Annotated in this window: 53 protein-coding genes and 3 pseudogenes (2 of these 56 running past the window's edge); 22 read left to right on the forward strand and 34 right to left on the reverse strand. The window is 69.4% G+C overall.

Annotation, left to right across the window (positions count from 1 at the left end; all coding sequences use genetic code 11):
* From OG407_RS05240 to OG407_RS05250, 3 genes are all read left to right on the forward strand, one after another.
* Positions 1-1,240, forward strand: the 3' portion of a protein-coding gene (locus OG407_RS05240) for a sensor histidine kinase (RefSeq protein WP_405855442.1). It extends 65 nt beyond the left edge of the window; only the last 1,240 of its 1,305 coding nucleotides appear in the window; its start codon lies off the left edge, out of view; it ends in the stop codon at positions 1,238-1,240.
* Positions 1,237-1,893, forward strand: coding sequence for a response regulator transcription factor (locus OG407_RS05245; RefSeq protein WP_266880020.1), 657 nt, complete (start codon positions 1,237-1,239; stop codon positions 1,891-1,893). The genes OG407_RS05240 and OG407_RS05245 overlap by 4 nt, the downstream gene beginning before the upstream one ends.
* A gap of 110 nt (positions 1,894-2,003) precedes the next feature.
* The gene (locus tag OG407_RS05250) at positions 2,004-2,948 is read left to right on the forward strand and encodes an SGNH/GDSL hydrolase family protein (RefSeq protein WP_405855445.1); all 945 of its coding nucleotides are present in this window, start codon (positions 2,004-2,006) and stop codon (positions 2,946-2,948) included.
* 344 nt (positions 2,949-3,292) lie between these two features.
* Here OG407_RS05250 and OG407_RS05255 read toward each other — a convergent pair whose 3' ends face one another.
* On the reverse strand, positions 3,293-3,883 hold the full coding sequence (locus OG407_RS05255; RefSeq protein ID WP_405855447.1) for a hypothetical protein: 591 nt from the start codon (positions 3,881-3,883) through the stop codon (positions 3,293-3,295).
* Between the two features lie 820 nt (positions 3,884-4,703).
* On the opposite strand from OG407_RS05255, the gene OG407_RS05260 reads away from it, so the two are divergent.
* Entirely contained in the window at positions 4,704-6,455 is a 1,752-nt protein-coding gene (locus tag OG407_RS05260; protein ID WP_405855448.1) for an RICIN domain-containing protein, read from the forward strand.
* Between the two features lie 519 nt (positions 6,456-6,974).
* Here OG407_RS05260 and OG407_RS05265 read toward each other — a convergent pair.
* The 6 genes and pseudogenes from OG407_RS05265 to OG407_RS05290 all read right to left on the reverse strand — a co-directional run bounded on the left by OG407_RS05265 (position 6,975) and on the right by OG407_RS05290 (position 11,735).
* The gene (locus tag OG407_RS05265) at positions 6,975-7,145 is read right to left on the reverse strand and encodes a hypothetical protein (RefSeq protein WP_405855450.1); all 171 of its coding nucleotides are present in this window, start codon (positions 7,143-7,145) and stop codon (positions 6,975-6,977) included.
* The gene (locus OG407_RS05270; RefSeq protein WP_405855452.1) at positions 7,142-7,633 is read right to left on the reverse strand and encodes a hypothetical protein; all 492 of its coding nucleotides are present in this window, start codon (positions 7,631-7,633) and stop codon (positions 7,142-7,144) included. Before OG407_RS05270 ends, OG407_RS05265 begins: the two co-directional genes overlap by 4 nt.
* A 187-nt stretch (positions 7,634-7,820) precedes the next feature.
* Positions 7,821-8,571: pseudogene (locus OG407_RS05275) on the reverse strand (SDR family NAD(P)-dependent oxidoreductase).
* A pseudogene (locus OG407_RS05280) lies at positions 8,568-9,845 on the reverse strand (enolase C-terminal domain-like protein). The pseudogenes OG407_RS05275 and OG407_RS05280 overlap by 4 nt, the downstream one beginning before the upstream one ends.
* A 151-nt stretch (positions 9,846-9,996) precedes the next feature.
* Positions 9,997-11,175, reverse strand: a complete 1,179-nt coding sequence (locus OG407_RS05285; RefSeq protein WP_405855454.1) for an acyl-CoA dehydrogenase family protein — start codon at positions 11,173-11,175, stop codon at positions 9,997-9,999.
* 194 nt (positions 11,176-11,369) lie between these two features.
* Positions 11,370-11,735 (reverse strand): ferredoxin, encoded by a 366-nt coding sequence (locus tag OG407_RS05290; protein ID WP_405855455.1) that lies wholly within the window; start codon positions 11,733-11,735, stop codon positions 11,370-11,372.
* A 169-nt stretch (positions 11,736-11,904) separates the two neighbouring features.
* Here OG407_RS05290 and ppk2 point away from each other — a divergent pair, with 169 nt between their 5' ends.
* From ppk2 to OG407_RS05315, 5 genes are all read left to right on the forward strand, one after another.
* Positions 11,905-12,708, forward strand: a complete 804-nt coding sequence (gene ppk2, locus OG407_RS05295; protein WP_405855457.1) for a polyphosphate kinase 2 — start codon at positions 11,905-11,907, stop codon at positions 12,706-12,708.
* Positions 12,709-12,730: 22 nt separating this feature from the next.
* Complete coding sequence (locus OG407_RS05300; RefSeq protein WP_405855459.1) at positions 12,731-14,473, forward strand: SulP family inorganic anion transporter; 1,743 nt, start codon at positions 12,731-12,733, stop codon at positions 14,471-14,473.
* A gap of 305 nt (positions 14,474-14,778) precedes the next feature.
* Positions 14,779-15,630, forward strand: a complete 852-nt coding sequence (locus OG407_RS05305; RefSeq protein WP_405855461.1) for an alpha/beta hydrolase — start codon at positions 14,779-14,781, stop codon at positions 15,628-15,630.
* 434 nt (positions 15,631-16,064) lie between these two features.
* Complete coding sequence (locus tag OG407_RS05310) at positions 16,065-16,598, forward strand: GNAT family N-acetyltransferase (protein ID WP_405855466.1); 534 nt, start codon at positions 16,065-16,067, stop codon at positions 16,596-16,598.
* Between the two features lie 265 nt (positions 16,599-16,863).
* Positions 16,864-17,523: an MSMEG_1061 family FMN-dependent PPOX-type flavoprotein gene (locus OG407_RS05315; RefSeq protein ID WP_405855468.1), complete on the forward strand. Its 660-nt coding sequence runs from the start codon at positions 16,864-16,866 to the stop codon at positions 17,521-17,523.
* 241 nt (positions 17,524-17,764) lie between these two features.
* On the opposite strand, the gene OG407_RS05320 is transcribed toward OG407_RS05315, so the two are convergent.
* Both OG407_RS05320 and OG407_RS05325 read right to left on the reverse strand, forming a co-directional pair.
* A complete protein-coding gene (locus OG407_RS05320; protein WP_405855470.1) occupies positions 17,765-18,487 on the reverse strand; it encodes an alpha/beta hydrolase in 723 nt (240 codons plus the stop codon).
* Positions 18,488-18,756: 269 nt separating this feature from the next.
* Positions 18,757-19,488 (reverse strand): MgtC/SapB family protein, encoded by a 732-nt coding sequence (locus tag OG407_RS05325; RefSeq protein ID WP_405855472.1) that lies wholly within the window; start codon positions 19,486-19,488, stop codon positions 18,757-18,759.
* Positions 19,489-19,718: 230 nt separating this feature from the next.
* On the opposite strand from OG407_RS05325, the gene OG407_RS05330 reads away from it, so the two are divergent.
* The 3 genes from OG407_RS05330 (at position 19,719) to OG407_RS05340 (ending at position 23,812) form a co-directional block, all read left to right on the forward strand.
* The gene (locus OG407_RS05330; protein ID WP_405855474.1) at positions 19,719-20,291 is read left to right on the forward strand and encodes a dihydrofolate reductase family protein; all 573 of its coding nucleotides are present in this window, start codon (positions 19,719-19,721) and stop codon (positions 20,289-20,291) included.
* A 206-nt stretch (positions 20,292-20,497) separates the two neighbouring features.
* Complete coding sequence (locus tag OG407_RS05335; protein ID WP_405868291.1) at positions 20,498-23,233, forward strand: ricin-type beta-trefoil lectin domain protein; 2,736 nt, start codon at positions 20,498-20,500, stop codon at positions 23,231-23,233.
* Positions 23,234-23,356: 123 nt separating this feature from the next.
* The gene (locus OG407_RS05340; RefSeq protein WP_405855475.1) at positions 23,357-23,812 is read left to right on the forward strand and encodes an RpiB/LacA/LacB family sugar-phosphate isomerase; all 456 of its coding nucleotides are present in this window, start codon (positions 23,357-23,359) and stop codon (positions 23,810-23,812) included.
* A 77-nt stretch (positions 23,813-23,889) separates the two neighbouring features.
* Here the strand turns inward: OG407_RS05340 and OG407_RS05345 are convergent, their stop codons facing one another.
* Positions 23,890-24,477 (reverse strand): Imm21 family immunity protein, encoded by a 588-nt coding sequence (locus tag OG407_RS05345; RefSeq protein WP_405855477.1) that lies wholly within the window; start codon positions 24,475-24,477, stop codon positions 23,890-23,892.
* A 148-nt stretch (positions 24,478-24,625) separates the two neighbouring features.
* Here OG407_RS05345 and OG407_RS05350 point away from each other — a divergent pair, with 148 nt between their 5' ends.
* The 3 genes from OG407_RS05350 (at position 24,626) to OG407_RS05360 (ending at position 26,301) form a co-directional block, all read left to right on the forward strand.
* The gene (locus OG407_RS05350; RefSeq protein ID WP_078652406.1) at positions 24,626-24,796 is read left to right on the forward strand and encodes a hydrophobic protein; all 171 of its coding nucleotides are present in this window, start codon (positions 24,626-24,628) and stop codon (positions 24,794-24,796) included.
* Positions 24,797-24,845: 49 nt separating this feature from the next.
* The gene (locus OG407_RS05355; protein WP_328685319.1) at positions 24,846-25,196 is read left to right on the forward strand and encodes a PRC-barrel domain-containing protein; all 351 of its coding nucleotides are present in this window, start codon (positions 24,846-24,848) and stop codon (positions 25,194-25,196) included.
* Between the two features lie 169 nt (positions 25,197-25,365).
* Positions 25,366-26,301, forward strand: a complete 936-nt coding sequence (locus OG407_RS05360; protein WP_405855479.1) for an anti-sigma factor RsbA family regulatory protein — start codon at positions 25,366-25,368, stop codon at positions 26,299-26,301.
* 4 nt (positions 26,302-26,305) lie between these two features.
* Here the strand turns inward: OG407_RS05360 and OG407_RS05365 are convergent, their stop codons facing one another.
* The 6 genes from OG407_RS05365 to OG407_RS05390 form a co-directional block, all read right to left on the reverse strand.
* Positions 26,306-26,668 (reverse strand): STAS domain-containing protein, encoded by a 363-nt coding sequence (locus OG407_RS05365; RefSeq protein ID WP_405855481.1) that lies wholly within the window; start codon positions 26,666-26,668, stop codon positions 26,306-26,308.
* Positions 26,665-27,960: a PP2C family protein-serine/threonine phosphatase gene (locus OG407_RS05370; RefSeq protein WP_405855483.1), complete on the reverse strand. Its 1,296-nt coding sequence runs from the start codon at positions 27,958-27,960 to the stop codon at positions 26,665-26,667. The genes OG407_RS05365 and OG407_RS05370 overlap by 4 nt, the downstream gene beginning before the upstream one ends.
* Positions 27,960-28,769: an alpha/beta fold hydrolase gene (locus OG407_RS05375; protein ID WP_405855484.1), complete on the reverse strand. Its 810-nt coding sequence runs from the start codon at positions 28,767-28,769 to the stop codon at positions 27,960-27,962. The genes OG407_RS05370 and OG407_RS05375 overlap by 1 nt, the downstream gene beginning before the upstream one ends.
* Positions 28,770-28,830: 61 nt before the next feature.
* Positions 28,831-29,274 carry a hypothetical protein gene (locus OG407_RS05380; protein WP_405855486.1) on the reverse strand — a complete coding sequence of 148 codons (444 nt, stop codon included), beginning with the start codon at positions 29,272-29,274 and terminating at the stop codon, positions 28,831-28,833.
* 52 nt (positions 29,275-29,326) lie between these two features.
* Entirely contained in the window at positions 29,327-30,076 is a 750-nt protein-coding gene (locus tag OG407_RS05385) for a SigB/SigF/SigG family RNA polymerase sigma factor (protein ID WP_405868293.1), read from the reverse strand.
* A 365-nt stretch (positions 30,077-30,441) separates the two neighbouring features.
* Entirely contained in the window at positions 30,442-31,296 is an 855-nt protein-coding gene (locus OG407_RS05390) for a DUF1206 domain-containing protein (RefSeq protein WP_405855488.1), read from the reverse strand.
* 239 nt (positions 31,297-31,535) lie between these two features.
* Here OG407_RS05390 and dacB point away from each other — a divergent pair, with 239 nt between their 5' ends.
* Together dacB and OG407_RS05400 are read left to right on the forward strand one after the other, a co-directional pair.
* Entirely contained in the window at positions 31,536-32,867 is a 1,332-nt protein-coding gene (gene dacB / locus OG407_RS05395) for a D-alanyl-D-alanine carboxypeptidase/D-alanyl-D-alanine-endopeptidase (RefSeq protein WP_405855490.1), read from the forward strand.
* Positions 32,868-33,089: 222 nt separating this feature from the next.
* Positions 33,090-33,377 (forward strand): DUF6355 family natural product biosynthesis protein, encoded by a 288-nt coding sequence (locus tag OG407_RS05400; RefSeq protein WP_403594403.1) that lies wholly within the window; start codon positions 33,090-33,092, stop codon positions 33,375-33,377.
* A 40-nt stretch (positions 33,378-33,417) separates the two neighbouring features.
* On the opposite strand, the gene OG407_RS05405 is transcribed toward OG407_RS05400, so the two are convergent.
* Positions 33,418-34,404 (reverse strand): Ig-like domain-containing protein, encoded by a 987-nt coding sequence (locus OG407_RS05405; RefSeq protein WP_405855492.1) that lies wholly within the window; start codon positions 34,402-34,404, stop codon positions 33,418-33,420.
* Between the two features lie 289 nt (positions 34,405-34,693).
* Between OG407_RS05405 and OG407_RS05410 the strand changes: the two genes are divergently transcribed.
* The gene (locus OG407_RS05410) at positions 34,694-34,906 is read left to right on the forward strand and encodes a hypothetical protein (protein ID WP_405855494.1); all 213 of its coding nucleotides are present in this window, start codon (positions 34,694-34,696) and stop codon (positions 34,904-34,906) included.
* Between the two features lie 70 nt (positions 34,907-34,976).
* On the opposite strand, the gene OG407_RS05415 is transcribed toward OG407_RS05410, so the two are convergent.
* Positions 34,977-36,101 carry an NAD(P)/FAD-dependent oxidoreductase gene (locus OG407_RS05415; RefSeq protein WP_405855495.1) on the reverse strand — a complete coding sequence of 375 codons (1,125 nt, stop codon included), beginning with the start codon at positions 36,099-36,101 and terminating at the stop codon, positions 34,977-34,979.
* A gap of 207 nt (positions 36,102-36,308) precedes the next feature.
* Between OG407_RS05415 and OG407_RS05420 the strand changes: the two genes are divergently transcribed.
* Positions 36,309-37,415 (forward strand): hypothetical protein, encoded by a 1,107-nt coding sequence (locus tag OG407_RS05420; RefSeq protein WP_405855497.1) that lies wholly within the window; start codon positions 36,309-36,311, stop codon positions 37,413-37,415.
* 221 nt (positions 37,416-37,636) lie between these two features.
* Positions 37,637-38,173 (forward strand): hypothetical protein, encoded by a 537-nt coding sequence (locus OG407_RS05425; protein WP_405855499.1) that lies wholly within the window; start codon positions 37,637-37,639, stop codon positions 38,171-38,173.
* Here the strand turns inward: OG407_RS05425 and OG407_RS05430 are convergent.
* From OG407_RS05430 to OG407_RS05485, 12 genes are all read right to left on the reverse strand, one after another.
* Positions 38,148-39,398, reverse strand: coding sequence for a hypothetical protein (locus OG407_RS05430; protein ID WP_405855501.1), 1,251 nt, complete (start codon positions 39,396-39,398; stop codon positions 38,148-38,150). The two genes, OG407_RS05425 and OG407_RS05430, sit on opposite strands and share 26 nt — an antisense overlap.
* Before the next feature lie 249 nt (positions 39,399-39,647).
* Complete coding sequence (locus OG407_RS05435; RefSeq protein ID WP_405855503.1) at positions 39,648-40,883, reverse strand: beta-ketoacyl-[acyl-carrier-protein] synthase family protein; 1,236 nt, start codon at positions 40,881-40,883, stop codon at positions 39,648-39,650.
* A complete protein-coding gene (locus OG407_RS05440) occupies positions 40,880-41,122 on the reverse strand; it encodes an acyl carrier protein (RefSeq protein WP_405855505.1) in 243 nt (80 codons plus the stop codon). Before OG407_RS05440 ends, OG407_RS05435 begins: the two co-directional genes overlap by 4 nt.
* Positions 41,095-42,165, reverse strand: a complete 1,071-nt coding sequence (locus OG407_RS05445; RefSeq protein ID WP_405855506.1) for a beta-ketoacyl-ACP synthase 3 — start codon at positions 42,163-42,165, stop codon at positions 41,095-41,097. Before OG407_RS05445 ends, OG407_RS05440 begins: the two co-directional genes overlap by 28 nt.
* Complete coding sequence (locus tag OG407_RS05450) at positions 42,162-44,033, reverse strand: acyl-CoA dehydrogenase (protein WP_405855508.1); 1,872 nt, start codon at positions 44,031-44,033, stop codon at positions 42,162-42,164. The genes OG407_RS05445 and OG407_RS05450 overlap by 4 nt, the downstream gene beginning before the upstream one ends.
* Positions 44,030-44,827 (reverse strand): AfsA-related hotdog domain-containing protein, encoded by a 798-nt coding sequence (locus OG407_RS05455; protein WP_405855510.1) that lies wholly within the window; start codon positions 44,825-44,827, stop codon positions 44,030-44,032. The genes OG407_RS05450 and OG407_RS05455 overlap by 4 nt, the downstream gene beginning before the upstream one ends.
* Before the next feature lie 52 nt (positions 44,828-44,879).
* Entirely contained in the window at positions 44,880-45,791 is a 912-nt protein-coding gene (locus OG407_RS05460; RefSeq protein ID WP_405855512.1) for an SDR family NAD(P)-dependent oxidoreductase, read from the reverse strand.
* Positions 45,792-46,132: 341 nt separating this feature from the next.
* Positions 46,133-47,254 (reverse strand): 3-oxoacyl-ACP synthase III family protein, encoded by a 1,122-nt coding sequence (locus tag OG407_RS05465; RefSeq protein WP_405855514.1) that lies wholly within the window; start codon positions 47,252-47,254, stop codon positions 46,133-46,135.
* 613 nt (positions 47,255-47,867) lie between these two features.
* The gene (locus OG407_RS05470; protein WP_405855516.1) at positions 47,868-49,889 is read right to left on the reverse strand and encodes an APC family permease; all 2,022 of its coding nucleotides are present in this window, start codon (positions 49,887-49,889) and stop codon (positions 47,868-47,870) included.
* A gap of 238 nt (positions 49,890-50,127) precedes the next feature.
* Positions 50,128-50,709 carry a DUF6368 family protein gene (locus OG407_RS05475; RefSeq protein ID WP_405855517.1) on the reverse strand — a complete coding sequence of 194 codons (582 nt, stop codon included), beginning with the start codon at positions 50,707-50,709 and terminating at the stop codon, positions 50,128-50,130.
* Positions 50,710-50,800: 91 nt separating this feature from the next.
* A complete protein-coding gene (locus tag OG407_RS05480) occupies positions 50,801-50,983 on the reverse strand; it encodes a hypothetical protein (protein WP_405855519.1) in 183 nt (60 codons plus the stop codon).
* A 200-nt stretch (positions 50,984-51,183) separates the two neighbouring features.
* Positions 51,184-51,843, reverse strand: coding sequence for a nuclear transport factor 2 family protein (locus tag OG407_RS05485; protein ID WP_405855521.1), 660 nt, complete (start codon positions 51,841-51,843; stop codon positions 51,184-51,186).
* A gap of 232 nt (positions 51,844-52,075) precedes the next feature.
* Here OG407_RS05485 and OG407_RS05490 point away from each other — a divergent pair, with 232 nt between their 5' ends.
* On the forward strand, positions 52,076-52,714 hold the full coding sequence (locus OG407_RS05490; protein WP_405855522.1) for a TetR family transcriptional regulator: 639 nt from the start codon (positions 52,076-52,078) through the stop codon (positions 52,712-52,714).
* A gap of 333 nt (positions 52,715-53,047) precedes the next feature.
* Here OG407_RS05490 and OG407_RS05495 read toward each other — a convergent pair whose 3' ends face one another.
* From OG407_RS05495 to OG407_RS05510, 4 genes and pseudogenes are all read right to left on the reverse strand, one after another.
* A complete protein-coding gene (locus tag OG407_RS05495; RefSeq protein ID WP_405855524.1) occupies positions 53,048-54,028 on the reverse strand; it encodes a DUF4232 domain-containing protein in 981 nt (326 codons plus the stop codon).
* Positions 54,029-54,310: 282 nt separating this feature from the next.
* Entirely contained in the window at positions 54,311-54,724 is a 414-nt protein-coding gene (locus OG407_RS05500) for a VOC family protein (RefSeq protein ID WP_405855526.1), read from the reverse strand.
* Positions 54,721-54,942, reverse strand: a pseudogene (locus OG407_RS05505) (dihydrofolate reductase family protein); the annotation flags it as partial. The pseudogene OG407_RS05505 and the gene OG407_RS05500, both read right to left, overlap by 4 nt.
* A 111-nt stretch (positions 54,943-55,053) precedes the next feature.
* Positions 55,054-55,818: a DeoR/GlpR family DNA-binding transcription regulator gene (locus OG407_RS05510; protein ID WP_405855528.1), complete on the reverse strand. Its 765-nt coding sequence runs from the start codon at positions 55,816-55,818 to the stop codon at positions 55,054-55,056.
* Between the two features lie 89 nt (positions 55,819-55,907).
* Between OG407_RS05510 and OG407_RS05515 the strand changes: the two genes are divergently transcribed.
* A protein-coding gene (locus OG407_RS05515; RefSeq protein WP_405855530.1) for an MFS transporter crosses the window boundary here: on the forward strand, positions 55,908-56,825 show its 5' portion. Its footprint extends 306 nt past the window's final position; the window shows 918 of its 1,224 coding nt (coding positions 1-918); it begins with the start codon at positions 55,908-55,910; the stop codon falls past the right edge of the window.

Here is a 56,825-nt window from a genome sequence, read left to right on the forward strand (position 1 = left end):
CAGCGATTCCGAACAGCGCGTGATCGCCTCGGTCATCTTCCGGCTGGCCGCGCTGCGCCGGGCCGACCGGGCCCATCCCAAGGTCCGGCACTGGGGGGTACCGGCCTTCTGCGCCGCGCTCGGCATCAGCTCCTACCTCAACCCCTACAACACCGGCGACGTCCCGGCGCAGCTGGCGCTCATCCTCGCGTTCACCCTCCCTCTCCTGTGGCGGGAACGCCGGCCCATGCTGGTCTTCGCCCTGACCACCGCCGCCTCCATGGTCGCCCTCCCCCTGGGGGTACTGACCGGAGCCGAGTCCGCACGGGTCGTAGCCCTGTTCAACGTCGGCCGCTACAGCACCCCCCGGCAACTCGCTCTCGCCGTCGGCATCACCACCGTGCAGCTCGGAGTGTGGGCCGCCGTCTTCTGGCGGGGCGGCCAGCTGGAACACGCCACACGCCCCGAGGTCGTGACCCTGCTGGCGATGACCGCGATGGCGGCGTTCGCCGCGCTGGGCCTGCTCAGCCGGCTGGCCAGTGCTTATATCGACGCCCTGAGGAAGGAACGCGACCAGCAGGCCATCCTGGCCATAGCGCAGGAACGTGCCCGGGTCTCCCGGGAGATGCACGACATCCTCGGCCACACCCTCGCCGTCATCGTCGGCCTCGCCGACGGCGCCGCCGCCCTCACCGAGAAGAAGCCGGAACGCGGGGCCCAGACTCTCCGCATCATCAGCACCAGCGGCCGTGACGCACTGGCCGAACTGCGCCGCCTGCTCTCCGTCATCGGCGACGAGGACGACCGGCCGGGCGACAAGCCGCTCGCCCCGCAGCCCGGCCTGACCGACCTCGACTCGCTGCTGGACCGCGTCCGCGCGGCCGGCCCCGCCGTCAGCCTGGACACCCGAGGCAGCCTCACCGACCTGCCTCCCGGGATCCAGCTCTCCGTCTACCGCATCATCCAGGAGGCCCTGACCAACACCGTCAAGTACGCCGCCCCCGACACCTCGGTCCAGGTGTCCCTCACCGCCGACCCGGACGCCGTGCGCGTCACCGTCGAGGACTCCGGCCCGTCCCGCACACCCTCGGCGAACCGCCCCCGCGCGGGCGGCGGCCGTGGCCTGGTCGGCATGCGTGAACGCGCCGCCCTCTACCAGGGCACCGTCACCGCAGGCCCCAACGCTCACGGCGGCTGGTCCGTCCGCGCCCTCCTCGTCCCCAGCCCGCAGCCCAACTCACCGGAGAAGCACCCCTCATGACCACCGTCCTCATCGTCGACGACCAGGCCCTGCAACGCATGGGCTTCAACATGCTCCTGGAGGCCCAGTCCGACATGAACGTCGTCGGTGAAGCCACCAACGGCGGTGAAGCGGTCCGTATGACCGCCGAACTCCGGCCCGACGTCGTCCTCATGGACGTCCGGATGCCCGGCATGGACGGCATCGAGGCCACCCGCCGCATCGTGGAGTCCGGCGGCCGTTCACGCATCCTGGTGCTGACGACCTTCGACCTCGACGAGTACGCCTACGACGCCCTGCGAGCCGGAGCCAGCGGCTTCCTGCTCAAGGACGCCCAGCCCGACGAACTCGTCGCCGGGGTCCGGGCGGTGGCCGCCGGCGACGCCGTCATCTCCCCGGGCCTCACCCGCAAACTGATCGACGCCTTCAGCGACCGCCTCCCCGGGCACAGTCCGCAGCAGCAGCGCCGACTCGCCGACCTGACCCAACGCGAGTGCGAGGTCCTCACCGCCATGGCCACCGGCTGGACGAACCAGGAGATCGCCGAGCGTCTCCACCTCGCCGAATCCACGATCAAATCCCACATCGGCCGCATCCTCACCAAGATCGACGCCCGCGACCGCGTGCAGGCCGTCATCTTCGCCTACGACACCGGACTCGTCCGCCCGTCGTAAACCGCGCCCCGCCCCGCTCGCCCGACCCCCAAGGGCCACACCGACACCGCTCCATGTGTACCGCCACGTCCCCGCACCCCAGCATCCGCGACGAAGAACAGGACACAGCAATGGGACCGTTGGCACGAACCGGCATGGGCGTGGCCCTTGCCTGCGGGGTGCTCCTCACCGCCGTCAGCATCGGACAGAACTCCGACAGCAGCAGCAAGAGCAGCCAGAGCAACAACAAGGAGATATCCAAGGGGCCGTACGTAGCACTCGGCGACTCGTACACCTCTGGCCCCAAGATCCCTCCTCAGACCGCCACTCCGGCCGGCTGTGACCGTTCCGGTCGCAACTATCCGGCCCTGGTCGCCACGGAACTCGGCCTCAAGGCAGCCGACTTCCGTGACGTGAGTTGCAGTGGCGCCACCATCTCCGACCTCACCACCCCCCAGTCCACCGGCAACGGCACCAACCCCGCACAGCTCTCCGCGCTGACCACCGACACGCGGTTGGTCACGCTCGGCATCGGCGGCAACGACATCGGCTTCAGCTCGATGATCACCAAGTGCGTCGGCACCGGAACGCTCTTCAAACTGGCCGAGCGCGTCACGGACATCACCGACAAGGCACCCTGCGAGGAGAAGTACACCTCCGGCGGAACCGACAAGGTGGCCCAGAAGATCCGCACCACGGGTGACCGCCTCACCCGCGCACTGAACGAGATCCAACGCCGTGCGCCCGAGGCCCGGGTCTACGTCGTCGGCTACCCGTCGATCCTGCCCGCCAAGGGCACACGCTGCGGTCGCGGCCTGCCCATCGCCCCCGGCGACGTCACATTCCTGCGCCAGAAACAACAGGAACTCAACACCATGCTCGGCGAACGCGCGCGAGCCGCAGGAGCCACGTATGTCGACACCTTCACCCCGTCCGCCGGCCACGACGCCTGCTCCCCGGCGGCCACCCGCTGGATCGAACCCCTCAAGCCCAGCAGCCCCGCCGCCATGGTCCACCCCAACGAACGGGGCGAACAGGGCATGGCCACCGCAGTCCTGAGCAACGTCAAGAACTGAGGACAGCAACAGTCCGAGAACAGCGAGGCCTCAGGCAGGCCACCTCGGCCTTCTTCCTCCTGCGCCCCGCGTCTCCGGTCGCGCGTATTCAAGCGGAGCGCGCGTCCGGTCCGCATCGGCCGTCCGTGGGGACAGGCGCCCGACGCGGGTGAAGGGCCCGGCCACGATCCGAGAAATCCCGGGATCCGTGGCCGGGTCCGCACCCCCACACACCACCACCGCCCCAACCATCGCCGGCCGAACGCCTCCAGGGCGCGGTCCGCCGGGAGAGCACCCGCATGACCACCGTTCTCCTCTACCGCGGTGGCGCCGCCGGCTTCCCGGCAGATCCTCCCGTGCCGGAATCAGTTTCGGCAGTCCGAGCTGTTCACCGCTCGGTCGTAGGCCACGTACTTGCCGGACGGCTTGCCCTGGGTGTTGAGCACGTTGGCCTTGGCGTCGTAGTAGGCGCCACGCGAGCTGATCTGGTTGTAGCTGCGGCCACGCCAGGTGGTGGTGTTCTCCTGACCACCGCCCGACTTGCCCCACGAGTACTTGTCGACGTGGAAGACCGGGTTGCCGCGCACCGTGCGCATCTCCGGGCGCAGCACCAGCCAACCCGTCCGGCGCGGGTTCACAGCGATGGTGGTGGACACGGACCAGCCCGACTGCTTCGCGTACGACCAGCTGTGCTCGTAGCTGGCGCCGGCCTGGACCGAGAGGACCTTCTCCAGGATGGTCCAGTCGATGCCGATCGAGCCGGAGACACTGTTGGTCGTGGTGCTCGTGGTGCTCCCGTTCGCCTGGACGGTCTGGCTGAGTCCCGAGCCATAGGCGCAGTTCACCAGGGGTTCGGTAACCCCCGTGTCCGAGCCGGTCCAGGTCCAGGTCGACCGGCTGACTGACCGTACTTCGAAGTTCCGGGCGGTGCAGGCGACTTGATCGGTCGCCGGCATCAACCGGAGCTTCATCGCGTGCGGAACGGGCCGACCACCCGTCGAAATGCCGTCGCGACCTGCACACTCACGCGATCACCGGGACTTCGAAACCGTCCTGGGTGGCGACAGGTGCGCCGACACGTCAATACACAGTGAACCCCTCCTCTGCGAAACACTTTCGAAACACACTGGTGACACGGATGCCCCACGCCCGAATAATTGGCCCATCCCCGCTCCCCCGTCGGGGAGTTCAAAGGAGGTGAAGGGTTGCCTTGTTCGCGATGGCATGAGGGCATCCGAACCGCGTTACAACCGCAGCCGGAACGGCACGCTGCCGGCATCCTTTGAACAGACCGCCACCAATCCGGTCCACGCCATCTGCGAAGTACTGACTGCGACGGGACATCAGCAATTCCCCTGTCACCGTCAACGCTTGAGGCAACCGCAACGCTGCCTGTCTCTGCGAACAGCCGCCGCAGACAGATCGTTCGACTCCCTTCGGTTTTCATGCAACACAACAGAGCAGCGGACGCGCTCGTACGCCATAAGCGGTGAATGCGCCCCCTCGCCAATCAGGAAAACCCCAGGGCTCGGCTCCACTGCACCGATTCGCCGGCTCAGTCCGCGACTCGAACGATGGCACCCCCTTGCCGCAGCGTGGACAGGACGCTCCATATCACCGGGGGAAGACAAACCCTCCTCCGCTTCGGCGCCGCCAAGTCGGAGAGAAACCACCGGCCACCGGGATACGGATCCCGGCCCGCTCCGGGCTCCAGATCCGATCTTGTCTATCTTTTCGGGAGGAAAGATGAAAGGCACAAGACATCCGCGTAGAGCTGTGATCCTCGTTCTGGCCATAGCCGCGACGCTGTGGACCTTCGCGATGCCTGCGCAGGCGTCCACACCGACACCCGCCACCCTCTACCAGCTCCCGAGCAACTCATCCTGCACGAAGGCCACCAACAACTGCGCGCTGTACCCGAAAACGGCCGTGCTGCCGAGCGGACGACTCGTCGCGGCATTCGAGAAGTCGACGGTAGCCGCCTCGGGTTCGGCCGACGGCCAGACAATGCCGTTGTACAAGAGCGACGACAACGGCACGACCTGGCAACACCTGTCAGACGTCAAGGCGCCGGCGTACGCGTCGTCGAACCCCGCGTACTCCTCGTACGTCAGTAACTGGACCAACCCGTATCTGTACGTGCTGCCCCAGGCAGTCGGAAATCTCGCATCCGGCACACTGCTGATGGCCACCGTCGTATCGGGCGACGACTACAACTACCTCGACCAGAAGGCAGCCAACTCCAGCTACACGCCGACGCACGACGGCGACCGCAGCAACACGGCGATCGCGCTCTACTCAAGCACCGACTCGGGCGCGACGTGGAATGTCGTCAACGTCATCACGACGGGCAGCTGGTCCAACGGTGCGAACTACCCGGCCACCGCGAACACTTACCACCAGAACGACCCCGTGTGGGAACCGTACTTGATGGTCTACAACAACCAGCTCGTCGCCTACTACTCCGACGAGAACGACTACACCGGCTACGACTCGTCGACGGGCGTCCCGACGCTCGATCCGAACAACAACACGACTTCGGATCCCGCCACACAGATCCTCGCGCACCGGACATGGGACGGCGTCAGCTCGTCATGGAGCAGCGCGGTTGTCGATGTCTCCGGAACGACGGTCACCAATTCGTCCGGCTACAGCGAGATCGGCGGTGGCCGCCCCGGCATGACCAATGTCGTCCAGACCAGTGACGGCAAGTGGATGATGACCTACGAATACTGGGGTGGCGGTGACAACGTCCGCTACAAGATCGCCAGCGATCCACTGCACTTCTACTCGGTGGGCGGTACCGCGGGCACCGGCGTCACCTCGCTCTCGGTGACATCGGGCTCCAGCGCCTTGTCCCGTGGTGGGAGCCCGGTGCTCATGCGCATGCCGAACGGGCGGATCCTCTTCAACGCCGCAGGCAGCGGGGACGTCTGGACGAACGCCGGCGGAAGCAGCACCGGTGCGTGGACGCAGCAGCACACGACGATGGCGTCCTCCTACAGCCGCAGCCTCACCTACATCCCCAACACGGGCCGAGTCGAGATCGTCGGCGGGACAACCACGATCTCCTACGCGGACATCGACTTCGGAAACTCCACCGGCGCGTACTACAAGCTCGTCAACGTCAACAGCGGTAAGGCCCTCGGCGTGTTGGGCGCGGACCTCCTCGACGGGCAGAACGTGGTCCAGTGGACCGACAACGGGTCGGCCGACCAGTTGTGGCACGTCACGGATGTCGGCAGCGGATACAGCACACTGCTCGACAAGAACAGCGGCCGAGCTCTCGGCATCCTGGCGGCCAGCACGTCGAGCGGCGCGAGCGCCGTGCAGTGGGTGCAGAACAGCGGCAACGACCAGCAGTGGCAGGTGGTCGCCGTCGGCTCCAACTACAAGCTGGTGAACCGCAATTCGGGTCTCGCCCTCGGCGTTTCCGGAGCAGCCACCACCGACGGCGCACAGATCGTCCAGCAGGCGTACACCGGCGCCTCCTCTCAGCTGTGGTCCCTGGTGCTGGTGTCGTCCTAGACACAGCACGCCTCAACGGGCAGCACACAAAGCGGGAGCCCGGCCGGCCGCCGGGCTCCCGCCAGAGTCGTCACGTGAGGGTGTTCATGGGCCGGCGCACGGTGCGGCGCCGGCCCTTCGGCGTCAGTCGAGCGGGACGTCCGTGCCGAGCAGGGCATCGCCTTGGTCCCGCCGGACACGCTCACGCCGGGCCCGCTCATCAACTGCCGGCGCACCGTCATCGGAACGCCGCCCCAGACCAAGAAGGCCGTGAACTTCCACGTCGACCTCCTGTGTGCGCACGGCCAGCAGGACCCGGCCAAGGACGGCCGGGAGGGCTCGGAGAGCTGCCTGCACCAGAGCGACCAGCAAGGAGTACATCAAGCTCGTCGGCACCCAGACCATGTGGCAGGCGCTGGAGAAGTCACAGTCCTACACCGAGTCCGTTGCCGGCACTCGTCATCGTGCTCGTGCTGACGCGGATCGCGCTCGCCTGACCATCTGGTACTCGCTGCAACACCGGAACCTGCTCGGTCCCGGTCAGAAGGGCTTCGCAGGCCCCGACACCCTTCGGGCCGCCTTCGGCGACGACACGTCATGGGGGGCCATCAAGAACGTCGAGCTGCCGCGCGTGAACCGGCTGAGCGAACAGCCGGTGCTCTCCATCATCATGATCACGTCGTGGCGCTGGGCACCGTTCGCGATGCTCATGCTGCTCGTCGGACTGCAGGCACTGCCGGATGACCAGTTGAAGGCCGCACGTCGTCCTGCCGCACCTGCGGCCCTTCCTCGAACTGACCGCGCTGCTGCTGAGCATGAACATCATCCAGACGTTCGGCGAGATCGCCCTGCTCACAGCCTGTGGTCCCACGTTCGGGACGACAAACATCACCTACTACGGGTACCTGTGTGCGTTCAACTCGTCCGACTTCGTCACCGCTTCGGGATACGGGCTGGTCACGCTGGTGTTGTCCGCAGAACACGTTCCAGGCAGGCTTCTGGGCGTATGCGGGCACCTCGATCGTCGTCGCGGTGGTCTCGACGGTCCTGGTACTGCTACGGGCCACGCCTGCCGCGTACGCCCTGTCGGTAGGCCGGTCCATAAGACGCAGGACGTGCTGTTCTTCTTCATCAGCACGAAGATGATGCCTGTCGCCGCAGGCATCATCCTGGTCTACGTGATCGTCCAGCACCCGCACCTGGGCATGAATCTCCCGCTTGCCGTATGGATGATCCGCTCGTTCCTCCGGGAGATGCCGGGCGAGCACCGTGCTTCCACTGGTCCGGCCCGGCCTGTGGTCAACAGCCCTGCTGTGCTGCGTGTTCTCCTGGAACGAGTACTTCTACACGGTCAACCTCACGACGACCCCCTCCACGCTGCCGTGTTCAGGCGCGCGGGCGGATCCGCAGTCCGTGCATGCCGCCGTCGACGGCGAGATCGGTGCCGGTGGTGGAGCCGGAGAGCGGGCTCGCCAGGTAGGCGATGGCCGCGGCGACCTCTTCCGCGCTGACCAGGCGGCCCATGGGCTGACGGGCGTTCAGGGCGGCGCGTTCGCCCTCGGGGTCGGCGGCGCTGTCCAGCAGGCGCCCGACCCAGAGGGTGTCGGCGGTACCGGGATTGACGCAGTTGACGCGGATTCCGGAGTGCACGAGGTCGGCGGCGGTCGCCCCGGGGAGGGAGAGGACGGCGCCCTTCGTGGCCGAGTACAGGGCCCGGTCGGGCAGCCCCGCCGTGGCCGCGATGGAGCAGGTGTTGACGATGGCCGCGCTGTGCGAGCGCCGCAGGTGCGGCACGGGTCACCCGCACCATGCCGAAGACGTTGACCTCGAAGACGCGACACCACTCGTCGTCGGTGTTGTCCTCGATCGTTCCCTGGGCGCCGATCCCCGCGTTGTTGACAAGGATGTCGATGCCCCCGAGCCTGCGGGCGGCCTCCCCGACGGCCGTTCGTACGCCGGTGTCGTCCGACACGTCGGCCTGTATGCCGATGAGAGGTTCTGGCACGTCGCCCGGCTTGAGATCGAGGCAGGCCACGCCCGCCCCACGCGCAGCGAGCAACTGAGCGGTGGCCAGGCCGATGCCGGAGGCGCCACCGGTGACCAGCACGGTCAGCCCGGCGAACTCGTTCGTGCTCATGTCTCGGCCTTCGCTTCCCACACCGGGCCTTCGGGGTAGCGGTGGGCCGCCACGGAGTCCGGGTGCAGTTCGGCGCTGATACCGGGGGCGGTCGGCGCGAGGTAGTGGCCTTCCCGGATCCGTACGGGATCGGTGAAGTGCTCGTGCAGATGGTCGACGTACTCGATCACGCGGTTCTCGGTGGTGCCGCTGACGGCGACGTGGTCGAACATCGCCAGGTGCTGCACCATCTCGCACAAGCCGACCCCGCCGGCGTGCGGGCAGACCGGGACGCCGAACTTGGCGGCCAGCAGCAGGATGGCGACGTTCTCGGTGACACCCGCGGTGCGGCTCGCGTCCATCTGGAGGATGTCGAGCGAACCGGCCTGGAGCAGCTGCTTGAACATGACCTGGTTGTGGGTGTGCTCGCCGGTGGCCACCTTCACGGGCGCCAGCGCCTCGCGGATGGCGGCGTGGCCGAGGATGTCGTCGGGGGAGGTGGGTTCCTCGATCCAGTACGGGTCGTAGGGCACCAGCGCCCGCATCCAGTCGATGGCCTGCTGGACGCCCCACGCCTGGTTGGCGTCGACGGCGATCCTGATGTCCGGGCCGACCGCCTCGCGGGCCAGCCGCATCCGGCGCTCGTCGTCCGCGCGGTCGGCGCCGACCTTCGGCTTGATCTGGGAGAACCCGTCGGCGACCGCCTCCTTCGACAGCCGCACCAGCTTCTCGTCGTCGTAGCCGAGCCAGCCGGGTGTCGTCGTCTACGCCGGATAACCGTGCTCCAGCAGGTGCGCGGCACGTTCGGCGCGGCCCGGTTCGGCGCGGCGCGGGATGTCCAGGGCCTCGTCACGGGTCAGCGCGTCCCGCAGATAGCGGAAGTCGACCAGGTCGACCAACTGCTCCGGCGGCAGTTCGGCCAGCAGTCGCCAGACCGGCTTCCCCGTACGACGGCCGTACAGGTCCCACACGGCGTTCACGATCGCCGCGGCGGCCATGTGGATGGCCCCCTTCTCCGGGCCCAGCCAGCGCAGTTGGCTGTCGCCGGTCACCCGCCGGGAGAACCCGCCGAGGTCGTTCAGGACCTCTTCCACCGGCAGGCCGACCACCAGCGGGGCCAGCGCACGTACGGCGGCGACCTCCACGTCGTTGCCCCGCCCCACGGTGAAGGCGAGCCCGTAACCCTCGTCGCCGCCACTCGTACGGATCGTCACATAGGCGGCCGAGCAGTCCGGTTCGGGGTTCATCGCGTCGGAGCCGTCGAGTTCCAGAGAGGTCGGGAACGACGAGGGGATGAACCTCGGTTCCGCCTACCCCCGCGACCGATCAACCGCTGCACGATCAGCCTGCATTGAGGTGATGCGCCGTCACCTCTGAGCAGCGACGGCGATCTTGGTGCCAACTATCCCTCTTTTGTGCCAACTAAAAATCCTCGTCACAACGGGCCTACCGCCGCACCCTCGGCATCCCCAGCCCGATCCACGAGATGATCTCCCGCTGGATCTCGTTGTTGCCGCCGCCGAAGGTGAAGATGACGGCGGAGCGGTAGCCGCGCTCCAACTCGCCGTGCAGGACGACGCCCGCCGAGCCCTCCTTCAGGGCGCCGGCCGCGGCGACGATCTCCATCAGCCAGGCGTACGCGTCGCGTCGCGCCTCCGAGCCGTAGACCTTGACGGCGGAGGCGTCCTGCGGGGTGAGGGTGCCTTCCTGGACGGCGTTCACCATCTGCCAGTTGAGGAGTTTCATCGCGTCGAGCCTGGCGTACGTGCGGGCGAGGAGGCGGCGGACCCAGGGGAGGTCGACGACGCGGCGGCCGTCGGCGAGTTTGGTCTCCATGGCCCAGTGCTGGACGTCGTGCAGGGCGCGGATCGCCATGGTGCCGTGGGCGGCGAGGGTGACGCGTTCGTGGTTGAGCTGGTTGGTGATCAGGCGCCAGCCCTGGTTCTCCTTGCCGACGCGACGGGTGACGGGGACGCGGATGTTCTCGTAGTAGCTGGCGGTGGTGTCGTGCGAGGCGAGGGTGTTGATCACCGTGCAGGAGTAGCCGGGGTCGGCGGTCGGGACCAGGAGCATGGTGATGCCTTTGTGCGGCGGGGCGTCCGGGTCGGTGCGGACGGCGAGCCAGACCCAGTCGGCGGTGTCGCCGTTCGTCGTCCAGATCTTCTGGCCGTCGACGACGTACTCGTCGCCGTCCCGTACGGCACGGGTCTTGAGCGCTGCCAGGTCGGTGCCGGCCTCGGGCTCGCTGTAGCCGATCGCGAAGTCGATCTCGCCGGCGAGGATCTTCGGGAGGAAGTACGCCTTCTGCTCGTCGGTGCCGAAATGCATGATCGTCGGGCCGACGGTGTTCAGCGCCATCAGCGGCAGCGGTACGCCCGCCTGCGCGGCCTCGTCGAAGAAGATGAACTGCTCCATCGGCGACAGCCCGCGCCCGCCGTACTCCTCGGGCCAGCCGACGCCGAGCCAGCCGTCCGTGCCGAGCCGGCGGATCGTCTCGCGGTAGAAGCGCTTCTGGGCGGCCGGGTCGTCGTAGCGCGAGTAGGCGTGGTCGGGCACCAACTCGGCGAAGTAGGCGCGCAGTTCGGTGCGCAGCCGCTGCTGCTCGGGCGTGTATTCGAGATGCACGGCGCCTCCAGGCTCCCCAAGGCCGGTCCTGACGGCGCACACCGTAGAACGTGTTCCAGAAATAGGGAATGGCGAGGCGGCAATGCCCCTGAAGGAAGCGGCGATGCCCCTGAAGAGGCCGTAGGCGCGCGGCAGTTCAGCGCGGCCAGGGACGTCGGTCGAGGGTGGCCGTGGACGTCAGTCGAGAGTGGACGTCAGGTCAGCGTGGCCATGAACTCCGTGCACGCCCGCGCGCAGTCCCGGCACGCTTCCGCGTCCTCCTCGGCGCCCGGTCGCGCGTCGAAGACCTGCGCGCACTCCAGACAGACGAGCAGGCACCACTTGACCTGGAGGCGCAGGGCGGACTCGTCCTGGAGGTTCTGCTCGGCCAGCATCCGGCAGGTCGCGTCGCACACCTCCGCGCACAGCAGCGCCTTGCGTCGTACGACTGCCTCGTGGTCGCCGGCGTCCGGATCGGAGCGGCTGACGCGCAGCACACAGGCCCGCGCACACTCGGTGCAGGCCTGTGCGCAGGCGAAGCGGTCCTCCAGGAAACGGACGAGCTCCTGTTGCGTGGTCATGGCTGTCACACAGTCCGGGTTGCCGCTGCCGTCCGGCGCAAACCCGGCGGAGCAGGCATCCGGAGCAGGCATCCGGGGTGCGCGCTCCCCCGCCGGTCAGTACGGTGCTGTCCAGGTGTTCGACCTTGGACACGAGGAACCGCGCACGTCACCGAGGGGTTGAGGCGGCATGGCCGGCAAGAAGGCGGCAAAGCTGCCGCGCGAGAAGTACGAGACCGAACTGCTGCGTCTGCAGACGGAGTTGGTGAAGCTCCAGGAATGGGTGCGGGCCGAGGGCACCCGGCTGGTCGTGATCTTCGAGGGGCGGGACGCGGCGGGCAAGGGCGGCACCATCAAGCGCGTCTCCGAGCACCTCAACCCGCGTGTCGCCCGGATCGCCGCCCTGCCGAAGCCGACCGACCGCCAGCGCACCCAGTGGTACTTCCAGCGGTACGTCGAGCATCTGCCGGCCGCCGGCGAGATCGTCCTGTTCGACCGCAGCTGGTACAACCGGGCCGGTGTCGAGCACGTGATGGGCTTCTGCACCAAGGAGGAGTACCAGCTGTTCCTGCGCCAGTGCCCCCTCTTCGAGCGGATGCTGGTCGAGGACGGGATCGTGCTGCGCAAGTACTGGTTCTCGGTGAGCGACGACGTCCAGGAGGAACGCTTCCGGCGCCGGCTGGACGATCCCCTGCGCCGCTGGAAACTGTCGCCGATGGACCTGGAGTCCCTCACCCACTGGGAGGCCTACTCCCGGGCGAAGGACGAGATGCTGGTGCACACCGACATCTCCGAGGCCCCCTGGTACGTGGTCGAGAGCGACGACAAGCGCCGGGCCCGCCTGAACATGATCGCCCACCTGCTCGGCTCCCTCCCCTACCACGAGGTGTCGCCGCCGGTCCTCGAATTCCCGCCCCGCCCGCCGTCCACCGGCTACGAACGCCCCCCGCGCGACCTGCAGACCTTCGTCCCGGACCACGCGGCGAGCCTCTGAGCAGGTCGGGTCGAGGAGCACCATGTCCCCCAGCCCGGGCGGGCGCGTCCTGAACTGGCGACGCCTGACGCCCGGAATCGCCGCGCTGGCCGGATACCGGCGCGCGTGGCTGCGCGGCGACCTGCTCGCCGGAGTCACGGTCGCCGCGTACCTCGTCCCGCAGGTGATGGCGTACGCCGGGGTGGCCGGCCTCCCGCCGGTCGCGGGCCTGTGGGCGATCCTGCCCGCACTCGCGCTCTACGCCGTACTGGGCTCGTCCCGGCTCCTCTCGGTCGGCCCCGAGTCGACGACCGCGCTGATGACGGCGACGGTGGTGGGCCCGCTCGCGGGCGGCGACCCGAGCCGCTACGCCACCCTCGCCGCCGCCCTCGCGGTGACGGTCGGACTGCTCTGCCTCGTCGCATGGGCGGTACGCCTCGGCTTCGTCGCCGATCTCCTCTCCCGCCCGGTCCTGATCGGCTACTTGGCGGGCGTGGCCCTGATCATGATCGTGGACCAACTCCCCAAGCTCACAGGGGTGTCGACGACGGGCTCGGCGTTCTTCCCCCAACTCTGGTCGTTCCTGAGCCACTTGGATCAACTCCACGCGCCTACAGTCCTGTTCGCCGCCGTCACGCTCGCCTTCCTGTTCACGGTGGCACGTCTGTCGCGGATGGTGCCGGGCCCGCTGCTGGCGGTGGTGCTGGGCACGGCGGCCGTGGTCGTCCTCGACCTCGACGACCGCTACGACATCAAGGTGATCGGCCATGTCCCGGCGGGACTTCCCACGATCGGCCTGCCCGACCTCACCCAACTCCCCCACCTGATACTGCCCGCACTCGGCGTCCTGCTCGTCGCCTACACGGACTTCATCCTCACCGCCCGCGCCTTCACCGGCGGCGAGGAGGACGACGGTCCCGGTCTGGACGCCGACCAGGAGTTCCTGGCGCTGGGCGCGGCCAACCTCGGCGCCGGCGTACTCCACGGCTTCCCGGTGAGCAGCAGCGCCAGCCGCACCGCGCTCGCCTCCTCGTCCGGCGCCCGCAGCCAGGCGTACTCACTGATCGCCGGAGCGCTCGTCCTCTCGGTCCTCCTCTTCCTCAGCCCCCTGCTCTCCCGCACCCCCTCGGCGGTCCTCGGAGCCCTCGTCGTCTACGCCGCCGTCCGCATGATCGACCTCACCGGCTTCCATCGCCTGGCCACCTTCCGCCGCCGCGAACTCCTCCTCGCCCTGGGCTGTTTGACCGGAGTGCTGGCCCTGGACATCCTCTACGGCGTGATCGTCGCCGTGGGCCTGTCGGTGGCCGAACTCCTCACCCGCGTGGCCCGTCCGCACGACGCCGTCGAGGGCCTGGTCCCCGGTGTCGCCGGCATGCACGACGTGGACGACTATCCGCAGGCCCGCACGATCCCCGGCCTGCTCGTCTACCGCTACGACTCCCCCCTCTTCTTCGCCAACGCGGAGAACTTCCGCCGCCGCGCCCTGGCCGCCGTAGCCCAACAGGCCGTCCCCGTCCGCTGGTTCGTCCTCAACGCCGAGGCCAACGTGGAGGTCGACATCACCGCCCTGGACGCGGTCGACGAACTCCGCCGCGAACTCGCCCACCGCGGCGTCGTGTTCGCCCTCGCCCGGGTCAAACAGGACCTCCTGGCCGACCTGGAGGCGTACGGCCTGGTGGAGTCCGTCGGCACGGACCACATCTTCCCGACCTTGCCCACGGCTGTGGCCGCGTACCGGGAGTGGAGCGGTGTGCCTGGTGAGGGGGCGGCGGGGACGGTGGCGTAGTGCCCGTTTCCGTCGTGGTGCCGGATTCCCAGCCGCACGTAGGGAGCAGCCCGGCTGCTGAAGGCAACGACCGGGACGCCGACCCCGGCATCTAGGTCACATTGCCGATGCCACCGCGAAAGCGCTCCTCATAGGGTCCATGACATGCCACACCGATGAAGCCGCCCGTGCGCGGCTGAGCCCGCCGACCGAGCCGAACTCCTACGGCGACCCGTTCAGTTGGCGCCCGCAGCCCTCGCACAGCAGCTCGGCGGCGAGCGCTTCGTCAGACCCCCCTTTCCCCATCTCCATGCCTGAGGAGTCCCATGAGTTCCGATGTTTCCCGCCGGCGAGTACTGGCCGCCGGAGCGGCGCTGGCCGGGTCGGCGGCGCTGATCGCCGGCGCAGAAGGAACGGCCGGCGCGGCGACGGCCGCAACTGGTAACCGTGAGGAGAAGTCCAAGGTGAAGCCCACGATCGTTCTGGTGCATGGCGGGTACGCCGATTCGTCCTGCTGGAACGCCACCGTCGGGGAGTTGCAGGACAAGGGCTACACCACGGTCTGCGCGGCGAACCCGCTGCGGGGCATTCCGACCGACGCCCCGTACGTCGCGAGTCTGCTGGACTCCATCAGCGGACCGGTGGTGCTGGTCGCGCACTCCATGGGCGGCACGGTCATCACGAATGCCGCCGCCGGGAAGTCCAACGTCAAGGCGCTGGTCTACATCGCGGCGTTCGTGCCCGACGTGGGCGAGACGCAGGGCGAACTCATCACCAAGTTCCCCGGCAGCGAGGTCGAACCGGTCAGCGTGCCGGTCCCGTACACGAAGGCCGACGGCACGACCGGAACCGACCTGTACCTGAGCAAGGACGGCCAGGCGGCCTTCGCCGCCGACATCTCCACCGCCGACTTCCGGGTCCTCCAGGCCACGCAGCGGCCGTTCGACGCCGATTCGTTCGTCTTCCCCACCACGGCCGCGGCCTGGAAGACGATCCCGTCGTGGGGCCTGGTCGCCGGCCAGGACAAGGCGATCCCGCCGGCGTGCGAGCGCTGGATGTACAGCCGTGCCAACGCGCGCAAGGTCGTCGAAGTACCGCGCTCGTCCCACGTCGCGATGATCAGCCACCCGAAGGTCGTCGCCGGCCTCATCACGGACGCGGCCAAGGCTGTCAGCTGACACTCGCGGCCAGTGCCCCGGTCCACCACCCGGACCGGGGCGCGCTTCCCCCTCCCCAGGCTGCTGACCGGATACCGGGCCGGTACGGTCTGGCCAGGCGTGGTGCTTGCCGACGACAAGGTGATCGGGCGGGTCACCGTCGGAGGCATCCGCGCAGATGGAGAATCTGCCGTCACAGCGGCCACGCCGCAACCGATTCAGCCCGCACGGAGTCGCACACTCCTCGATCTTCCTTGACGGGAGCTGGCGGGACAGGCTGCTGTGGGAGCGGGTGCTCGGCGACTGACGGGCTGATCCGCGATGGGTCTTGCCTTCGTGATGCAGCCGAATGTCTCGTCGTGAGGAACGCCGGGGTTCTCCCTCACGAATCGTGCCTGGCCGCTGATGGGGTCCGAGGAGGAACCAGTCGAGCGGGTACGGGCGTCCAGAGGGGCATGCATCAAGGTTTCCGACTGCGTGAGGCGACCGCTGAGGACGCCGACGTCCTTGCCAATGTGCACACCCGGACCCGGACCGCGTACTACACCGCGGGCGGCCTGCCCGAGGAACTCCTCGTCGACCCGACTGCATGGGGGCACCGGCGCGATGCTTGGGCACGGGTGCTGGCCACGCCGTCGCGTGCCACGCTGGTCGCGGAAGACTCGGACGGGACGACGGTCGGGCTGCTCACTGCCGGGCCACCGCACCACGAAGACCTGGACGCCTCGACCTCCTACGAGCTGTACCAGATCGGCGTGCTGGCGCACGCCTGGGGGCGCGGGGTGGGTAGGGCCCTGCACCGGGAGTTCGTCGCACTGGCCGCGGCCGCCAGCTGCACCGAGGGCGTGCTGGAGTGCTGGGCGTCCAACTCCCGCGCGCAGAGCTTCTACGCCCGAAACGGCTGGCGGCCGGATGGAACGCGCCGTCCAGGACCGCTGGACCATGACTACGTCCGGCTGCGGCTGAACCTCGTACCGCACAGTTCCTGAGCGGCTGCCGGATCCGGATACCGGGACGGTCGGGGGCGCGGACCCACGGCCCGCCGACAGCGGGCGCACTCCCCGGATCGTCCGGCCGATCATGGAGGACCCCACCTCGTAGCGCACATCCAACGCCTCACGGGTGAGCCCGGTCCTCAGCTGAACCCGCGTTACCAAAAGCCGGTCAGCGAAGACTGAGCCCACGGGGCCGTCCGCACGTCGCCTCACTCACCGACCAAGGTCAGTCCCGGGCCGGCTCGCTAGGGTCGGAGGCATGACGTCATCCCTTGCCGGCAGTGCATTCGACTCGCTCCGCCTCGACGCCGTACGCGACCAGGAGGCGCTGCGTCAGGTCTACGGACTCCCGCGTGACACGGCCATGCGGAAGCAGATGACCGAACTCACCGAGCAGACCAGGCAGTTGATCAGCTGCTCATCGCTGGTCCTGGTCGCCAGCACGGACACCGAGGGCAACTGTGACGTCTCCCCGCGCGGCGGCCCCGCCGGATTCGTGGCCGTCCTGGACGCCCGGACGGTGGCGATTCCGGACGCGACCGGCAACAAGCGTCTGGACACCCTGCAGAACGTAGTCGCGACAGGACGGGCCGGGTTGCTGTTCGTCGTCCCGGGTCGCACCACGACGCTCAGAGTGAACGGCCGCGCCTGTATCTCCACCCACCCTGAGCTGCTGTCCCAACTGACCGCCGTAGGCAAGCCGCCGGCCAGTGCACTCGTGCTCGGGATCGAGGAGGTCTACCCGCACTGCCCCAAGGCCCTCCTGCGCAGCGCGGCCTGGAAGCCGGAGCAGTGGCTGCCGACGGACGCCCAACCGACCTCCGCCGAGGTGACACTGGCCCAACTGCGCATGCCGGAGCTGACGATCGCCGACATCGAGCAGTCGGAGGCGGACTCGCTGAAGTACCGGTACGAGTAGCGGGCCGAACTGCGCTTGCTGAACCACCAGCCCGCCGAACACCCAGGCCGAGCCGCCCCAAGATCAATCGCGGGACGGCCCGTAAGACGTCGTTCTCCCTCGCGGCATGGGCCCGCCTGATCGCCGCCCCGGCAACCGAGCGCCGCCCCGACCGCCCGGTACCGCGATGCCCAGTACCGCCGCGACCGGGGCGATCGTGCGTCTACGGCTGCTCTAGCCCCGCCGCCCCGTCAGCCCGCCCTCACTTCAAGTGCCGCCCGAAGAACCGATCCCCGTCCTCCCGCTCGAACCACGGCGTCCCGGTATGCCCACCCAGATTGGCGTGCAGCGTCTTCGCCTTGCTACCGAAGGCGTCGAACAGGTCCAGAGCCCGCTGCCGAGGATTCCCCTCGTCGTCCCACTGCAGCAGGAACAGCAACGGAATGCCGACCTGCCGAGCCTCCTCACGCTGAGCGAGCGGCACATAACCCCCGGCGAAGAACCCGGCAGCCGTGATACGCGGCTCCAGCACCGCCAGCCGAATGCCGAGGGCGGTCCACCCCGAGTACCCGACCGTGCCGCCGATCTCGGGCAGCGCGAGGAGGGCGTCCAGAGCCAACCGCCATTCCGGGACCGCGTTTTCGACCAGCGGACCGACGAAGGACTCGAAGATCTCGTCGACCGGCTCACCCGCCCGCATCGCCCGGCGCAGCTCGGCGCGGGCCTGCTCGTCGGCTGCGGAACGGGGCCGGTCACCGCACCCGGCGGCGTCGATGCTGGCCACCGCGTAGCCGTACGCCGCGGACAACCGGGCCCGGGCGACCAGTCGGGGTTCCGCCTTGGGCAGGCCGTTGTTGTGGGCCATGAGGATCAACGGGGTCGGCGCGGCGGATTCAGGAGTCCACAGGGTGCCGGGGATCTCGCCGAGGGTGAATTCGCGTTCGAGGACGCCGTCGTCGAGGCGTCGCTCGGAAGTGAAGTGCATGGTCGTGCCTTTCGGGAGGGCTGCTTTACGGCGCTCCCGGACGACCTACCGCCCGACCGTGACCCCGGAGGGGAGCACCCATGTCAAAACTGCGTTCACGGGTACCACCTCCTCGTTCTCTCGCACGGCCTCCCGGAAAGTAGCAGTGGTCGCCGTGCTCCGCCAACGGGTTTTCGCGGAAGCTCCGTGCCCCGGGTGTCTCCTCACCACACGATCCGGCCCCACCCCATACGACCCGGTCTTACCCCTCGCAGGACCCGGACCCGGCGCTACTCCTCATCACCGGCAGCCGTGAGTTCAACCTCCGTCACGCCCTCGCTCTGGAACAGCTCAGACGTCAACTGCCCGGCGTCAGCCGCCCCTTCCAGCCGCAGCAACACCCTCGCCGCCGGATCAGCCCGCTCAGGCAGCCGATCGACCTTGACCTCCTGAATGCGAAACCCCCTCCGCGTACACGTCTCCATCAACTGCGGCAGCAACGCCGTTCCGGTCCGATAGGTCAGCCGTACCTCGAACGCCCCCGCCTCGGCGCCGGGCATCATGCGCGCGAAGAGCAACGGATACCCACGTACGACGAGGAAGTGCACGGCGGTCGTGGCCAGCGCGAGGATCGGCAGGCCGCCTCCGCAGGCCATGCCGACCGCGCAGGTGAGCCAGATGGTGGCGGCGGTCGTCAGCCCCCGTACCGCGTCCCGGCGTACGAAGATCAGGCCGCCGCCGATGAAACCGATCCCGGAGACGATCTGGGCCGCCACGCGGGACGGGTCGAAGGACACGTTCTCCAGGCCCAGGACATTCGTGAAGCCGTGCTGGGAGACCTCCATCATCAGCGCGCTGGCGATCCCGACCAGCGTGTGCGTGCGCAGCCCGGCACTCTTCTGCTGGGCCGCCCGTTCCCAGCCGATCAGGGTCGACAGCAGCAACGCCAGCCCCAGTTCGGCGAGTTGGCGCAGCCCCTGCCCGTTGCTCACGTCCCACAACGGGACCGCCAGTCCGGTCACCCCGAATCTCCCTTCCGGCTCCTTGCCGCGACAGTGCCTCTACGCCTCTCCCCGTACGCCTCTACCCGGGTGGCCGAATCCATGCCCACCCGACAACTCCTCCTCGCCCCTAGCCCGACAACTCACCCCTCCTTGACAATTTTTTTTGTCGGTTGGATCCTGGAGTGGCACACACAGGCACCCCACAGCCCCACACGCAGGCCCACACGCCAACCACCCGAGGACTCACCATGCGCACCCTGATCAGCACCGCCTTCATCTCCCTCGACGGCGTCATGGAGGCCCCGGGCGGCGAACCCGGCTACCGCAACACCGGATGGACCTTCAAGGAGATCGAGTTCCTGCCCGAGTCGTTCGACATCAAGGGGCGGGAGCAGCTGGAGTCCGCCGCGATGCTGATGGGCCGGGCCAGCTACGAGGCGTTCAGTCCGGTGTGGCCGGACATGGACGAGTTCGCGCACTACAAGACGCTGCCGAAGTACGTCGTCTCCACCACCCTCACCGACGACAAGCTCGTGTCGAACTGGGGCGAGACCACGATCCTGCGCTCCCTCGACGAGGTCGCCGCCCTGAAGGAGACCGAGGGCGGCCCGATCATCGTGCACGGCAGCGCCACCCTCAACCACGGCCTGGCGGACGCCGGCCTGGTCGACCGCTACCACCTGCTCGTCTTCCCGCTGCTGCTCGGCGCCGGAAAGCGCCTGTTCCCCGCCTCCGACAAGGACACCCAGAAGCTGAAGCTGGTCGAGCACGCCGTGTACGCCAACGGCCTGCAGCTGAACGTCCTCGACGTCGTGCGCTGACCACGCCTCAGCCGGGGCGCATCTCAACAGGTGTAGACCCTTGACTCCGATTCAACACAACTCCACACTGTCGCCCAAACCTCCACGGACAGTCAGGACGGCGCCCTCCCGTTCTTGAGAGCGCTCTCCGGGACTGTCCTCACCCCCCGCTGGAGAAGGACGACACTGTGCGAAGAATCGTGCGACACCTCCTGCCCTTATGGGTCATGGCCCTGGTCGCCGCCCTCTGCTCGGCCGGTGCGCAACCGGCCCAGGCGACAGCGGCGGCCACCTCGATCACCGTGGACGGTGGTCAGAGCGGCCGGACGTTCGACGGGATCGGGGCGATCAGCGGCGGCGGGGGCAACTCCCGGCTGCTGCGCGACTATCCGGCCGCCCAGCAGGCGCAGATCCTGGACTACCTGTTCAAGCCGGGCTACGGCGCGAGCCTCCAGTTGCTCAAACTGGAGATCGGCGGAGACGCCAACTCCACCGACGGCTCGGAGCCGTCCATCGAGCACACCAAGGGACAGGTCAACTGCGACGCCGGCTACGAGTTCTGGCTCGCCGAACAGGCCAAGGCCCGTAACCCGGAAATCAAGTTGTACGGCCTGGCCTGGGCCGCCCCCGGCTGGATCAGCGGCGGGTTCTGGTCCACCGACACCATCAACTACCTGATCTCCTGGCTGGGTTGCGCCAAGCAGCACGGCCTGACGATCGGTTACCTCGGCGGCTGGAACGAGCGGGGCCACGACGTCAACTGGTACATCCAGTTGCGGTCCGCCCTCGACAGCGCCGGATACGGCAGCGTGCAGATCGTCGGCGACGACTCGGGCTGGAGCGTCGCGGACGACATGGCGAGCAACTCGGCATTCAACAACGCCGTGTCGGTCATCGGCGCCCACTACCCCTGCGCGGGCGGTGACGGCGGCAGCGCGGACACCTGCTCCAGTACCACCACGGCGAAGAACAACGGCAAACCGCTGTGGGCGTCCGAGAACGGCTCACTGGACATGGACGCCGGAGCCCCCGCACTGATCCGCTCCATCGTGCGCGGATACGTCGACGCCCGCATGACCGCGTACCTCAACTGGCCGCTGGTCGCGGCCATTTACCCCAACCTGCCCTACGGCACGGTCGGCCTGGCCACCGCGAACTCGCCGTGGTCCGGGAACTACGGGATCGGCGAGAACACCTGGGCGACCGCGCAGGTCACCCAATTCGCCCAGCCCGGCTGGAAGTTCATCGACTCCGCGTCGGGCTACCTCGGCGGTGCCGAGTCCAACGGCACGTACGCGACCCTGAAGTCGCCGAACGGCTCCGACTACTCCACGGTCCTGGAGACCACCACCGCCGCGGCGGCACAGACGGTCAACATCCAAGTGCAGGGCGGTCTTTCGACCGGTGCGGTGCACGTCTGGGCGACCCGGGTCAACAACCCCAGCCCGTCCACCGACTTCACGCACACGCAGGACATCACCCCCACCGCCGGCTCGTACGCGCTGACGCTTCAGCCGGGTTGGATCTACACGGTCACCACGACCACCGGCCAGGGCAAGGGCACCGCCACCGCGCCGGCCGCCCACGCCCTCGCGCTGCCGTACGGCGACACGTTCGACAACGATGCCACCGGCACCGAGGCGACGTATCTGTCCGACATGCAGGGCTCGTTCGAGGCGCGCCCGTGTGCGGACGGCCGTAGCGGACAGTGTGTGCAGCAGGTGGCTCCGGTCAAGCCGATCGAGTGGCAGGACGACTCCGACGCCTTCTCGCTGCTCGGCGATCCGACGTGGGCCGACTACACCGTCAAGGCCGATGTGAACCTCCAACAGGCCGGTACGGTCGAGCTGTTGGGCCGGGCCAACACCCAGAATCGCCCGCAGAGTCACCAGGCCGCGTACCTGCTGCGGGTGAGCGACTCGGGTGCCTGGTCCATCGTCAGGAGTTCGGCGGCGGGGACCCTGACCACGCTGGCCTCCGGGACCCGGTCGGCGCTCGGTACGCACGCGTGGCACACGCTCGCCCTCGGCTTCTCGGGCGACCAGATCACCGCCGCAGCGGACGGCGTCAACCTCGGTACCACCAACGACAGTTCGTACTCGGCGGGCCAGGTCGGCATCGGTGTGGTGGGCTACCAGACCGACCAGTTCGACAACCTGTCCGTCTCCGCCAACCCGCCGGGCAACCACGGCGGCATCCTCAAGGGCAGCCAGTCCGGCCTCTGCGCGGACGTCCCCGGAGCGAGCCAGACCAACGGCACCCAACTCGCCCTCTGGGACTGCAACGGCGGCGCCAACCAGTCCTGGACCCTGACGCCCTCCGGCCAACTCACCGTCTACGGCGGCGCGAAGTGTCTCGACGCCAAGGGCAGCGGCACGACGGACGGCACCCCGGTGCAGATCTACGACTGCAACAACTCGGCGGCCCAGAAGTGGACCGTGAACAGCGACGGCACGGTGGTCAACCCCAACTCGGGCAAGTGCCTGGACGCCACGGCCGGAGCGACCACCCCGAGCACCCTGCTGGAGCTCTGGACCTGCACCGGCGGCACCAACCAGAGCTGGCTGCGCGGCGCGGTCCCGGCACCTCTCAAGGGGCAGGAGTCCAGCCGCTGCGTCGATGTCCCCGGCGCGAACCGGACCAATGGCACCCAGCCCGCCCTCTGGGACTGCAACGGCGGCACGAACCAGACCTGGACGTCCACGACCACCAACCAACTGACCGTCTACGACTCCAAGTGCCTTGAGGTCACGGGCGGCGCCACCGCCGACGGCAGCCCGGTGGAGATCTGGGACTGCGGCAGTTCCGCGGCCCAGCAGTGGCGGGTGCGTTCCGACGGCAGTGTCGTCAACGTCGGCTCCGGCAAGTGCCTGGACGCGGTCGGCCACGGCACGGCCAACAGCACGGCGCTGGAGATCTGGACCTGCACGGGCGGCGCGAACCAGATCTGGCGCCGGTCATAGGATCGCCGGTTCCCGCCGGGTCGTGGACGAGTACGGCCTCTCCTGCCCACGGCCCGGCGGCAGCCTCGCCACACACACGTTCCGAGCTGGCACCTCGCTGATCCGCTGAGTAGCCTCCGGTCCATGCGGATCTCTGTTTCCTCGGACGTGGACGAACCTGTGGCCCGTTCCCTCGTCGCGGAGTTGCGCGACCGGGGCCACGAGGTGGTGACGCACGGGGCGTTGCGCCCCGGGGACGACCCGCAGTGGGCGGTCTGCTCGGAGTCGGCGGCCCGCGAGGTCGCGACCGGGGCGTCGGACCAGGCGGTCGTGTGCTGCTGGACCGGCACGGGCGCGTCGATCGCCGCGAACAAGGTGCCGGGCGTACGGGCGGCCCTGTGCACGGACGCCTACACGGCGGACGGCGCCCGCCGCTGGAACGACGCCAACGTACTCGCCCTCAGCCTGCGGTTGACGTCCGAGCCGCTGCTCAAGGAGATCCTCGACGCCTGGTTCACCGCGGCGGCGAGCGAGGACGCCGACGACCGGGAGAACGTGTCCCGCATCGGACAACTCGACTCGAACAGGCCTGCTCAGTAGGCGAGTTCGAGCGGGCGGGCACTGTCGTCCGCCTCGTGCCTGAGTGACGGTCTCGAAGAACCTCCGCGACTACCCGTTCACGATGCGACGGGCAGGAGCTGGACCATACCGACCCGGTTCTCCTCGTCCGCCTTGGTGTGGGTGGCTCGGACCCTCCAGCGGCCGACCGGCAGCGGAACCGGCGCCTGACAAGGCATCCCGCCACCGGGATACTCGACGCCCAGTGCGGCACCTGCCTCGGCAGAGTCCATGAGCACGGCCGGGCCGTCCGACACCCACGTACCGCACTCGTCCCACACGGTGGCGGGGTCCGCGAGGACAGCCTCCGCTGCGGCTCTCAACCCGGCCTCGGAGTCGGCACCAAGCCACCGCAGGAAGGCCCGACGCTCGGGCAGATAGCAACTCATGGCCGGCTCGTCCGCGAGCACCAGCGCCTGCGCACCGCTGTCGCCGACGGCGATCACACCGGCCGGATCGTCCACCTCGCAGGCCCGGTCGTAGTCGTCGGAAGCGGTGGCATCGCCCGCCATCACCCCGGTCTCCGTGCACCCGCGCCATTCGGCCAGCACGGAGACGGGAACGACGATCAAAGGTCCGCCCATCGACTCCACCCAGACAACGGGGGTGCGGGACGCATCGGCGACGGGAGAGGAAGAGGCGCTCATGTTGTCAGTGTGCCCTCGCCCACTGACAAGGCGACGCCGTCACACGGTGCCGGATCGCCCTCGAACGGCGCACCGGGCATTTTTTTGTTTCCTTCCGGCGCATGAATCAATTCCACAAGGGCACTCGGATGCCTGGAGGTCGATACATATGTTTCCCCTGATCCTTGTTCTTCTCCTGGCACTGCTGCTTTTCGGTGCGGGATTCGCCATCAAGATTCTTTGGTGGGTCGCAATCGTCGTTCTCGTCCTGTGGCTGCTTGGATTTGTCGCCCGTTCGACGGGTTCCGGCGGTACGCGAGGGCGTTGGTACCGCTGGTAGGAGATAAATCACCGATCTCGAAATTCACCCACCATAAAGCGAGGTTTACATGGCGGACAACATGTGGGACTACCAGGCCGAATCGGGCCACCAGACCGGTACGGATCTGACCGGATTCAAGGTCGAGGCGAGTGACGGCTCGATCGGCAAGGTGGACAAACACTCCGAGGACGTCGGGGCCATGTACATCGTCGTCGACACCGGTGTGTGGATCTTCGGCAAGCACGTGCTGCTGCCCGTCGGGACGATCGCGTCCATCGACGTCGCGGAGCGGACGATCCACGTCGGCCGCACGAAGGAAGAGATCAAGAACTCCCCGGAGTTCGACAAGGACAAGCACCCCGGTGACGCCGGGTACCACGAGCAGGTCGGCGGCTACTACGGGCACCCCCGCGCCTGATCGGCATTCGTGGCTCAACAGGGTGGTGGGCACCGGCAGTTCTGCCGGTGCCCACCACCCTGTCGTGCTACCCCCGTAGACTGCCGGGGCGGTGACCGCCGTCCTCCTTGTCACCGCGCGCCGTGGACATGTCCTGGCCCGGCCCGACAAGGATCGAGGTGGCGGCGCGATGAGTACGGCCACCGACGGTGCACCGTTCGCGCATCCCGCGCTGTTCTACCGGGGCGAGGAGCAGTACACGGCCGGTACTGTGCCGTTCGTGAAGGCGGGGCTGGCCGCCGGAGAGGCCGTCGCGGTCGCCGTTCCCGGCCCGCATCTCGAACTGATCAGGGCCGGTCTCGGGTCGAGCGACGCCGCTGTGCGCTTCCTCGACATGACCGAGGTCGGGCGCAATCCGGGGCGGATCATCCCGGGCGTACTGCGGGCCTTCGCCGATGCCCATGCCGTCAGCGGCGGCCGGGTGCGGATCGTCGGGGAGCCGATCTGGCCCGGCAGGACAGCCGTCGAGTACCCGGCGTGCGTCCAGCACGAGGCGCTGATCAACTCCGCGTTCCGGGATCGCGAGGTGACGATCCTCTGCCCGTACGACGCGGACCGGCTGGAGCCCGACGTGCTCGCCGACGCCCTCGCCACCCACCCGGTCGTCATCGACGAAGGCGCCCAACTCCCCAGTGCCGCCTACGATCCGCAGCGCGCGATCGCCCGCTACAACGAGCCGCTCCCCCACCCACCCGGTGCCGCGTCCATCGCGTTCGACGCGGGAGAACTCCCCAAGTCCCGCTATTTCGCGGTCCAGGAGGCCGAGCGGCTGGGCCTGGCGGGTCTACGGCTGCAGGATCTGACGCTGGCCGTCGCGGAGTTGACCACCAACAGCGTGCTGCACGGCGGTGGTTCGGGGACGCTGCGGATCTGGGCGGAGGACGAGCGGATCGTCTGCGAGGTGCACGACCACGGCCGGCTGACGGACCCGCTGGCCGGCCGGCGCCCGCCGTCACGTGACCAACCCGGCGGACGAGGGCTGCTGTTGGTGCACTACGTCGCCGATCTCGTCCGCGTCCATACGGCTGCGGACGGCACAACCATCCGTTTCTACCTGGCCCGTTGACACTTCAGGGGCGGGTCGCCGGAGGTGTCCAGGCCGCTTCCGCGTCCTGAGCGGTCGGGTGGGTCGGGAAGACCTGGTCAAGGCCGACCATGTGGAAGATGCGGCTGATGTGACCCGGGACCGCCGCCAGCGCGATGTCCGCCCGGGCGGCGAGGGCGTGGTTGCGGGCCGCGAGCAGGGCGGTGATGCCGCTGGAGTCGCAGAACGTGACGCCGGCCAGGTCGACGACGAGCTGCTGGCCGTCCGACAGCGCCAGCCGGGGCAGGAGTTCACGCACCTGGGGGAAGCTGTCGTAGTCGAGTTCTCCGGTGAGTTCGACGACGGGTCCCGCGGGCGTGGTCCGGGTGCGGATGCCTAGTTGGGTCACGGCTGCTCTTCGCTGGTGGGTCGGGGCACGTTGATGGCGAGGACGGCGGTGTCGTCGTCGACGCCGGTACCGAAGGTGTCGAGCAGGTCACGGATCGCGGCGACGGCGGCGGAGGCGGTGGTGGGTGCCAGGACGCGGGCGAAGTCGAGGAGGGCCTCGTCGCCGTAGCGGTCGGCGTCCCTGGAGCGGTCCGGGCGGGCTTCGGTGAGCCCGTCCGTGTGGAGCAGCAGGGTGTCGCCCGCCGCCAGGTGGACGGTGGCGGTGGCGATATGGGCGTCGGGCAGCACGCCGATGAGCTGTCCGCCGGGGGTGTGCACATGGTCGGCGCTGCCGTCCGCGCGCAGGAGCAGCGCCGGCGGGTGGCCGCCGCTGGCCAGGGTGATGCGGAAGCCGCCGCTGTCGCCCTCGGGGGTGAGCAGCCCGAAGACGACGGTGCAGAACCGCGGGTCGTGGCCGTTGTACTCGTGGTTGAGGACGGTGTTGAGGTTGCTCAGCACGGCGGCCGGGTCGGGGTCGTAGACGGCCGCGGCACGCAGCGTGTAGCGGGCCAGCGAGGTGACGGCCGCCGCCGCCGCGCCCTTGCCGCACACGTCCCCGAGGAACAGCCCCCAGGTCCCGGCGGAAAGGGGGAAGAGGTCGTAGAAGTCGCCGCCGACCATGTCGGTGGAGGCGACGTGGTAGTGCGCGGCGACGTCAAGTCCCGGCACGTTCACGAGAGTTGGGGGCAGCAGGGTCTGCTGGAGGGTGGCGTTGAGACGCTTGAGTTCCTCCTGTTCGTGTTCCGCCTGCTGTCGGGCGCGCAGCAGTTCCGTCTCGTAGGCGCGGCGGTCGCGGGCGTCGAAGACGGTGGTGCGGATGAGCAGCGGCTGGCCGTCGCCGCCGGTCTTGACGGTGGAGGTCACCAGCACGGGCAGCCGGCTGCCGTCGGTCGCCTTGAGTTCGAGGGCGATCCCGCTGACCTCGCCCTGCATGCGCAGCAGCGGGCCGAAGTGGGTCTCGTGGTAGAGCCGGCCGCCCACGGTCAGCAGGTCGGAAAAGGTCCTACGGCCCACCAGGTCCCCGTGGTCGTAGCCGAGCCAGTCGAGCAGTGTCGTGTTGATCTTGGCGATGGTGCCGTCGAGCAGCGTGGAGAGGTAGCCGCACGGGGCGTGTTCGTACAGGTCCTCGGCGCTGTCCTCAAGGAGCGCGGAGAACGCCGCGTGGTCGTCACCGGGCTGTTTGCCGGGCGTTTTCCCGTGGGGTCTCTCGGGCGGCCGGTGATCGCCGCTCTCGCCATCGCCGCTCGTGCCCATCAGCGTACGGACTCGACGAAGTCGGTGATCGCGGCGGCCGTTTCCTCCGGGGCGGCGAGCTGCGGGCAGTGCCCGGTCGCGCTCAGGGTGACCAGCCGGCTGCCCGGGATCCGGTCCCGTACGAAGGCTCCGACCTCCGGGGGCGCGATCGCGTCGACGGAACACTGGGCGACCAGCGTGGGCACGGTCACCTCGGCGAGGTCGTCGCGGTTGTCGGAGAGGAACGTGACGCGGGCGAAGACGCGGGCGATGTCGGGGTCGGCGCGGCAGAAGCTGTTGGTCAACTCCTCGCCCAGTTCCGGGCGTTCGGGGTTGCCCATGATCACCGGCGCCATGGCACCCGACCAGCCGAGGTAATTGGCGTCCAGCGATTCCAGCAGTTCGTCGATGTCCTCGGCGCTGAACCCGCCGCGATAGCCGGTGGCCGGGTCGTCGACGAAGCACGGCGAGGGGGCCAGGAGCACCAGACCGGCGAAGGCCTCCGGCTCGCGTGCGGCGGCCAGGACGCCCATCATCGCGCTCACGGAGTGCCCCACGAACGTCACCGGGCCGAGCGCCAGTTCACGGCAGATCTCCAGCACGTCATCGGTGTAGCCGTCCAGCGTGGAGTAGCGCTCCGGGCTCCAGACGGACAGGTCGGAGCGTCCGGCGCCCACATGGTCGAAGAGCACCACGGTGAAGTCGCGTTCCAGGAGCGGTACCACCAGCCGCCACATGTGCTGGTCGCACCCGAAGCCGTGCGCCAGCATCACGACCGGCCCGCCGGCCCGGCCCGACACCGTCACATGGTTCCTGCTCCGCATAGGCATGCGGCACATCCTCACAGACCGCTTCCGTCTCCACCCACCCTGTACGGAGGCCTCCGGCGCCTCAGGGCTGCTTCGGCTTGCCCAGGGACCAGCCGGACACGTCCGTGAGCCGGCCGCGCCACAGGGGCATGACGGCAGTCCCGCCCGCGCCAGCGACACCGGTGGCGTCGCGCAGATGGATCCACTGCGGCAGCCGTTGCGGACCGGGCCCCTGCCTGTCCTCGACCACCTCGTCCACCTGCTGCGGGAACCGCTCCAGCAGCTGGGCGCCGGAGCCGTCCATCCCGTGCAGGCTGCGTGCCCAGTCGGTGGTCCAGGCCTCGTGGGAGATCAGGTCGCCGTAGAGGAAGACGCCTCCGACGGTGAGCGTGATGGGCAGGGCCGCGTCGGCGTCCTGGCCGATCAGGCGTACCAGCATCTGGAGCTGGAGGTCGGGCACGGGCTCGGTCACGATCGGTGCGGCGGGCTGGTGCAGGGGATCGTGGTCGGTGCTCGTGGTGCTCATGCGGGGTGATCCTTCCGGTGCCGCGCGAGGGGAGAACTGTCGGGCGGGCGGATCACGTGGGCAGAAGGCCGGTGCGCAGCTTGGCGAGGGTGCGGTTGAGCAGGCGGGAGATGTGCATCTGCGAGAGGTTCAGCTCGCGGCCGATCTCCGCCTGGGTCAGCTCCTGGCCGAAGCGCATCTCGATGATGATCCGCTCCCGCTCGTCGAGCTGTTGCAGCAGCGGGGCGAGCGTGTGCAGGTCCTCGAACAGCTCCAGTGCCGGATCGTCGTCGCCCATCGTGTCCGCGTACTTCGGCGCGCTGTCGGACTCGTCGTCACCGCTCGGGGTGTCGATGGACCCGGCGACATAGCCGTTCGCGGCGACCAGGCCCTCGATGATCTCGTCCTCGGTCAGCTCCAGGTGGGCGGCGAGTTCCTTCACCGTGGGGGTACGGCCCAGCTCGGTGCCGAGGGACTCCTTGCTCTTCGCGAGGTCGACGCGGAGTTCCTGGAGGCGGCGCGGGACGTGCACGGCCCAGGTGGTGTCGCGGAAGAAGCGCTTGATCTCGCCGAGTATGTAGGGGATCGCGAAGGAGGTGAACTCGACCTCGCGCGACAGGTCGAAGCGGTCGATGGCCTTGATCAGACCGATCGTGCCGACCTGGATGACGTCCTCCATGTCACCGCTGCCCCGGTTGCGGAACCGGCGCGCGGCGAAGGACACCAGCGACAGATTCATCTCGATCAGCGTGTTCCGCGCGTACTGGTACTCCTGGGTGCCCTCCTCCAGCTCCTGCAGCCGGTCGAGGAAGATCCGGGACATCACCCGGGCGTCCTTGGGAGCGACCTTGGCCCCGTCCTCGATCCACGGGAGGTCGTCCACGACATCCGGCACTCCCGCGCGGACAGGAGCAGTTGCTTCGAGAGCCTTCACGGAGGAAGCCACGGTGCCGCCTTAACTGGAGAACAGGACGAACGTCGCGTGCCCCCTTCGGGCACAACCATGTCTCCCCGGACCTCACAATTCCGCAGCCGGCCCAAAAAGCCTGCCCCGCAAGGCTCAACCGACTCGGGGAACCCACGCGGTTTCACACACTTCGCGGTTTCTTCACACCACTTCGGCCGTTCTACGACGCTGCCGTGCACGGGGTCGCGCGGCCGGACGGCCGGGTGCCGTGCCGCCGGGGTTCACAGGCGGCGCCAGCGTGCCGAGGCGAACGAGAAACCGCCGAACAGGACCAGCCCGACGGCGACGGCGACCAGCAGCCACGGTCCCGCCGGCGTGTGCGCGAAGGTGCGCAGGGTGGCGTCCATGCCCTTGGCCTGGTGCGGGTCGAAGCGGATGGCGGCCACCAGCGCGAACACACCCACCCCGGCGAACACGGCACCGCGCGCGGCACCGCCGCCCACGCCCAGGCCGGTGACGACCTGCCGTACCCGGCGGCTCATCCTCCCGGTCTCCAGCCGCCGCAGGAAACGCCGCATCACCGCGCGCACGGCGAGGGTCGCACCGACCCCGATCAGCACGCAGCCGACGATCCCCACCAGCACCTGACCGCCCGGGAGTTTCAACGCCGAGGCGGTCCAGTCCTGCGACTTCGCGTCACTGCCGGACGACCCGCCGGTCCCGGCGGCGAAGGACGCCGTACCCCAGCAGACGAAGCCGTAGAACACGGCCCGGCCCCCGTCCAGCAGGCGCGAACCGACCTTGTTCTTCGGCCCGTTCGCGAGCAGCGCCTGGGAGGCCCGCCAGATCGCCATGCAGCCGAAGCCGACGACGAGCATCCACAGCATCACCTTCCCGAAGGGCTGCGCCGCGACCTGTTGCAACGCGCCCTGTCGGTCCGCCTCCCGGCCCCCGCCGCCGAAGGCGATCCGCAGGGCGAGCGCGCCGACGAGGACGTACACGACACCGCGTGCGACGAATCCGGCGCGCCCTGTGACGGACAGCGCCTGCTTCCCCTCGGCCTCTCCCGGTGCGTGGCTCCGGGCGGTCGAACTCGCCCTTCGGAGGCCCCACTTGTGCGTGTGTGATGAGGTCACGATGCCCTCCTGGAAACACTGGACGAGCCGAAATGCGGACGCACGGTACGCGCCCCGTACTGTCGCGTGCCCCCGGCGGAGGCTTCGATGTGCGTCGCGGGGGACGCTTCGTCGTGCGTCGCGGGGACGGCCTCGTCCGATCACGCCACAAAGGCCGCTCACAGCTGTTACTTTCCTTTTTCAAGATCCCTGGATCTTCTGTCCCCTCCCCCACCCACACACCCCGCGGCGAGGCCCCCATGCCCAACTCCCCCTCCGTAGACGGCGCGAGCGGACGCCACCGCAAGAGCAGGACGATGAGTCCGGCGCTCCGCCGCGCCGCCGTCATAGCGGTGACCGCCCCCGTCGCCGGGACGATCCTGTTCGGCAGCTCCGCCTTCGCCGCCGAGAAGACCGTCTCCACCACGGCCGCCACGCTCGACACCGCCGAGCAGAAGATCGCGGACAACCTCAACACCCGTGTCCAGGACGTCCGTTTGGGCAGCACGCTCAGCGGCGTCGTGATCGACGCGGAGTCCAAGAAGGCCGTATGGGGCCACGACGCGACCACCGCGCTGATGCCGGCGTCGAACACCAAACTCGCCACGTCGACGGCCGCGTTGACGATCCTCGGCCCCGATCACCGCTTCACCACGAAGGTCGTCTACGGCAACGGCACCCTCACCCTGGTCGGCGGCGGGGACCGCACCCTGACCACCGCCGACCTCACCGCGATGGCCACAACTGCCGTGGCGGGCCTGAAGAACGCGGGCCTGACGACGGTGAAGGTGACGGTGGACGACAGCCTCTTCCCCGCGCCCACCCTCGCGACCGGCTGGAACGACGGCTACTACCCCGACTCCATAGCGCCCGTACGGGCGTTGGTGGTCGACGGCCGCCACGTCACGGACACGTCCCTGGACGCCGGCCAGATCTTCGCGAAGCTCCTCGCCCGGCAGGGTGTCACCGTCACCGGGAGCGTCACCCACGCTACCGCCGGCTCCACAGCGGTCCCGGTGGCCCAGCACGAGTCCGGCACGCTGTCGTCCATCGTGGAGCACATGCTCAAGGTGAGTGACAACGATATCGCCGAGACCCTCCTCCGGAGCACCGCGCTGGCCGCCGGCCGCCCGGCCACCTTCGAGGACGGCACGGCCGTCGTCCGCCAAGTCCTCACCCAGTACGGCATATCGCTGGCCAACTTCGAGATCCACGACGGCAGCGGCCTCTCCCGCTCCAACCGCATCCCGGCCCAGACCATCGCCGACATCCTCGACGTGGCCGACGACCCCGCCAACGCCCCGACCCTGAAGTACATCGTCGACGGCCTCCCCGTCGCGGGCGAGGCGGGCTCGACCCTGGGCCCCGAGTGGGGCCGCTTCGACACGGCGAACTCCCAGTGCGCCGTCGGCAAGGTCAGCGCCAAGACAGGCACGCTCACCGGCGCGATCGCCCTGAGCGGCCTGACCAAGGCCGACGACGGGCGCTGGAAGATCTTCTCGTTCATCGAGAACAACTCGACGGCCGCGCCGGACGCGACCAAGGATGCGCTCGACGGGCTTGCGGCCACGGTCAACGGGTGCTGGGCGTAGGCGCCCGACCCAGCCCACACTGACCGGTTCCGGGCATCAGCGGCCTATGCGGTCCTGGTGCCGGAATCATCCGATCGACGTAGCGACAAACCGATTCGCCGGGTGAACGAGGCGGCTTACGACCGGCAACGCAGGTCAGTGCGGCGATCCTGGAACGGCTGTCGGCCCGCTCGGCAGCGACAGTCCTTCCAGGACTGCCCCTTCGCCGGCCAAGGAGTCCCTTTGCGTTTTCGTCGTACGGTGATCAGCGCCCTCGGTGCCGCCGCGCTCGTGCTCACCTCACTGGGCGCGGTGGCCGCCGCGAGTCCCGCGGCGGCCGGGCCCTGCGGTTTCTACGAGACCGGGTCGGACGCCTTCTACCGGCACTGCACGACCGACGGTTCGCGGGTCGTCATCAAGGTCGAGGTCGCCCGGGCACGCGACTACGAGCGGTGCGTCGCGCACGGTACGACCTGGCTGGGCTCCGCCCGTAAGATCCAGGGCGCCCACTACGCCGGGCGCACCTGCTGACATCGATCGTCGTGCCGCCCGGTGACCTCACCGCGGCGCGTCACAGCGCCGCGGTCGTCCCCTCGCCGGAGCCGCTGCCCGCGAGCCACTGGTCCCAGCCGAGGTTGAAGTCGGCGTAGCCGTTGTCGGCCGGGGCCTTGCCGCGGGGCGATCCGGTGATGGTGATGGGGTCGCCCTGCTTGACCTGGCCGTAGAACCACTCGGCGTCCGACAGGGACAGGTGGACGCAGCCGTGCGAGCCGCGGGCGCTGCCGCTGCCCGGGTTCGGGTCGCCGGTCGAGTAGTGGACGTAGGTGCCGGACTGGGTGAGGTGGATGTCCCAGGGCAGCGTCAGGTCGTAGTAGTTGGCGCTGCCCTTGTCGCAGCTGATGCCGACGCTGCAGGAGGTCATGTGGACCTTCTTCTGCTTGTCGATGACGGCCATCGTGCCGTCCCACGTCGGGTACTCGGCGCTGCCCGCGTTGATCGACAGGGTGCGCACCGTCGCGCCGTTCTTGGTCACCTTCATGGTGTGGTTGGTGACGGAGACGTCCGCGCGCACATCGTCGCCGACCTTGAAGGTGTGCGTGTAACTGTGCACGCCGTAGCGGCCGTTGCCGTTGGTGACGCCCTTCATGTCGGCGTCGATCTTCACCGTCGTACCGGAGGGCCAGTACGTCTTCGGGCGCCAGTCGACGCGCTTGTCGCCCATCCAGTGCCAGGCGCCGACGACCGACTGCGAGGCGCTGACCTTCATGTGCTTCTCGACCGTGGCCCGTGCCTTGGACGCCACCGGGTTCGTGAAGATCACCGAGATCGGCATGGCCACGCCGACCGTGGTTCCCGTCTGCGGGGTGATCGTGTCCAGCAGCATCGGCGGGCCCAAGGGCTTCGTCGGCGACGGAGAGGCGGTCGCACTCGCCTTGTCCGACGCCTTCGCGTCGTCCCCGCTCGCCTTGTCGCTGCCACCCCCACCACAGGCAGTCGCACCTACCAGCACCGCACCCGTGACGAGTGCGATCCCTATGCTGCCCTTGCGCCGTCCCACGACTTGCCCCGCTCTCTAGCTCCTCGACCTCGACCCTGACGGGCCCGACTCACTGTCAGACAGCGACAGAGGGGGCCGCAGTTGCGTGCGTCGCGTAAAACGTGTCTCAAGACTCGGTACGCACCGAGTGATCTATGACGACGAGTGCCCGGCGCCTCCGGCTGCCGCACCCCGCCCGATCCCGAGCCCCATCCCGATCGCGACCTCTGCCGCCGCCCTGGCGTCTACCACGAAAGGGCCGAGGTATGCCGAACCTGAGCACCGGTTCGAGTTCGCGGGGATCGTTTCGGTGCCGCCGGAGGCCGCGACGGTTCGAGCCGACCCGACTCCGACCACCGCGTCCCATGAGGTCAACGTCCGCGTCGAGTCACGTCCGTATCCGCCCGCTCACGTGGATGCCGGCGCGTGGGACGAGATCATCGACCACGGCGTCGAAACGTGCACCGTCGCCCTACGCGTCACCTGCGTCATGGACGACCCGCCGGACCCGGCGCAGACGTGAACGGCTCCTGCGCCGTCGCACCCCATAGACAATCACCGCACCAGCGGCGCCTGCCCGGACCGTCGGACCGTCACGCAGGGAACCGCTCCGGCCGGAAATCCGCGAGCAGCTCGTCCCTCGCCCCGTCGAGGATCTCGGCGGCGAGCAACCGGCCGATCACCGGCCCGAGCGTGATGCCGCTGTGGGAGACGGCCTCGTAGTAGCCCGGCACGGACGGCACCGCTCCCACCGAGGGGAACCCGTCGGCCGGGATCGGCCGCAACGCCACCTGTGCCTGTGCGATACGGGAGTTGGCGAGGTCGGGAATGACGTGCCGCGCCAACTCGTGGAGCAGTCGCGCGAGTTCCGCCGGTTCCTCGCCGGTGTCGATGAGTGCGTCGGTCTCACGGCTGTGGAGGACCATCGAGGCGTCTCCGTCAGGGCGCATCTCGATGTGCGGCGCGTGCACGGTCCGGTGGATCGGGACCGGAGCGCAGTCGATCCGGGTGACGACGCCGGGCTCCCGGCGCATCGGCAACTGCCGTGCGACGAGCCCGGCGACCTGGGAGGCACGCGGGCCCGCCGCGTTCACCACGACATCCACGGCGAGACGGTTGCCGTCGGACAGAACGACGGTCCGCACGCTCCCGTCGGCACCGGTCCCGATGTCACGTACCTCGGTGCCGGACCGTAACTCCCCGCCCGCTGCGACGACTTGGCCGACCAGGCGGTCGACGAGATGACGTCCGTGCACCCAGGCCTCGTCGGGGTAGAGCACGACGGGAACCTCGTCGGGCAGCGCGAGAGCGGGTTCGAGGCGGCGGCGCACCTCGGCCCCCGTGGACGCCTCGACCCGGTAGCCCCAACTGCCCAGCAACTCGGCGGTCTTCAGGAACTTCGCCTCCGCCGCGGGATCGTCCGTCCAGCGCAGATGGCCGCTGGGATACCACCACGAGTCCGGCCCGATGGTCCCGGCCCACTCACGGTGCGCCGCCATGCCCGCGACATTCAGGTCGAAGTAGGCCCTGGTCACGGTCTTGTTGCTGGCGTTGACCCACGAGAAGGACCAGTCGGTGACGCCCTCGCCCGGCCGGCCCGCGTCGATGAGGACCACCTCGGCACCGCGCCGGGCCAGATTCCAGCCCACACAGGCTCCGAGGATGCCCACGCCGACGACAGCGACACGTCGAGACCGCTTCCCGGACTCGTCTCTCACGAACGCCCCCTTCCCGGATCACGGGTGCACTCAACTCCCTTTCCCAGCATGCAAGATGGGGAACGGCGAGCACTATGAACGAGCCGGAGAAAGCTGCGCAATGGACGGCCGAAACTACCGAAGATGTCCGAGCCGTGCCGCCTACGTACCGATATCGACACCTTCCGTACCTACTGGCGATCACCCGCGCCCGGCACAATCCCCCGTGTGACGATCACCCAGGCCGCACCGACGCCCACGCGCAACACCCCCGTCGCCCTCGCCCGAGGGATTCTCACGGGCGGTGTGATCGGCGCGTCGTCGGCCGCCTTCGTCGTCGGCTGTGTCATCGAGAGCGTGCCGCTGTGCGTCACGGGCGTGGCCCTGCCCGCGGTCTACGGCCTGCTCTTCTTCCTCGCCGGTATGCCGAGGCGCGCCCGGGAGGCGGCGATCCCGCCCCGCACGGCACTCGCGCAGATCGAGAGCCTGGAGGCCGTCGGGGGTGAGGCGACGAGCGACGTGGCGGTCCGCTTCGACGTCACGGTCGCCCCGGACGACGACATACCGGCGTACCGCGTCCGGTTCACCCAGCACATCAACCTCGCCGACCTGCCCGGCTACCGCCCCGGCGGCGTCGTGGTGGTCCAGTTCCCACCGGACCGGCTGTGGAAGGTCCGGATCGTGAAGCGGCCGACACCGGAGTGGGTGGACCGGATGGCCGGCGCCCACGTGGACTCGGCACCGGGCCCGGCCGTGGTCAGCGAGCCCTCCGCGGGCTGCGCCGTCGGCTTCGTCACGCTGCTCGCGCTGCTCCTCGCCGCGGCCGGTGTGATCCTGCTCTTCCGCGCCGACCTGTTCGACAAGGACACCTCCGTGCAGCAACCCTCCTCCCCCGAGCCCTCCGTCTCCTCCACATCCTCGACCACGGTCGTGTCGTCGGCGTCCGGCACGGTCGCCCTCGGCCCCGGCCAGTCGTTCCTCGAAAAGGGCGAACTCCGCCGCGCCGTCGACTCGTTGACCAAGGGCAAGAACAAGAACACCGGCCAGGCGCTCACCGTCGTCGTACAAGAACGCCTGCTGTCAGTGGTGTTCGCCCCCACCGGCTCACAGGCCCCGCACTTCGCCCCGGGTTCCGTCCCCTACGAACGTTTCCCCGCCCTGGTCGAGGAGGCCAGGTCCACCCTTCGCATCCGCTCCCCGCAGACCTGGCAGATCACCATCGACCGCCTCACCCGTTCCCTCAGCATCCGGGTCGGCGTCACCGGCACGGACGGCACGGCCTCGCTTGAGGCGAACGGCAAGGGCGAGGTGGTGCGGCGCACCCCGGCCGGCTGACAGCACCATGGCTCGGTGCGGCGGCGCGATGGACAACCAGGGTTGACCCGGGCCCAGCGCACGGTCCGGGTCATGGGCCGGATCGAACGGGTACCGGAACCCCGACACCGAAGCTCCCAGAAGGACGGGATACCGGTGGTCGTCTCCTTTCAAGACCCGTGCACCGGCCGGGAGTTCACCGTGACGAACGACGCCGACCACGGCGACCGGATCACCGTCGTTTGGACGGGCCGCGAGATCGGCATCCAGGCCGACCAACACGGCCGCGCCTGGCTCAACTTCGCGGTCTTCCCCTCTACGTCGGTCTCGTCGCCCTCGCCGCGAACGACTGGGGTTGGCCCTGGGTCCTGCTCGGCTTCGGCGCGCCCTGGACCGTCTCCGTCGCCTGCTACCTACCGCAGAGCGCACGCGCGGCAAGCCGCCGTATCGACGCGCCGGCCTCCCAACTCCCCGTCCAGGGACGGGTTGTCGCCGTTCTCACGGACACCAGCACCGACAACGAGGGCTACACCTCCACCGGCCACACACCCGTCATCACCTTCACCACCCACGAAGGCACGAGCATCACCGCCTACTGCCCCGACGGACTGCCCGACGCGACGAACTCATACGACCGCGACATCCGCATCCGAGATCGCCTTCAGCGTCCTGGCCCTTGCCGTCGCAGCGACGGCGGCCACCGTGGGGGCGGTCGCCGCCCCCCTGTAAGCCGCCTCCCCCAACCAACGCCCGCTATCCAGCCCTCCGGCCCCCGCTGAACCGCAGTAGCGACCGCCGAAGTTCCTGCTTCCGCCGCGCTACGGCCGCCGACCGCAGACCGTCACCCTCCTCTCTCAACTCCCTTTCCAGAGCGCGCGTTTCGTCCACGCGTCCCAGCCGCAGGAGTACGTCCGCGAGGCGCAGCCGGGTCAGCGCGACACCCCGGCGATCATCCAGGGCGCGGGCCACCACCGCGTGCTCGAAGGCCTTTACCGCCTCCGCGGGCTCGCGCAGCGCCAACAGGGCCTCGCCCCGCTGGAATTCGAAGTCGGCGCGCGCGTAGGACTCGAACGGGTGCCGCCCCGCCTCCTCCAGGCCTACGCCGCTCTCTGCCTCGGAGAGCGCCCGCAACGCGTCCCCGCGCTCGCCACAGCTCGCGGCCGTCACCGCCAACTGGGCCTGCGCGAAGGCCCGTACGGCGCGAGGGGTGGCGTGCGCGATTCCGACGGCGGCACGTGCGACCTCGTCGGCGATCCGCAGATGGCCCAGGCCGTACGCCTGCACGCTCAGGGTCCGCAGGGCGATCACGGTCAACTCCCGGTTCCCGGCAGTGATCGCCAACTCCCGTGCCGCCAGGTAGCAGTGCTGGGCCTCGCCGTTGCGCAGGTCGTCCGCGTACATACGGCCCAGGACGAGGGCGAGTTGCGATGCCCCGGCGTACCGTTCACGTAGTAACTCGCCCCGCACTGAACGCAGTTGGCCGGCCACCGCCTCGGTCAAGTACGTGCGCAGGGTGCCGCGCGCGAACCCGCCGCCCTGTGTCTGAAGGGTCCGGGTGAAGAACAAGGATGCCGAGTTCCTCGTGTACGGCGCCCGCACCACGCCGACCACCGCGGCAGCACCCATAGCCCGGCTCACCGGGCGGGTCCGTGCGGGCCGGTAAGGAATCGGGCCGGACAGTGCGTGGAGCAGGCCGACGAGACCGTTGGCGTCCGCAGGTGTCAACGGTGCTGGGACAACGGGGATTTGGCCCGCGAAGCCCGCCTCCTCTGCCGTGACGACACGGCCGCAGCGCCGGCCGAGTGCCTCACAGGCGAACGGCCGCACGCGCGGCATCGGATGGCTGCCCGTCAGCCAGTGGGCCACTGTGGTGCGGTCGTACCGCAGGACCAGCCCCACCTCGGCCGCCACCACGTTCACCGCTCGCGCGAGGCCACCCTGGGTCCAGTCCGTCTCCTCGATCAGCGCGCGCAGCCGGGTATTGGGAATGCGCGTTCGCGCCATCCGCGTCTCCTGTCGCGAGCCGGGTCGGGGGGCGGGGTCGTACGGACACATCGGCCGGAGAACGGGATAGCCCGTTCGGCGGCTCCACGTCGCGCCTCGGACCGGTCGCAAGATATAGATCATTATCCTTCACTCAATTCCCGGCCCGCCGTTTCCAGATCATTGACCTGCTCGTCGAGGGGCGCGACCACTGTGATTGATCCGTTCGACCTCCACTACGCCGAACCCGTCCGCCGCTCCACCTACCGCTCAGGCGGGCCGGAAGGCCAGCACCGCGTTCTGCCCGCCGAAGCCGAACGAGTTGCTGAGCGCCAGGGAGACCTTGCCTGTTCTGGACGTGCCGCTCACCAGGTCCAACTCAGCTTCTTCGAGGGGGTGTTGGAGGTTGGCCGTGGGTGGGGTGGTCGCGTGGAAGACCGTCAGGGCGGTGAGCGCGGCCTCGATCGCTCCGGCGGCGCCCATGGTGTGGCCGGTGACGCCCTTCGTACCGGTCACGGACGGGCGGGCGCTCAACAGCCGTTCGATCAGCGCTCCTTCGACCCGGTCGTTCAACTGGGTGCCGGTCCCATGGGCGTTGACATGGTCAACATCTGCGGGTGAGGCGTCGGCGTCCAACAGCGCGCGGCGCAGCGCGAGTTCGGCGCCCGCTCCCTGAGGGTGGGGTGCCGTCTGGTGATGGGCGTCGGCGGACGCGCCGTGGCCCGCGAGGGTGGCGTAGCGGCGGACGCGACGGGCGGTGGCGTAGAGGGCACGTTCGAGGACGAGGACGCCCGCACCCTCGGCCAGGACGAATCCGTCGCGGTCCGTGTCGAAGGGGCGGGAGGCCGTCGCCGGGTCCTCGGCGCGTCGGGAGAGGGCTCCCATCCGGGCGAAGGCCGCCGAACAGAGCCGGGTCACCATGGCGTCGGCGCCGCCCGCCAGCGCGATGTCGCAGGTGTCCGAGCGGAGCAGGTCCACGGCGATGCCGATCGCCGTGGCGCCCGAGGCACAGGCCGTGCTCGTGTGCATGTTCGGCCCGCGGGTGTGCAGGTCGACGGCTATGTGGCCGGCCGCCATATTGGGCAGGAACATGGGCAGCGTGAGCGGCGAGACCAGGCCCGGGCCCCGTTCTCGTAACCGGTCCTGCTGGGCTTCGAGGGTCGCGACACCGCCGGCGGCCGAGCCCATGACCACCGCGACCCGGTCGCCGTCCCAGGTCTCCGGCGCCAGCCCGGCGTCGACGACCGCCTCCCGCGCCGCCGCGAGGGCGAGGAGCGTGTAGCGGTCGACGCGCCAGTGCTGGACTCCCGGTACCAGGGCGGCCGGGTCGAAGCCGGGGACGCGACAGGAGAAACCAACCGGCAGGCCTTCCAGTTCCGGGTCGTCCGTGGCCGTGGGACGGCCCGAGCAGACGCGTTCCCAGGTCCGTTCGCGCCCGATGCCCGCCGGGGTGACCAGGCCGATCCCGGTCACCACAACTTCCGGCCGGCCGCCGGAAGTTGTCACGACGTCTCCGCCTTCAGCTTTTCGACGAGGTCGACGGTCTCCTGCACGGTGAGGGTGCCCACCGCCTCGGAGTCCTCCAGCGGTATCGCCCACTCCTCCTGGAGGGTCAGGAACAGTTCCATCACGGCGAGGGAGTCGAGGCCGAGGTCGTCGTAGGAGATGTCCGGGCGGACGGTGTCGGCGGGTACCTCGAACTTGCCGCTCAGTGTGGTCACGAGGTGGTCGTAGACGGCAGACATGAGTCGAACTCCTTGTGGGTGGGGCGGGGTTGGGGTGTGTGCCGTACGGGTTTCGCCTCGGGCCATGTCATGGCGATGGAGCCCCAGGTCAGGCCGCCGCCGAAGGCGGTGAGCAGGGTGCGGGCGCCTGGCCGTACGACGCCTCGGGCGGCGGTGTCGGCGAGGGCGAGGGGAAGCGAGGCCGCCGCGGTGTTGCCGACCTCGCGCAGGTTTCCGTGACAGCGGTCCGGCGGGATACCCAGTCGGTCGGCGACGGAGTCGAGGATGCGCTGGTTGGCCTGGTGCGCGACGAAGGCGGCGACCGAGTCGGTGGTCCAGCCGGCCCGGTCGAGGACCGTACGCGAGGAGGCCGCCATCTGCCGTACGGCTCGGGCGTACACCTCCCGGCCGCGCATGCGGAAGTAGCGCTCCTGGTGCGGCAGTTCGTCGGTGTACGGCGAACTGGAGCCGCCCGCGGGGATCGTGATGAGGTCGCTGCCCGTGCCGTCGCTGCCGAGGTCGAAGTGGACCAGGGCTCCGGGGTCCTGTCGTTTTCCTCGCGTCAGATACGCGGCGCCCGCGCCGTCGCCGAAGATGACGGCGGTCTCCCGGTCGCGCGGGTCCACGATCGTCGAGTACGTCTCGGCCGCGACGAGCAGCACGCTGTCGTACGCGCCCGCCATGAGCACCGCCGAGGCGACGGCCGCCGCGTAGACGAAGCCCGAGCAGACGGCCGCGAGGTCGAACGCCGGGGTGCCGGTCATGGCGAGCCGGGAGGCCAACTCGGGTGCTGTGGCCGGGCATCGGCGGTCGGGTGTGGTGGTCGCGAGGATCAGCAGACCGGCGTCGTGCGCGCCGGCCGATTCCAGTGCCCCGCGCGCGGCGGCCACCGCCAGATCGCCGGTCGAGGTGCCGGGTCGGACGCGATGGCGGCTCTCGATTCCGGTACGGCCGCGGATCCACGCGTCTGAAGTGTCCAGGCCTTCGCGCACGAGTTGCTCGTTGGTGATCCGGTCGGGTGGCAGGGCCGCCCCCAGCCCGGTGATCACCGCGACGGCGGTCATGTTGTCGGCCCACCGCTCGCGAACAGGGCGGCCACGACGTCCTGATCGGCCATCGGAGCCCTCAACCGCGCGTCCGGCGGCGCGCATCCTTCGAGGAGAACGGCGAGATGAGGGTGTACGGCGTCCAGGGCGCGGTCGCGTTCCCGGTGCACGTGGAGGGCGTCCGAGGAGGTGAGTGATCCGTTCTCCAGGTGCCAACTCAGGGCCTGTTCCAGTGACTTCATGGCGTAGAGGGCGTGGAGGGCGTGCAGCGCCGGGAGGTGGGGTGCCTGGTCGGTTCCGGTGTGGGTGGACTCGGCCTCGGCGACCGTCTCCGCGAACGCCTGGAGCAGCAGGCGCTGTTGGTGTGCGTCGGCGAGGGTGACGAGGTCGATGAGCAGGGGGTTCCAGGTCTCGAAGGCGGTCTTCTCGTCCACGGGGACGTCTTCGACGCGGGCGCGCAGTTCGGTGAGGAGGCCGCGTTCGCGGAGGAGCGCCAGCGCCAACGCCCCACCCGGGGACACCAGTTCGCCCACGGCCGCCGGGACCGGGACCGTGTGGGTGAGGTCCTCGACGAGTTGCTTGCCCGCGTCCAGCCGGATGAGGAGGTTGTCGCCGGCGGCGGCCTGGTACACCTGCGCCAGGCCCTCGTACTCAAGGAGCCGGTTGACGGTCAACAGGCCCTGCGCGCCCGCTCGTTCGCGGCAGACTCCGGCCGCGTTCCGCAGGATGCGGGTCGCGGCCACCTTGGTCAGGGCCTGTTCGCGGCTGACCGAGGCCCAGGGTGCCCACACCGGGCGATGCGACTCGGCGAGGTCCGTGGGGGCGCTGCGCCGGCGTACGTACTGTGCCTTGATCCGGGCGACGAGAAAGCTGCACGCGTACACCTCGGCGAGGACGCCGTAGAGGGCGTCCTGCTGAGTGCGGTAGTTCAGTACGGGGAGGTCGGTGCGCAACCGGCCCATGGTCAGGCGGTGTTGGCTGTGGCGGATGCCGATGGTGACAGCGGCGCGGGCTGCCGCGGTGAGGGCGGCCGCGGCACCGGTGGAGGCGTTGGAGGAGACCGAGAGGGAGCGCACCAGGCGTCGGTCCGGGTCGCCGAGCGGGTCGGAGAACTCGCCGTCGGGCGCGATGGAGGCGTCGTCGCGGAGCCAACCGTCGTAGGGGACACGGGTGTTGTCGAAGGTGACGAGGGCGTAGTTCAGCGGGACCGAGGTGGTCTCGGGGAGTTCGGTGATGTGGATGCCGTCCGTGATCCGGTCGGCGTCGCGGACGCGGACCGCGAAGGGGAACACCCCGCACTCCTGGCCGGCGAGGAGGAGGCGGGCGTAGACGATGGCCATGTGGGCGCGGCCCGTACCGGCCACGTGGGACATGAACTTGGCCGCGGTGGGGTCGGGGGTCCGTAAGGTGAACTCCCTTGTGGCGGGGTCGAATCGGGCCTCGGTGCGGGTGGCGAGGTGGCTGTTGCCGCGGCCGATCTCGGTGATCATGATGGAGCCGAAGGTCTCGTGCCGGTCGACTTCGTCCATCAGCGGGTCCAAGTAGGAACCGGACCTGCCGAGTTCGGTCATGGCGGCGACGCACACCGCGTACTGCACGGTGCCGGCCAGGAAGAGGGGTGGGTCGACGGTGGCGGACCATTCCAGTACGGCGAGGAGTCGGGCCGGGTCCTGCTGCAGCGCGTTCGCTCCGCCCACCCACTCCCCCAGGGCGCGCAGCCGGTCGTAGGTCCGGGCGTGGCGTTCGGGGCCGCAGGGCGGTGCGGACCGTTTGAACGGCGGGGTGTCGAGCAGGCCGTCCAGGGCGTCGACTTCGGGCCTTGTGTCGCCATGGAGGAGTCGCCGTAGCAGCTGGGCGGTGTCGGTGGCCGCCCGGTCGGCGGTCATGCGGCGGGGGTTGCGCGCAGCAGGGTGCGCCGGGCCTGGCCGTCCTCGATGGCGAAGACGAGGGCGGGGCGGAAGGCGTGCAGGTCGATGCGGACCCGGCTGCACTCCTGGCCGGCCTGTCGCACCCGTACCTCGGCGCTCAGGGGGATCTTGTCGTCCTCGGCCGGGCCGGTGCGGGTGAACGTGCCCGTCAGGAGGGTGGGCAGCGGGAACACGAACCGGCTGAACTCGAAGGCGCTGGCGTGCATCACGGCGTAGTAGGGGGGATGCCCGGCCGGTGGGAGCCAGATCTCCGACACCGCCCAGGTGACGAGTTGGATCGACGCCTCGATGAGGAGCATGCCGGGTACGTGCTGCTGGTCGGCGGTGTGATCCCTGAGCATCTCGGTGTCGTTGACGACGGCCAACTGCGCCTGGAACGCGTCGCCTTCGACGTGTGCGTCGCCGATGAGGACGTTGTCGCGGCTGTGCTTGAGGACGCTGTGCCGGGGCACGGCGGTCGGCGGCCGGCCCTCGGGGAGTACGGCCGCGCCGTAGGCCTTGAGGAGTTCGGAGGTCAGGTCGCTCCACTCGGTGTCGTCGACCCCGAGCCCGGGACGGATGCGTAGCGGATTGTCCTGGTCGGGGGGCCGGCGGCGCAGTCGGTCGCGGAGTTGGGACGCCGTGGTGAAGTCCGGCTGGACGCTGGCGTGTTGGAAGGACTCGCCCACCACCCACTGGTGGAGGGAGTCGTCGTCCTGGTGGAAAGACTCGTCGTCGTTCGGCTCCGACGACTGCGTCTGATCGTCCGTCATCTGTCGCTCCTGCTCTCGCAGTTGGGGGTCCCGGGACCGGGCGCGTACGGGGTCAGGCGGCGAAGGGCGAGGCGGGCTTGGGGATGCCGGCGAGGCCGCCGTCCGGGACCGAGACCCCGCCGTCGCAGACCAGGGCGTGTCCGGTGACGGACGAGGCCGCGGGCGCGGCGAGGAAGAGCGCGGCGGCGGCGACCTCCGTGGGCGTCAGCCAACGGCCTTGCGGTACATGGCTCATGAGCCAGTCCGAGAGTGGTGCGTGCTGTTGCATTGGCTCGGTCATGTCGGTGCGCACCCAGCCGGGGCACAGCGCGTTGACCCGGATGCCCTGCCGGGCCCAGCCCACGGACAGCGAGCGCATCAGAGAGAGTTGGGCGGCCTTGGTGACGGCGTACGCCTCCATCGCGGGCGTGGCGATGAGTCCGGCCACGGACGACACCAGGACGACGGCCGCCTTCGGGGAGGCGGCCAGGTGGGGGTGGGCGGCACGGCACAGGTCGACGGTGGCGCCGATGTTGACGGCGAGCAGCGGGTCCCACTCGGCGGAGCTGCTCTCGGCGAAGGGGACCAGGTACGAGGTGCCGGTGTCGTCGGCCGGGAAGGCGCTCGCGTTGTGGATGAGGATGTCGAGGCCGCCCAGCCCGGCAACCGCTTCGTCGACGAGACGTGCGGCCGTCCCCGAGTCGGCGAGGTCACCGCACGTGATCACCGTCTGCCGCCCCAGCTTGCGCACCTGCTGCTCGGCGTCGTGCAGCGCGTCGCCACTACGGGCCGCGAGCGCGACATCCGCACCTGCCTCCGCACAGGCGACCGCGATGGCACGGCCGATGCCACGGGAGGCGCCGGTCACGAGGACGCGGGCGCCGTCGAGGCGGAAGAGTGAGGCGAGGGCGGCGGTGTCAGCGGAGTTGGCCGAGTTGGTGGAGTTGGTGGAGTCGGCGGTGGTGGACGAGAGGGGCTCGGTCACGACTGGGCTCCTTCGGTGCGGGGGGTCGCGGTGCGAGGGACTTCCGTGCGGGGACATCGGTGCGGGGGGACTTCGGTGCGGGGGGACTTCGGTGCGGAGTGCTTCGGTGCGGAGTGCTTCGGCTAGGGGTGCTTCGGTGCTAGGCGCTTTGGTACGGGGGCTTCGGTACGAGGCGCTTCGGTACGAGAGGCGTCGGTGCAAGGGCGTTTGGTGCGAGGCGCTTCAGTCCGGGGGTTTCGGCGCGAGGCGCTCCCGTGCGAAGGGCTACGGCGCTAGGCGCTTCGGTCCGGAGGGCTTCGGTTCGGGGGGCCTCAGTTCGGGGGGCTTCAGTTCGAGACGCTTCAGTTCGGGGGCTCCAGTTCGAGACCCTTCCGTGCAGGAAGCCTCAGTTCGAGGGCCTCGGATCGAGGGGCTTCCATGCAGGAAGCCTCAGTTCGAGGTGCGGGGACGATGCCGTGCCGCTGTGCCCTGGTCCAGGTCAGAACCGTGCTCCCCCAGGTCAGGCCCGCGCCGAACGCCGTGACCAGCACCCGGCTGCCGGCCCGCAGTCGCCCGTCGTGGTCCGCGCTCGCCAGGGCGTACGGGATGGAGGCCGCGCCGATGTTGCCGACCTCATGGCCGACGATCACCACCCGGTCCTCAGGGACTCCGGCGTCGGCCGCGGCGCGCCGTAGGAGGAGGGGGTTGGGCTGGTGGGAGATCAGCAGGTCGATGTCCGACAGGCGGAGGCCGTTGCGGTGCAGGGCGTCGCCGAGGACCTCCGGGAAGATCCGCAGAATGAAGTCCCGTACGGCCTTGCCGTCCATGTGGACCTTGTGGCGCCGGTCGGCGAGGGTCTGTGGGGAAGCGGGCAGTCGGCTGCCGCCGGCCGGGATGAGGACGTCGCCCGCCGCCGTACCGTCCGACCCCAGCCGGATCGAGGCGAACCCCTTGCCTCCCTGGACGGGCCCGAGGATCGTCGCCGCCGCTCCGTCGGCGAACAGCACCGCCGTGGCGCGGTCGGACGGGTCGACGAAACGGGAGTAGACCTCGACACCGACCACCGCGGCATAGCGTTCGCCGGTGCCGGAGCGGAGCCAGTCGTGGGCGACCCGGGCGGCGAACAGCCAGCCGGAGCAGGCCGCCGCCACGTCGAAGGCGACCGCCCGGTCCGCGCCCACCAGGGCCTGGACCCGGCACGCGGTCGACGGTCCCAACTCGTCGGGGGTGGAGGTGGCGAGGACGAGCAGGCCGAGGGCGGATGCCGGGAGACCGGCCGCGGTGAGCGCCTTCCGCACGGCTTCGGCCGCGAGATCGGAGGCGGCCTGATCGGGCTCCGCGATGTGCCGACGCAGTACGCCGGTCCGCCGGACGATCCAGTCGGGGTCGACGCCGGCCGCCTCGGCGACCTCGTCGTTGGTCAGGATGCCCTCGGGTAAGCACGTGCCGGTGGCGAGGACGCCGATGCTCGGCGCTGGGGACACCGTGTACCTCCAAATGGCTTGCGGGGTCTGCGAGTTCGCCGGAATCCGTACGCACGGTCGGCTTCCGCCAGATTGCCCGCCGGGCACGATGTCCAGCAGGGCGCGAAGGAAGGCGTCGAAGCACTCGCCGAATTCGGTTTACACCCCCCGCGATTCCGAACACCCCAATTCACGCTGACCCACGCCGATTCACCACGGGATGCCGTGCAACACACAGGAATGTTGAGCGTGTTGAATCCGGCTTGCGCGAACTCCGGAAACCTCTGGCGTCAATTACGGCCTACGGAAACGGCGTTCAGCGAGTTCCGACGTGAGCCCCGGAATGCGGAATTTCCCGAGACACCCGGCACATACGACAACAGCCGGACCACGCCCAACAGTTCATGCCCGGAGACGCACCGCACCCGTCCGGTGCCGTTCACTTCGTCTCGCCCTTGGGCTCGCCGGTCTTCAAGTGCGGCGAGCGGCCCTCCCGGGCGAGCAGCAGGTTCATCGCCTTGGTCAGGAATCCGGGCAGCATGTTCGGATCGTCTGGGACGGGCCACACGTCAGCGACGTACGGCACGCTCCGCCAGGGGTTCGGTCACTCGTACGGGGGTGGTCCGGACCCCCGTCACACGTGCGGGTCCGGCTGGCGTTCCGGACCGCCGCCGACCACCACGCTGTACGGCAGGATCGTGACCACCACGGACGGCAGTTCCTCCAGGGCGCGGGCGATCCGTTCGGCGGTGCCGCCGTGCAGGAGGCGACCGAGCACGGTGGTGTAGGTGCGGCGGGCGATGAGCAGGGTGAGCGCGGTGTGGCCGTCGGCGGTCTCGCGGGCGGCGAGTTCGGTCAGGGCCCACTCCAGTCGGCGGTCGGGGCAGTCGACGAGCTCCAGTGGGACATCGGTGGTGCCTACGGCCTCCCAGCGGGCCACCAGATGCCGGGCGCGCACCGCGTCGACCGCGACGTGCACGGCCCGCACCTCGTCCGGCCTCAACTCGTGGGCGTAGCGCAGCGCGTGGAAGACGGCCGGGTCCACGGCGTCGACGAGGACGCACACGACATGCCGGCGTCGGCGTGGCCGGTCGCTCTGTCCGGCGGGCGGGAGTGACTCCACCTCGGCGGCCTCCGCGCGGTATTCGCGGTTGATGCGGATCAGGGCCCACACCCCGAGCGGGAAGACCACGACGACCAGCCAGGCGCCCTCGGTGAACTTGGTGACCGCGAAGATCAGCACGACGAGCGCCGAGACGACGGCCGCCGTCGCGTTCACCGCGATCTTCCAGCGTCGTCCGGGTTCGCGTCGGCGTGCGTGGTGGACGGTCAGTCCGGCGCCCGCCATGGTGAACGCGGTGAACACGCCGATGGCGTACAGCGCGACGAGCCGGTCCACGTTGGCGTCGGTCACCAGCAGCAATGCGAGGGCGACCACGGCGAGGGTGATGATGCCGTTGGAGAAGGACAGTCGGTGCCCGCGCCGGGTCAACTGCCTTGGCAGGAAACGGTCTTCGGCGACGAAACTGGCCAGGTAGGGAAAGCCCGTGAAGGGCGTGTTCGCGCCGGTGTAGAGGATCAGCGCGGTGGCGAGCTGCACGAACACCAGCCCCGCGGTGCCGAACACACCGCTGCCGAAGACGAGTCGGGCCTCCTGCGCGATCACGGTCGGCGTGCCGTCGGTGTACGGGACGGCGTGGGTGAGGTGGGCGAGACCGGAGACGCCGAGCACGAGGACGCCCAGGACGCAGCTCATGGTGATGAGCGTGCGGCGGGCGTTGCGGCCCTGCGGTTCACGGAAGACGGAGATGCCGTTGGAGATCGCCTCCAGGCCGGTGAGCGAGGAGCCGCCGTTCGCGAACGCGCGCAGCACCATGAACAGCGACGCCCCGTACAACCACCCGTCCCCCGGCGTGCCGAGCGGCACGACACCTTGCGCGTGGACGTCGGCGTGCGGCAGATCCCCGAACGCCCAGCGGGCCAGGCCCACGGCGAGCATCAGTCCGACCGCCGCCATGAACAGGTACGCGGGCACCGCGAACACCCGCCCCGCCTCACGCAGGCCGCGCAGGTTGCCGTACACCAGAATCAGCACCACCCCTACGCTGACGGGGAGTTGGAGGTGGTCGATGCCGGTCCAGCCGTTTCCGACGAGGTGGGCGAGCGAGATGAGCGCGTTGGTGCCCGCCGAGACCTGGACGGCGACCGTCACGACGTAGTCGACGAGCAGCGCCACGGCGGCGACCTGGGCGACGTCGGGGCCGAAGTTCTCGCGGGCGACGACGTACGACCCGCCGGCCCGCGTGTAGATCGTGACGACGTCGCTGTAACAGAGCGTCAGCAGCACCAGGATCAGCAGGATCGCGCCCGTCACCGGCATCAGCAGCGTAAACGCGGCGACCCCGACCACCGGCACCAGAACCCGCAGCATCTCCTCACTGCCGTACGCCGACGAGCTGATGCAGTCCGAGGCGAGGACGCCGAGCGCCGTCCGGTTGTCGAGCTTCTCCCGCTGGATGCGCCCGGTGACCAACGGCGGCCCGAGCAGCCGGCGCTTGAAACGGTAGGTGAGCGGCTCGGGAAGGTACGCGGGAGGCGGCTGGGGCGGCTGGGAGTGGTCGGACGCGTCCGGGGCGGGTACGGCGGGGTCGGTCATGGGGCCATCACACCCGGACTCGCGACGGCATCTGTCGAGGATCACCCGTCAGGCCCCTGAACTGCACCCGGCCGGGGGGACGGTGCTCCTTGGGACGGGCGGGACGGGCCCGCGCACGGTGGGCACATGATCACGGCGTCCGCGCCCTGACGGTCGCGACCGGAGTGTGCCGGATGCCGGATGCCGGACAGGCTTCTTGGCACTGACTTGCCAAGCTTGTCGGATCGACGCCGAGGCGCTATTTGATCAAGTGGAAGTCGGGATGATGCAGCCAGGCTTCCAGGAACTCCACGTCTCCGACGTGTCGAAGCCACCGCCGACCACCGCAGGTGTCGTAGGAAACCTCCGTGACTCTTCCCGGGAGAGCTGATGCCAGTGCTCTCGCCCGGGCCAGGACCGCTTCGTTCCCCGTGTCGCCTCCTCCGGTGGGGTGGCCGTTCAGGAGGCCGTCGAAGTCGATCAGCGCGCCGAGTCTGCGGGCGAGAGCCAGCGTCAGGTGGCCGAGCAGCACGTGGTTCGTCGCACCCGAGCAGGCGGCGCCGACTACCAACCCCTGTACCGGTGGCCGCCAGAAGGCCGCATAGTCCTCGTCCTCCGCGGGCACCACATCGTCCTCCGACAGGAAGAGCACGCCCACGCCGGTCGGATCGAAGTCCCGCAGCCCCAGGGCGGAACCATCTCGTACCCAGAAGTCCACGTGGCCGTCGGCCTTGGTCTCCACCGGTTCGCAGAAGGTCTCCAACCACGGGACCACACCGGCCAGAAGGTCCGCGAAGTCGCACGGTTCGAAGAGCCACAGCCCAACCACCGGTCCCGACATGTCACCCCCACAGACTCGTGGCCCAGGCGCCACCAAACCCTGGTTCTACCAGGGCTTGGTGGCAGACACCCGATCATTTGGGGACGCGGAATCACCCAAGCTCGTCGAGGCCGATGTCGGCGTAGGCCATGAGATCGGTGACGATCTGCTCGACGTCGCCGTGGAAGGGCTGACGGTCCTGACCCTCGTACCGCTTCGCGGTGCAGTCCGGATTCACCCGTACGACCGTCCGCAGCGGCCGGGTACGGACCCGCTCGGCAGCGAGGTCCCGCAACTGCCGCCAGGCCCAAGCACCCGCATTGGTGCGGCGCTCGCACTCTCCGCGCCACCGAAGGTGTCCACACGGTCTAACTCGGCTGCTGTGTCGGCTGATTGACGGCCCGTCAGAGGTGGGCAGCGTGGTGCGCACCTGTGCCGCGGCGGGTGATGCGCGGGCGGCAGTGCCCGCGCATCACCCGCCGGGGAACGGTCGGCTCAGTGCTTGTTGACGGCTGAGGCCCAGTCGAGGTTCACGCCCATGTCGGAGTACATCTTCGAGTAGCCGACGAAGCAGTTGAACGTCGTGACCTTGCCGTTCTTCAGGTACCAGAAGTCGGCGGTCGGCGCGTCGACCTTGTGGCCGTTGCCCTTGACGAAGCCGCCTGCCGGCGCCGGGAGTTGCCCGTCGAACGTGCCCTGGATCGACAGCTCGATGCTGATGGTGTCGCCGTTCACGGTGATGCGCTTGAGGTCACGGTGAACGTCGGAGAAGAGGCCCTTCATGTACGGCAGCACGCTGCCGAGCGCCTTACCCCGGTAGGCCTGGCCGGCGACGATGTCGTTGAAGACGCCGTCCTTGGTGAAGCTGTTGACGAACGTCGGGACGTCGATGTGCCTGCCCTCCGCCACGTAGTAGTCGCGCAGGACGACCGCGAGGTTGGCCTTCTCGTGCTTGGTCAGGTGGCGGTCGGTGAGCGGCAGCTTCGCCAGCTGACGGGCGGTCAGGGTCGGAGTCGGAGTCGCCGAACTGTCTTGTACCGCCGCCTTGTTGTGGACGGGGCTCGCCGCCTGTGACGGCACGGCGGCGATGGAGAGACCGCCCAGGATCGCTATCGCGGTCGCAGCGGTGATCGACTTGCGGCTGAGCAGCTTCATGGCGTAATTCCTCCAGGTTTGCCGACAGGGTCCGAGGTCCGTCGCAACGGCTTCAACCCCCTGCGGGTTCTTAGTAAATCAAACGCTGGCTTGACGTTATGAACGGCGATGCGGACTGTCAAGCGACTGTTTGAATTGTGTGATCGCGCGACCCCGGAGGCCCGGCGGGACCGGATCCACCCGCGGGGCGACCGCTTGACAATGCACTCAAGCAACCGCTTGAATACCCGCCATGACCAGGGTGGAAAAGACGGACCTGCGCCGCGAGGCCGGCCAGCGCACGCGGGACGGTCTACAGGCTGCCGCCCTGGAGTTGCTCGCTCAGCGAGGCCAGGACGGCTTGACGCTCCGCGAGATCACAGAGCGCGCCGGAGCCAATGTCGCCGCCGTGAGTTACCACTTCGGGTCACTGAAGGCGCTGTGCGACTCGGCGATCGAGCACGCGCTGGAACGGTATCTGGACGCGCAGATGCAGGCCATCGATTCCCTTGGCTCCGCTCCGACCCTCCAGGAGGTGGCGGCGGCGTTCGCCGGGCCGATGGTGCGCGCGATTTCGGCCGGTGGGCAGGATCTGGCCGTGATGCGGACCGTGGCGCGGGTCGGCATCGAACCGCCCCAGGGGTGGGAGCGGCTGACCACCAAGTTCGTCCAGAGTCGGCGGGATGTCCTCCGGGTGCTGACGCCTCACGTTCCCGGAGTCGACGAGCAGGAACTGATCTTCCGTACGCGCTGCGCGGCCGGCCTGCTGAACTGGCTCGCCCTCGCGCCGATCGGCACCGAGTTGGCTGCCATGTCCGCCGAGCAGATCGAGCGGCAGTTGGTGCCTGTGGTGGCTGGGGCGTTTCGCGGGGACGGCGGCGGCGACCGCTGACCTGGCCTTGGCTTGGCGCTGTCAGGGATCTTGGAATTGGAAGTGGAACATCTGAGAGGGCCTCGCTCGGGAGCACTCCCCTACATCGACGGCTGGGCCGACGTGCGGGGCGACGGGTGAGGGATTCGGGTGCCGGGGATCGTGGGGGCGGGTCCGGCTCGAACGGCAGCCCGGCATCATCACCAACCCGCATAACTTCGGTGATTTCCACCCTCAACTGGGCTATCCGTTTGGCGAGTTGCACGCTCGCCATCGCAACCAACTTCGTTCCCACCGGCGTTGAGCTGTAGCTGCACGCGACGTACCTGGCGCCCTGGCTTCCGTAGGGTCCGCTCAGTCCTCGTCCTTCTGCCACGCTGTGACCCCGAGCTTTCCGGTGGTTCCGAGGTCGAGGTTCGGGGTCACGATCACCGGGTCGGCACCGCCCTTCGCGCGGACCCGCACGTAGGGCACGTTCACCGGCGTGCCGAATTCGGTGGTGTTGTGCCAGACCAGGCTGGCGGTCGCCGACTCGCCGGGCCTGAGCGTGACGGGACCGGGCTGCTTGTCGTCCACGCTGCCGGGGGTGATTTCGCCGCCGCCGTCGAGGATCTTGACGCCGTCGACGTGCTTGAGGTCGTCGTCCAGGAGTTCCAGCAGCGGGTGGCCGTCGACGCCGTAGTCACGCTTACCGCAGTTGTCGAGATGCAGGCCCACTACGCGCAGCCCCATGGCCGCGTCGCCCTGGTCGGCGCTGACCCGGATCCCGGAGGCGGGGCATGTGCCGGATGCGGCCGGCGCCTCGCTTGAGGGGACCTTGTGCACTTCGAGCACCTTGGCCTGCGTCACCCGCGGTGTGCTGGGCGGCAGTTCGCCGGCCCGGACCGTGCCTCGTACGGTCTTGCCGGGGCCGACGTCGCGGACGGACGCGGTCTGGTTGGCCATGGCCCCGCCGTCGGCGCTCATGAAGGTGAAGACGACCGAGTAGGTCAGGGTCTCGGTGCCCTTGTTGGTCACCTCGTAGGTGGCGGAGATCCCCGAGTCCCCGGGGAGGCTCTCGGCGGAGACGGAGGTACTGCGGGTGGGCGACGGGGAGGCCGACGGGAGGGTCAGGGAGGTGATCCGTACACCGTCCTTGCCCGGGTCGTCGACCTGCGTGCGGGACGACGGTTCGGCCGTGGTCGCGCCGGTGTTCCCGGTCCCGGCGCGCTCCGCTCCGCAGGCCGTGAGCAGCAGAGCGGTCGCCGCGAGGGCCGACAGGAAGGGGGCGGTGCGGGCCGACAGAAAGGGAGCGGTGCGGGCGAGAGCCGGATGGAGTGGGGCGGGTCTGGGCATCCGGTCATCTGATCAGCGCGTGAACCCCGCGCATGTGATGGAGGCCATAATTCCAGTCACAGGGCTGTCACAAGTTCCGTGAGGGTGGGGGTAGTTGGGCGTGTCTGGCTGCCGTGACATTGCGGGCACCGCCTCAGCGCACCCTGCGAAATCCAGCCCGTTCACGTGCCCGTCCGCCTGCCCTGACTGGCATCGGCGCGACCGAGGCGCCTTCGTCGGCAAACCGCCCGCTCATCCAGAGCAATGCCCTCCGCGACACCCTCTCCATAGACCATCGCCGCCTCAGGCGAAGTCCGCTGCGGTCATGCCGTCGGAATGTCCGGACGGCCACTCCACCAACTCGACGCGGTAGCCGTCCGGGTCCGCGAGCCACGACGTCTTCGGGCCGCGCGGGCCGCTCGGGTGCTGGACAGGTCCCGGATCCAGGCCGGCTGCGGTCAGCCGCTCCAGAGTGGCGTCCAGTGCGTCCACCTGAATCGCGAGGTGATCGAAACCGTTGCCCACGGCGACCGGTCCGTCGCCGGGGCGGTGGACCAGTTCGAGCGAGGCCGACGGTTCGTCGGGGAACTTGAGGATCACGAAGCGAGCCCCGTCGCCGACCTCGACCCTGCCCAACTCGCCGTAGCCCAGGGCGGTGTAGAAGGCGAGCGAACGGTCCAGGTCGGTGACGCGGTAGGAAACGAAGAGGGTTTTCACGCGGCCTCCCCGGGTCGGCGCACCCGGTAGCGGAGGTGCGTGAGGTCCCGGTCCTCAAGCCGTCGGACGAGGTCGAGTTCGATGTGATCAGGACCGAGGTGGTCGAAGAGCCGTCGGCCGTCCCCGAGGAGGACCGGGATCAAGTGGATCTCCATCTCGTCGATCTGCCCGGCTCGGAGGAGCGCCTGGACCGCGTCCGCCCCCTGGACCATCGCGGGAACTCACATCCCGTAGCCGAATCTCACGACCAACGACCAACGACCAACGACCAACGGCCGACAGCCGACGACCGACGACTGACGACCGACAGCCGACGACCGCCGGTCCGGTCAGACGGCCTTTACGACCGTGCCGGTGTCTTCGAGTGCGGCGACCTCGTCGGCGGATGCCGCGGTGTCGGTGACGAGCGTGTGCAGGAGGGTGGACGGGCCGACGTAGGCGTAGGCGGTGTGGCCGAGCTTGCTGCCGTCGGCGGCGACGATGATGCGGCGCGTGGCGGCGATGCCGGCCTTCTTCACGGCCGCGTCGTCGAGGTCGTAGGCGGTCAGGCCCTGAGCCGCGCTGAGACCGCAGCAGCCCATGACGGCGGTGTCGAAGCGCAGTGCCGCGAGGGACGCGAGGGTGAGGGGGCCGGTGAGGGCTCCCTCCGCGCCCCGGGGCTGCCCGCCGGGCACCATCAGCGTGGCCGGGCCCGGGACCTCACCGAACACGTGGATGGCCTGCAATGACAGGGGCATCACCGTGACCGGCCGCCGGCGCAGCAGGTGGGCGATCTCCAGACAGGTGGTGCCGCTGTCGAGGAGGACGGTCTCGCCGTCGGCGATGAGCGCGGAGACCTCGGCGGCGATGCGGCGCTTGGCGTCGACGGCCTCGTGAGCGCGCAGCGCGAAGGGCGGCTCCTCGCCCCTAAGCAGCAGGGTGCGCGCGCCGCCGCGGACGCGTTCGAGGACGCCTTGCGCGGAGAGCGCGTCGAGGTCGCGCCGGATGGTCATCTCGGAGGCGCCGGTCAGTTCGACGAGTTCCTGGACCGTGACCCGGCCCGACTCCCTGACGGCCTGCGCGATCGACCCGTGCCGGTCGGTGTTGCTGCTCATACCGCGATTGAACACCACCCGAAACGAACATTCAATGTGTGCGAAGTGACAGTATTCAATCACCTCAGATGTTCGTTATCGTGGTCGGCATGAATGATTCGCTGCGAGGCGCCCGCATAGCGACCTTTGTCTACTTCAGTCTGTGCGGCACCCTGATGGGCACCTGGGTGGTGAACATCCCCGCCGTCGAGGAGCGCGTGGGCATCACGCACGCGACGCTCGGCGGGCTGCTGGTGCTGCTGGGCCTCGGCGCCTTCATCGGCATGCAGGTGGCCGGGCGGCTGACCGACCGTCTCGGGGCGCGCGTCGTCGTCCCCGCCACCGGCGTGCTGTGCAGCGCGGCCCTGGTGCTGCCCGGCCTCCCCCGGGACCCGTGGACGCTGGGCGGTGCCCTGCTCGTCTTCGGTTTCTGCAACGGCTGCCTGGACGTGAGCATGAACGCCCACGCCGTACACGTGGAGAAGGCCTACGGCCGTCCCGTCATGTCGGCCTTCCACGCCACGTTCTCGGTAGGCGGCGTCCTGGCCGCACTCGTCGGGGCGGCTACGGCGAGTGCCGGTCTGAGCCCGGCCGCGGGTATGGCCGCCATGGGAGTCCTGGGCATCGCGATCGCCCTGGTGTCGGCCCGCGCCCTGCTGCCGGCCGCGCCCACCCCTGCCGAGACCGCCTCCCCTCGGGAGACCGACCAGACGCCTCGGGAGACCGAACGGACGCCGGCCACCGGGCGCCGTAGCACCGGCAGGCGCATCTGGGTCCTCGCCGCCCTCGCCCTGATGGTCATGCTGTGCGAGGGAGCCGCCAACGACTGGAGCGCGCTGCACCTGAAGGACGTCCTCGGCGCACCCGCGAGCACGGCCGCCTTCGCCTACGGCACCTTCGCGGCGACCATGACCATCGGCCGACTCCTCGCCGACCGGCTCGTCACCCGGTTCGGGTCCATGGCGATCCTGCGCTACGGCGCGACGACGGCCGCCGTCGGCATCACGGTCGTCACCGTCTCACCGTGG

The organism is Streptomyces sp. NBC_01515, from assembly GCF_045040345.1.
In the GTDB taxonomy this organism is placed as follows: domain Bacteria; phylum Actinomycetota; class Actinomycetes; order Streptomycetales; family Streptomycetaceae; genus Streptomyces.

Excerpts from the sequence above, each read along its gene's own strand:
- OG407_RS05330 (WP_405855474.1), top strand. The coding sequence starts at position 19,719 with ATGCGCACCCTGATCAGCACCGCCTTCATCTCCCTCGACGGCGTCATG.
- OG407_RS05350 (WP_078652406.1), top strand. The coding sequence starts at position 24,626 with ATGTTTCCCCTGATCCTTGTTCTTCTCCTGGCACTGCTGCTTTTCGGT.
- OG407_RS05375 (WP_405855484.1), bottom strand. The coding sequence starts at position 28,769 with ATGCCTATGCGGAGCAGGAACCATGTGACGGTGTCGGGCCGGGCCGGC.
- OG407_RS05320 (WP_405855470.1), bottom strand. The coding sequence starts at position 18,487 with ATGCACTTCACTTCCGAGCGACGCCTCGACGACGGCGTCCTCGAACGC.
- OG407_RS05475 (WP_405855517.1), bottom strand. The coding sequence starts at position 50,709 with ATGTCGGGACCGGTGGTTGGGCTGTGGCTCTTCGAACCGTGCGACTTC.
- OG407_RS05490 (WP_405855522.1), top strand. The coding sequence starts at position 52,076 with ATGACCAGGGTGGAAAAGACGGACCTGCGCCGCGAGGCCGGCCAGCGC.
- OG407_RS05440 (WP_405855505.1), bottom strand. The coding sequence starts at position 41,122 with ATGTCTGCCGTCTACGACCACCTCGTGACCACACTGAGCGGCAAGTTC.
- OG407_RS05250 (WP_405855445.1), top strand. The coding sequence starts at position 2,004 with ATGGGACCGTTGGCACGAACCGGCATGGGCGTGGCCCTTGCCTGCGGG.
- OG407_RS05495 (WP_405855524.1), bottom strand. The coding sequence starts at position 54,028 with ATGCCCAGACCCGCCCCACTCCATCCGGCTCTCGCCCGCACCGCTCCC.
- OG407_RS05345 (WP_405855477.1), bottom strand. The coding sequence starts at position 24,477 with ATGAGCGCCTCTTCCTCTCCCGTCGCCGATGCGTCCCGCACCCCCGTT.
- OG407_RS05305 (WP_405855461.1), top strand. The coding sequence starts at position 14,779 with ATGAGTTCCGATGTTTCCCGCCGGCGAGTACTGGCCGCCGGAGCGGCG.
- dacB (WP_405855490.1), top strand. The coding sequence starts at position 31,536 with ATGCCCAACTCCCCCTCCGTAGACGGCGCGAGCGGACGCCACCGCAAG.
- OG407_RS05360 (WP_405855479.1), top strand. The coding sequence starts at position 25,366 with ATGAGTACGGCCACCGACGGTGCACCGTTCGCGCATCCCGCGCTGTTC.
- OG407_RS05385 (WP_405868293.1), bottom strand. The coding sequence starts at position 30,076 with ATGTCCCGGATCTTCCTCGACCGGCTGCAGGAGCTGGAGGAGGGCACC.
- OG407_RS05450 (WP_405855508.1), bottom strand. The coding sequence starts at position 44,033 with ATGACCGCCGACCGGGCGGCCACCGACACCGCCCAGCTGCTACGGCGA.
- OG407_RS05445 (WP_405855506.1), bottom strand. The coding sequence starts at position 42,165 with ATGACCGCCGTCGCGGTGATCACCGGGCTGGGGGCGGCCCTGCCACCC.
- OG407_RS05335 (WP_405868291.1), top strand. The coding sequence starts at position 20,498 with ATGGCCCTGGTCGCCGCCCTCTGCTCGGCCGGTGCGCAACCGGCCCAG.
- OG407_RS05430 (WP_405855501.1), bottom strand. The coding sequence starts at position 39,398 with ATGGCGCGAACGCGCATTCCCAATACCCGGCTGCGCGCGCTGATCGAG.
- OG407_RS05315 (WP_405855468.1), top strand. The coding sequence starts at position 16,864 with ATGACGTCATCCCTTGCCGGCAGTGCATTCGACTCGCTCCGCCTCGAC.
- OG407_RS05245 (WP_266880020.1), top strand. The coding sequence starts at position 1,237 with ATGACCACCGTCCTCATCGTCGACGACCAGGCCCTGCAACGCATGGGC.
- OG407_RS05380 (WP_405855486.1), bottom strand. The coding sequence starts at position 29,274 with ATGAGCACCACGAGCACCGACCACGATCCCCTGCACCAGCCCGCCGCA.
- OG407_RS05470 (WP_405855516.1), bottom strand. The coding sequence starts at position 49,889 with ATGACCGACCCCGCCGTACCCGCCCCGGACGCGTCCGACCACTCCCAG.
- OG407_RS05265 (WP_405855450.1), bottom strand. The coding sequence starts at position 7,145 with ATGAGCATCGCGAACGGTGCCCAGCGCCACGACGTGATCATGATGATG.
- OG407_RS05485 (WP_405855521.1), bottom strand. The coding sequence starts at position 51,843 with ATGAAGCTGCTCAGCCGCAAGTCGATCACCGCTGCGACCGCGATAGCG.
- OG407_RS05340 (WP_405855475.1), top strand. The coding sequence starts at position 23,357 with ATGCGGATCTCTGTTTCCTCGGACGTGGACGAACCTGTGGCCCGTTCC.
- OG407_RS05370 (WP_405855483.1), bottom strand. The coding sequence starts at position 27,960 with ATGGGCACGAGCGGCGATGGCGAGAGCGGCGATCACCGGCCGCCCGAG.
- OG407_RS05510 (WP_405855528.1), bottom strand. The coding sequence starts at position 55,818 with ATGAGCAGCAACACCGACCGGCACGGGTCGATCGCGCAGGCCGTCAGG.
- OG407_RS05290 (WP_405855455.1), bottom strand. The coding sequence starts at position 11,735 with ATGACCACGCAACAGGAGCTCGTCCGTTTCCTGGAGGACCGCTTCGCC.
- ppk2 (WP_405855457.1), top strand. The coding sequence starts at position 11,905 with ATGGCCGGCAAGAAGGCGGCAAAGCTGCCGCGCGAGAAGTACGAGACC.
- OG407_RS05255 (WP_405855447.1), bottom strand. The coding sequence starts at position 3,883 with ATGCCGGCGACCGATCAAGTCGCCTGCACCGCCCGGAACTTCGAAGTA.
- OG407_RS05455 (WP_405855510.1), bottom strand. The coding sequence starts at position 44,827 with ATGACGGACGATCAGACGCAGTCGTCGGAGCCGAACGACGACGAGTCT.
- OG407_RS05300 (WP_405855459.1), top strand. The coding sequence starts at position 12,731 with ATGTCCCCCAGCCCGGGCGGGCGCGTCCTGAACTGGCGACGCCTGACG.
- OG407_RS05310 (WP_405855466.1), top strand. The coding sequence starts at position 16,065 with ATGCATCAAGGTTTCCGACTGCGTGAGGCGACCGCTGAGGACGCCGAC.
- OG407_RS05355 (WP_328685319.1), top strand. The coding sequence starts at position 24,846 with ATGGCGGACAACATGTGGGACTACCAGGCCGAATCGGGCCACCAGACC.